This window comes from Sphingomonas parva (ex Maeng et al. 2020) (assembly GCF_004564275.1).
Lineage (GTDB): Bacteria > Pseudomonadota > Alphaproteobacteria > Sphingomonadales > Sphingomonadaceae > Allosphingosinicella > Allosphingosinicella parva.
The window spans coordinates 1-56,441 of record NZ_SPDV01000004.1 but is presented as its reverse complement, the minus strand read 5'-3'; the positions used below and the strand labels follow the sequence as shown (position 1 = coordinate 56,441).

At 68.2% G+C, this 56,441-nt stretch carries 51 protein-coding genes (1 of these 51 running past the window's edge); 34 read left to right on the top strand and 17 right to left on the bottom strand.

Annotated features, from left to right (window positions below):
* Window positions 1–35 carry the 5' portion of a ribonuclease PH gene (rph, locus tag E2493_RS03530; RefSeq protein WP_135083772.1) on the bottom strand. Its footprint begins 682 nt before the window's first position, so the window shows 35 of its 717 coding nt (coding positions 1–35); it begins with the start codon at window positions 33–35; the stop codon falls past the left edge of the window.
* Window positions 36–348: 313 nt separating this feature from the next.
* Here rph and E2493_RS03525 point away from each other — a divergent pair, with 313 nt between their 5' ends.
* Entirely contained in the window at window positions 349–591 is a 243-nt protein-coding gene (locus E2493_RS03525) for a hypothetical protein (RefSeq protein WP_135083770.1), read from the top strand.
* Here the strand turns inward: E2493_RS03525 and E2493_RS03520 are convergent.
* Entirely contained in the window at window positions 582–2,216 is a 1,635-nt protein-coding gene (locus tag E2493_RS03520; RefSeq protein WP_135083768.1) for a sodium/sugar symporter, read from the bottom strand. The two genes, E2493_RS03525 and E2493_RS03520, sit on opposite strands and share 10 nt — an antisense overlap.
* A gap of 135 nt (window positions 2,217–2,351) precedes the next feature.
* On the opposite strand from E2493_RS03520, the gene E2493_RS03515 reads away from it, so the two are divergent.
* A complete protein-coding gene (locus E2493_RS03515) occupies window positions 2,352–3,077 on the top strand; it encodes a FadR/GntR family transcriptional regulator (protein WP_135083766.1) in 726 nt (241 codons plus the stop codon).
* A gap of 109 nt (window positions 3,078–3,186) precedes the next feature.
* On the opposite strand, the gene E2493_RS03510 is transcribed toward E2493_RS03515, so the two are convergent.
* From E2493_RS03510 to E2493_RS03500, 3 genes are read right to left on the bottom strand one after another with little or no spacing between them, the layout of a single operon-like run.
* A complete protein-coding gene (locus E2493_RS03510) occupies window positions 3,187–4,278 on the bottom strand; it encodes a class I SAM-dependent methyltransferase (RefSeq protein ID WP_225421123.1) in 1,092 nt (363 codons plus the stop codon).
* 60 nt (window positions 4,279–4,338) lie between these two features.
* The gene (locus E2493_RS03505) at window positions 4,339–5,538 is read right to left on the bottom strand and encodes a glycoside hydrolase 5 family protein (RefSeq protein ID WP_135083763.1); all 1,200 of its coding nucleotides are present in this window, start codon (window positions 5,536–5,538) and stop codon (window positions 4,339–4,341) included.
* Between the two features lie 25 nt (window positions 5,539–5,563).
* Window positions 5,564–6,718 carry an aldose epimerase family protein gene (locus E2493_RS03500; protein WP_167737364.1) on the bottom strand — a complete coding sequence of 385 codons (1,155 nt, stop codon included), beginning with the start codon at window positions 6,716–6,718 and terminating at the stop codon, window positions 5,564–5,566.
* 124 nt (window positions 6,719–6,842) lie between these two features.
* Between E2493_RS03500 and E2493_RS03495 the strand changes: the two genes are divergently transcribed.
* A complete protein-coding gene (locus E2493_RS03495) occupies window positions 6,843–7,865 on the top strand; it encodes a glycoside hydrolase family 43 protein (protein ID WP_135083761.1) in 1,023 nt (340 codons plus the stop codon).
* Between the two features lie 20 nt (window positions 7,866–7,885).
* On the opposite strand, the gene E2493_RS03490 is transcribed toward E2493_RS03495, so the two are convergent.
* On the bottom strand, window positions 7,886–10,681 hold the full coding sequence (locus E2493_RS03490) for a TonB-dependent receptor (protein WP_135083759.1): 2,796 nt from the start codon (window positions 10,679–10,681) through the stop codon (window positions 7,886–7,888).
* 213 nt (window positions 10,682–10,894) lie between these two features.
* Here E2493_RS03490 and E2493_RS03485 point away from each other — a divergent pair, with 213 nt between their 5' ends.
* Window positions 10,895–12,058, top strand: coding sequence for a sensor histidine kinase (locus E2493_RS03485; RefSeq protein ID WP_135083757.1), 1,164 nt, complete (start codon window positions 10,895–10,897; stop codon window positions 12,056–12,058).
* Window positions 12,059–12,066: 8 nt separating this feature from the next.
* On the top strand, window positions 12,067–12,708 hold the full coding sequence (locus E2493_RS03480; protein WP_135083755.1) for a response regulator transcription factor: 642 nt from the start codon (window positions 12,067–12,069) through the stop codon (window positions 12,706–12,708).
* Window positions 12,709–12,739: 31 nt separating this feature from the next.
* Here the strand turns inward: E2493_RS03480 and E2493_RS03475 are convergent, their stop codons facing one another.
* On the bottom strand, window positions 12,740–13,075 hold the full coding sequence (locus E2493_RS03475) for a DMT family protein (protein ID WP_135083754.1): 336 nt from the start codon (window positions 13,073–13,075) through the stop codon (window positions 12,740–12,742).
* A 102-nt stretch (window positions 13,076–13,177) separates the two neighbouring features.
* Here E2493_RS03475 and E2493_RS03470 point away from each other — a divergent pair, with 102 nt between their 5' ends.
* Window positions 13,178–13,432, top strand: a complete 255-nt coding sequence (locus E2493_RS03470; RefSeq protein ID WP_135083752.1) for a DUF6894 family protein — start codon at window positions 13,178–13,180, stop codon at window positions 13,430–13,432.
* A 134-nt stretch (window positions 13,433–13,566) separates the two neighbouring features.
* Complete coding sequence (locus E2493_RS21680) at window positions 13,567–17,409, top strand: PAS domain-containing protein (protein WP_225421122.1); 3,843 nt, start codon at window positions 13,567–13,569, stop codon at window positions 17,407–17,409.
* Window positions 17,410–17,436: 27 nt separating this feature from the next.
* On the opposite strand, the gene E2493_RS03445 is transcribed toward E2493_RS21680, so the two are convergent.
* Window positions 17,437–17,676: a hypothetical protein gene (locus E2493_RS03445; protein WP_135083750.1), complete on the bottom strand. Its 240-nt coding sequence runs from the start codon at window positions 17,674–17,676 to the stop codon at window positions 17,437–17,439.
* Between the two features lie 288 nt (window positions 17,677–17,964).
* Here E2493_RS03445 and E2493_RS03440 point away from each other — a divergent pair, with 288 nt between their 5' ends.
* Window positions 17,965–18,351, top strand: a complete 387-nt coding sequence (locus E2493_RS03440) for a hypothetical protein (RefSeq protein ID WP_135083748.1) — start codon at window positions 17,965–17,967, stop codon at window positions 18,349–18,351.
* Between the two features lie 381 nt (window positions 18,352–18,732).
* On the opposite strand, the gene E2493_RS21025 is transcribed toward E2493_RS03440, so the two are convergent.
* Window positions 18,733–19,089: a hypothetical protein gene (locus E2493_RS21025; protein ID WP_167737363.1), complete on the bottom strand. Its 357-nt coding sequence runs from the start codon at window positions 19,087–19,089 to the stop codon at window positions 18,733–18,735.
* A 121-nt stretch (window positions 19,090–19,210) separates the two neighbouring features.
* Between E2493_RS21025 and E2493_RS03430 the strand changes: the two genes are divergently transcribed.
* The 14 genes from E2493_RS03430 (at window position 19,211) to hemA (ending at window position 32,758) form a co-directional block, all read left to right on the top strand.
* Complete coding sequence (locus E2493_RS03430) at window positions 19,211–20,008, top strand: universal stress protein (RefSeq protein ID WP_167737362.1); 798 nt, start codon at window positions 19,211–19,213, stop codon at window positions 20,006–20,008.
* Window positions 20,009–20,021: 13 nt separating this feature from the next.
* Window positions 20,022–20,660 carry a YoaK family protein gene (locus tag E2493_RS03425; protein ID WP_225421121.1) on the top strand — a complete coding sequence of 213 codons (639 nt, stop codon included), beginning with the start codon at window positions 20,022–20,024 and terminating at the stop codon, window positions 20,658–20,660.
* A 293-nt stretch (window positions 20,661–20,953) separates the two neighbouring features.
* Window positions 20,954–22,669 carry a cytochrome-c oxidase, cbb3-type subunit I gene (gene ccoN / locus E2493_RS03420; RefSeq protein ID WP_135083812.1) on the top strand — a complete coding sequence of 572 codons (1,716 nt, stop codon included), beginning with the start codon at window positions 20,954–20,956 and terminating at the stop codon, window positions 22,667–22,669.
* Window positions 22,670–22,687: 18 nt separating this feature from the next.
* Window positions 22,688–23,422 carry a cytochrome-c oxidase, cbb3-type subunit II gene (gene ccoO / locus E2493_RS03415; RefSeq protein ID WP_135083742.1) on the top strand — a complete coding sequence of 245 codons (735 nt, stop codon included), beginning with the start codon at window positions 22,688–22,690 and terminating at the stop codon, window positions 23,420–23,422.
* Complete coding sequence (locus E2493_RS03410; protein WP_135083740.1) at window positions 23,419–23,577, top strand: cbb3-type cytochrome c oxidase subunit 3; 159 nt, start codon at window positions 23,419–23,421, stop codon at window positions 23,575–23,577. The genes ccoO and E2493_RS03410 overlap by 4 nt, the downstream gene beginning before the upstream one ends.
* A complete protein-coding gene (ccoP, locus tag E2493_RS03405; RefSeq protein WP_135083738.1) occupies window positions 23,570–24,478 on the top strand; it encodes a cytochrome-c oxidase, cbb3-type subunit III in 909 nt (302 codons plus the stop codon). Before E2493_RS03410 ends, ccoP begins: the two co-directional genes overlap by 8 nt.
* Before the next feature lie 41 nt (window positions 24,479–24,519).
* Window positions 24,520–25,971, top strand: coding sequence for a cytochrome c oxidase accessory protein CcoG (gene ccoG, locus E2493_RS03400; RefSeq protein ID WP_135083736.1), 1,452 nt, complete (start codon window positions 24,520–24,522; stop codon window positions 25,969–25,971).
* Window positions 25,972–25,980: 9 nt separating this feature from the next.
* Window positions 25,981–26,442 (top strand): FixH family protein, encoded by a 462-nt coding sequence (locus E2493_RS03395; RefSeq protein ID WP_135083734.1) that lies wholly within the window; start codon window positions 25,981–25,983, stop codon window positions 26,440–26,442.
* Window positions 26,439–28,565: a heavy metal translocating P-type ATPase gene (locus E2493_RS03390; protein ID WP_135083732.1), complete on the top strand. Its 2,127-nt coding sequence runs from the start codon at window positions 26,439–26,441 to the stop codon at window positions 28,563–28,565. The genes E2493_RS03395 and E2493_RS03390 overlap by 4 nt, the downstream gene beginning before the upstream one ends.
* Entirely contained in the window at window positions 28,562–28,735 is a 174-nt protein-coding gene (gene ccoS, locus E2493_RS03385; protein ID WP_135083730.1) for a cbb3-type cytochrome oxidase assembly protein CcoS, read from the top strand. Before E2493_RS03390 ends, ccoS begins: the two co-directional genes overlap by 4 nt.
* Window positions 28,732–30,051, top strand: coding sequence for an oxygen-independent coproporphyrinogen III oxidase (gene hemN / locus E2493_RS03380; RefSeq protein ID WP_135083728.1), 1,320 nt, complete (start codon window positions 28,732–28,734; stop codon window positions 30,049–30,051). Before ccoS ends, hemN begins: the two co-directional genes overlap by 4 nt.
* Window positions 30,041–30,253 (top strand): hypothetical protein, encoded by a 213-nt coding sequence (locus tag E2493_RS03375; RefSeq protein ID WP_135083726.1) that lies wholly within the window; start codon window positions 30,041–30,043, stop codon window positions 30,251–30,253. The genes hemN and E2493_RS03375 overlap by 11 nt, the downstream gene beginning before the upstream one ends.
* 25 nt (window positions 30,254–30,278) lie before the next feature.
* Window positions 30,279–31,484, top strand: a complete 1,206-nt coding sequence (locus tag E2493_RS03370) for an NnrS family protein (RefSeq protein WP_135083724.1) — start codon at window positions 30,279–30,281, stop codon at window positions 31,482–31,484.
* A gap of 59 nt (window positions 31,485–31,543) precedes the next feature.
* Window positions 31,544–32,758, top strand: coding sequence for a 5-aminolevulinate synthase (gene hemA / locus E2493_RS03365; RefSeq protein WP_135083722.1), 1,215 nt, complete (start codon window positions 31,544–31,546; stop codon window positions 32,756–32,758).
* Window positions 32,759–32,768: 10 nt separating this feature from the next.
* Here hemA and E2493_RS03360 read toward each other — a convergent pair whose 3' ends face one another.
* Window positions 32,769–33,350 carry a CAP domain-containing protein gene (locus E2493_RS03360; protein ID WP_135083720.1) on the bottom strand — a complete coding sequence of 194 codons (582 nt, stop codon included), beginning with the start codon at window positions 33,348–33,350 and terminating at the stop codon, window positions 32,769–32,771.
* A 206-nt stretch (window positions 33,351–33,556) separates the two neighbouring features.
* Between E2493_RS03360 and E2493_RS21020 the strand changes: the two genes are divergently transcribed.
* Together E2493_RS21020 and E2493_RS03355 are read left to right on the top strand one after the other, a co-directional pair.
* Window positions 33,557–33,727: a hypothetical protein gene (locus tag E2493_RS21020; protein ID WP_167737361.1), complete on the top strand. Its 171-nt coding sequence runs from the start codon at window positions 33,557–33,559 to the stop codon at window positions 33,725–33,727.
* Between the two features lie 3 nt (window positions 33,728–33,730).
* Window positions 33,731–33,991, top strand: a complete 261-nt coding sequence (locus E2493_RS03355) for an acyl carrier protein (protein ID WP_135083718.1) — start codon at window positions 33,731–33,733, stop codon at window positions 33,989–33,991.
* A 1-nt stretch (window position 33,992) separates the two neighbouring features.
* Here the strand turns inward: E2493_RS03355 and E2493_RS03350 are convergent, their stop codons facing one another.
* Window positions 33,993–34,409 (bottom strand): hypothetical protein, encoded by a 417-nt coding sequence (locus E2493_RS03350; RefSeq protein ID WP_135083716.1) that lies wholly within the window; start codon window positions 34,407–34,409, stop codon window positions 33,993–33,995.
* 121 nt (window positions 34,410–34,530) lie between these two features.
* On the opposite strand from E2493_RS03350, the gene E2493_RS03345 reads away from it, so the two are divergent.
* The gene (locus E2493_RS03345) at window positions 34,531–34,998 is read left to right on the top strand and encodes a DUF1203 domain-containing protein (RefSeq protein ID WP_135083714.1); all 468 of its coding nucleotides are present in this window, start codon (window positions 34,531–34,533) and stop codon (window positions 34,996–34,998) included.
* Between the two features lie 63 nt (window positions 34,999–35,061).
* Here the strand turns inward: E2493_RS03345 and E2493_RS03340 are convergent, their stop codons facing one another.
* Window positions 35,062–35,751 carry an alternative oxidase gene (locus tag E2493_RS03340; RefSeq protein WP_135083712.1) on the bottom strand — a complete coding sequence of 230 codons (690 nt, stop codon included), beginning with the start codon at window positions 35,749–35,751 and terminating at the stop codon, window positions 35,062–35,064.
* A gap of 125 nt (window positions 35,752–35,876) precedes the next feature.
* On the opposite strand from E2493_RS03340, the gene E2493_RS03335 reads away from it, so the two are divergent.
* Entirely contained in the window at window positions 35,877–37,031 is a 1,155-nt protein-coding gene (locus E2493_RS03335) for a DmpA family aminopeptidase (protein ID WP_135083710.1), read from the top strand.
* Window positions 37,032–37,238: 207 nt separating this feature from the next.
* Window positions 37,239–37,409, top strand: coding sequence for a hypothetical protein (locus tag E2493_RS21015; RefSeq protein ID WP_167737359.1), 171 nt, complete (start codon window positions 37,239–37,241; stop codon window positions 37,407–37,409).
* A 5-nt stretch (window positions 37,410–37,414) separates the two neighbouring features.
* On the opposite strand, the gene E2493_RS03330 is transcribed toward E2493_RS21015, so the two are convergent.
* Genes E2493_RS03330 through cphA form a run of 3 tightly spaced genes read right to left on the bottom strand, consistent with a single transcriptional unit; the run spans window position 37,415 to window position 41,910 of the window.
* Window positions 37,415–38,239: a cyanophycinase gene (locus E2493_RS03330; RefSeq protein WP_135083708.1), complete on the bottom strand. Its 825-nt coding sequence runs from the start codon at window positions 38,237–38,239 to the stop codon at window positions 37,415–37,417.
* The gene (locus tag E2493_RS03325) at window positions 38,232–39,131 is read right to left on the bottom strand and encodes an isoaspartyl peptidase/L-asparaginase family protein (RefSeq protein ID WP_135083706.1); all 900 of its coding nucleotides are present in this window, start codon (window positions 39,129–39,131) and stop codon (window positions 38,232–38,234) included. Before E2493_RS03325 ends, E2493_RS03330 begins: the two co-directional genes overlap by 8 nt.
* A gap of 4 nt (window positions 39,132–39,135) precedes the next feature.
* On the bottom strand, window positions 39,136–41,910 hold the full coding sequence (gene cphA, locus E2493_RS03320; protein ID WP_225421120.1) for a cyanophycin synthetase: 2,775 nt from the start codon (window positions 41,908–41,910) through the stop codon (window positions 39,136–39,138).
* 393 nt (window positions 41,911–42,303) lie between these two features.
* Between cphA and acs the strand changes: the two genes are divergently transcribed.
* The gene (gene acs, locus E2493_RS03315; RefSeq protein ID WP_135083704.1) at window positions 42,304–44,232 is read left to right on the top strand and encodes an acetate--CoA ligase; all 1,929 of its coding nucleotides are present in this window, start codon (window positions 42,304–42,306) and stop codon (window positions 44,230–44,232) included.
* A 205-nt stretch (window positions 44,233–44,437) separates the two neighbouring features.
* On the opposite strand, the gene ygiD is transcribed toward acs, so the two are convergent.
* Window positions 44,438–45,292 (bottom strand): 4,5-DOPA-extradiol-dioxygenase, encoded by an 855-nt coding sequence (ygiD, locus tag E2493_RS03310; RefSeq protein WP_135083702.1) that lies wholly within the window; start codon window positions 45,290–45,292, stop codon window positions 44,438–44,440.
* A gap of 134 nt (window positions 45,293–45,426) precedes the next feature.
* Between ygiD and E2493_RS03305 the strand changes: the two genes are divergently transcribed.
* The 6 genes from E2493_RS03305 (at window position 45,427) to E2493_RS03280 (ending at window position 52,092) form a co-directional block, all read left to right on the top strand.
* Window positions 45,427–48,636, top strand: coding sequence for a PAS domain S-box protein (locus tag E2493_RS03305; protein WP_191992956.1), 3,210 nt, complete (start codon window positions 45,427–45,429; stop codon window positions 48,634–48,636).
* 88 nt (window positions 48,637–48,724) lie between these two features.
* The gene (locus tag E2493_RS03300; RefSeq protein WP_135083700.1) at window positions 48,725–49,315 is read left to right on the top strand and encodes a hypothetical protein; all 591 of its coding nucleotides are present in this window, start codon (window positions 48,725–48,727) and stop codon (window positions 49,313–49,315) included.
* Window positions 49,316–49,425: 110 nt separating this feature from the next.
* On the top strand, window positions 49,426–49,866 hold the full coding sequence (locus E2493_RS03295) for a hypothetical protein (protein ID WP_135083698.1): 441 nt from the start codon (window positions 49,426–49,428) through the stop codon (window positions 49,864–49,866).
* Window positions 49,863–50,801 carry a cation diffusion facilitator family transporter gene (locus E2493_RS03290; protein ID WP_225421119.1) on the top strand — a complete coding sequence of 313 codons (939 nt, stop codon included), beginning with the start codon at window positions 49,863–49,865 and terminating at the stop codon, window positions 50,799–50,801. The genes E2493_RS03295 and E2493_RS03290 overlap by 4 nt, the downstream gene beginning before the upstream one ends.
* Before the next feature lie 283 nt (window positions 50,802–51,084).
* Complete coding sequence (locus tag E2493_RS03285; RefSeq protein ID WP_135083696.1) at window positions 51,085–51,597, top strand: hypothetical protein; 513 nt, start codon at window positions 51,085–51,087, stop codon at window positions 51,595–51,597.
* A 231-nt stretch (window positions 51,598–51,828) separates the two neighbouring features.
* The gene (locus E2493_RS03280; protein ID WP_135083694.1) at window positions 51,829–52,092 is read left to right on the top strand and encodes a hypothetical protein; all 264 of its coding nucleotides are present in this window, start codon (window positions 51,829–51,831) and stop codon (window positions 52,090–52,092) included.
* Window positions 52,093–52,933: 841 nt separating this feature from the next.
* On the opposite strand, the gene E2493_RS03275 is transcribed toward E2493_RS03280, so the two are convergent.
* Complete coding sequence (locus E2493_RS03275) at window positions 52,934–54,310, bottom strand: transposase (RefSeq protein ID WP_135083692.1); 1,377 nt, start codon at window positions 54,308–54,310, stop codon at window positions 52,934–52,936.
* Window positions 54,311–56,441 lie beyond the last annotated feature (2,131 nt).

The window sequence follows — 56,441 nt, the reverse complement described above, 5'->3', positions numbered from 1 at the left end:
CGCATCTGGTCGGGCGCGCGTCCGGATGGGCGCATGTCTGTCCTTTCTGGAAATGTGCGCGCGCCTTACCGGGCGGGGCAGGGAGAATCCAGCCGCACAATTCCTTTCCGGTACCGAGAGGAGGACCGCTCGCGTCAGCGAGCGGGGGGAGGGGGCCCATTGCAGACCGCGGCCGTCACCGAACCCCCTCCACCATGAGCAGGTGCGGACTGCTCCCAGCAGTCCGCAGGCGTGCCGGGGGCACGCCGGCCTCCACATTGCGGCTGGTCCCCCTCCCCGCAAGCGGGGAGGATCGAAGCGCCGCCGGCGCCGTTTCCCCCCGTAGGCAAAACGGAGCGGAGAGACTCGATGCGCGCGACTACCCTGACCGGCCTGGCGGCAGCGCTGCTCCTCGTCGGGTGCGGCGACAGCGGCGGCTCGGACAATTCGGCCGCCGACGCCAACAGCATCTCGGAGGACCCCTATGGCGCGACCGGCGCGCCCGGCGCCGATCTCACCGACAACGGCGTCACCGATGGCGCCAACGGCATGGCCGATACCGACACCGGCGCCGCGACGAACGAGGCCGGAGCCTCGTCCAATCACCAATAGGTCGCGTAGAGCGCGATCAGGATCACGATGACGCCCAGGCCGGCGACGTTGAACGAGGCGGGGGTGCCGAAACGGACGTCGCCGGTGACGATGAAGTTCTTCTCCGGCCGCTGCGGCGTGGCGAGCGAGGCGAGCACGGCGAGCGCCAGCGAGGCGAGGAAGACGATCCCCATCCGGTCCATGAACGGCAGATCCGGCAGCAGCGTCTTGCCAAGGAACGACAGGACGACCGAGGCTATCGCGGCGATGATCGCGCCGGCCTCGGTCGCCCGCTTCCAGAACAGGCCGAGCATGAACATCACGACGATGCCGGGCGTGAAGAAGCCGGTGAATTCCTGGATGAACTGGAAGGCCTGATCGGACTTTCCGAGCAGAGGCCGGGCGACGAGGATGGCGATGATCACCGAGGCGACGGCGGCGATCCGGCCGACCAGGACGAGCTCGCGCTCGCGCTTCGCCTGGGCCGGATCCTTCTCGTCGACCAGAGCGGGGTTGGCGATGTCGCCCTCCTGCGACTGCGCGCCGGGCGCGCGGCGGAAGTTGGCGTAGATGTCGAGCGTGAAGATCGTCGCGATTGAATTGATCTTCGAGGCGGTCGACGCGATGATCGCGGCGACCAGCGCCGAGAAGACGAGGCCGAGGATGCCGCTCGGCAGATAGCGCAGCATCGTCGGATAGGCCTGATCGGGCTTGTCGAGGCCGGGCGCCAGCATCACCGCGGCGATGCCCGGCACGACCACGATCAGCGGCATCAGCAGCTTCAGATAGGCGGCGAAGACCACGCCCTTCTGCGCCTCGCCGATGTTCTTCGCCGCGAGCGCCCGCTGGATGATGTACTGGTTGAACCCCCAGTAGCTGAGGTTCGCGATCCACATCCCGCCGATCAACACGGAGAGGCCGGGCAGCTCCTTATAGTGCGGGCTGTCGGGCGAGAGGATCATGTCGAAATGCTCGGGCAGGCGCTGGACCAGGGTCTGGAAGCCGCCGAGGATGCCGGCGTCGCCGCCGATCTTGCCGAGGGTGATTCCGGAGACGAGCAGGCCGCCCATCACCAGCAAAGTGACCTGGACGATGTCGGTCAGCGCCACCGCCTTGAGGCCGCCCTTCAGCTGGTAGAGCAGGGCGAAGGCGCCGAGGCCGATGATCGCGACGTCCTGGTCGACGCCGGCGACCTGGTTCACGGCGATCGAGCCGAGCCAGATGATCGAGGTGAGGTTCACGAAGATGTAGAGCGCGAGCCAGAAGAAGGCCATCAGCAGCCGGATCTTGTGGCCGAAGCGGCGCTCGAGGAACTGGGGCATCGTGTAGATGCCGTTCCTCAGGAAGATCGGCAGGAAGAACTTGCCGACGATCAGCAAAGTGAGCGCCGCCATCCATTCGTAGGAGGCGATGGCGAGGCCGATCACATAGCCCGAGCCCGACATGCCGACGATCTGCTCGGCCGAGATGTTCGCGGCGATCAGCGACGCGCCGATCGCCCACCACGGCAGCGACTTGGACGCGAGGAAATAGTCGGACGTGTCCTTCTCGTGGCCCGCTTTCTCGCGGCTGACATATTGCGCGAGGACGAAGATGCCGATCGCGTAGGCGACGACGACGACGATATCGATGGTGGCGAGCTGCACGTCCAAGTCCTCCCCCGGGGGCCGCGCGAATTGGCTCCGCGTCGGCCCCGATGTTTGCCCACGAACGGCAAGGAATTATAGTATTAAATGTGCATGTCCAGCGGCGTGCGCCGGGGAGGGGAGAGGGAAGCCGAGATGGCCCAGCCGACGCCTGTGCGGGCGAGCGACGCGCATGCCCGCAACCTGACCTTCGGCATGCTCGACGCGCTCGGGCGTGCGATCGTCACCGGCCGATACGACGGCGCCCGCTTCCCGACAGAGGCGGAGCTCGCCACCGATCACATGGTCAGCCGCTCGGTGACTCGCGAGGCGGTGAAGATGCTGACCGCCAAGGGCCTGCTCACCGCGCGGCCGCGGCGGGGCACGACGGTGCAACCGGCATCCTCATGGAATCTGTTCGATCCCGACGTGCTGCGCTGGCTGCTCGAGCGCAAGTTCTCGCTCGAGCTGCTCCGCCAGTTCAGCGAGCTCAGGATCGCGATCGAGCCGGCCGCGGCGGCGCTCGCCGCGCGCGCCGGCAACGATTCTGCGACCGCCCGCGTCGCCGAAGGCTTTCGGCGGATGGAGGCGGCCGAGGCCGCGGGCGAGGATCCGCTCGAAGCCGACATCGCCTTCCACGTCGCGGTGCTCGAGGCGTCCGGCAATCCCTTCTACCTTCAGTTCCGCGACGTGGTGGCGACCGCGCTCAGGACCTCGATCCGCTTCACCAACGGGCTGGAGGGACGCACCGCGAGCCTGCCGGCGCATCGCGCGGTGCTGGCCGCGATCGAGGCCGGCAAGCCGGAGCGCGCCCGCGCCGCAATGGCGGCGATCATCGCCGACGTGATGGCGCTGGTCACGGAGGCCGAGGGACAGGTCTGACCGGGCGCTCGAGGAGGCTCGATGGTCAGCTCGCGGCCTTCCTGGGCGCATCCGGAGCCGAGCGCGCAGGTGCGCGGCTCGACCTCGGATGCATCGCCGGCGCGGCCGCTCAGGGTCGCGCTTCGATCACCAGGTTGAACGGCGTCGCCGCGGCGCGGCGGACGGAGCGGAAGCCGGCCTGGTCGAGCACGTCCGCGAGCCTCGCCTCACCGGCCTGCGCGCCGAGCGCCAACCCCACCTCCTGCGCACGCGAGCCGGGCGTGCAGATCATCGTGGACGCCGAGTAATAGAGCCTTCCGACCGGGTTGAGATTGTCGACTAGCCGGTCGTTGGCGAACGGCTCGACCAGCATGAAGGCGCCATCGGCCTTCAGCATCTCGCGCACGTGCCGTGCCGCGCCGACCGGATCGCCCATGTCGTGCAGGCAGTCGAAGCAGCAGACCAGGTCATAATCGCCGCCGGGCGCCGCTTTGGCGGTGGCCACCTCGAAGCGGAGGTTGGGCGGGTCGCCCGCCTCGCGCGCCGCCTCGCGTGCCCGGTCGATCGACTTCTCGTGATAGTCGAAGCCGACGAACCGGCTGTTGGGAAAGGCCTCGGCCATGATGATCGTCGACGCGCCCGCCCCGCATCCGATGTCGGCCACCGAGGCGCCGTGCTCGAGCCGCTCGACCATGCCGTCGAGGGCCGGCAGCCAGGCCGCGACCAGGTTCGCGCGGTAGCCGGGCCGGAAGAACTTCTCGGTGCCGCGGAACAGGCATTCGTGATGCTCGTGCCAGCCGACTCCGCCGCCGGTGCGGAACGCCTCGGTGATCCTCGGCTCGTCGATGTAGGTGGCCGCGATCAGCTCGAATGCGGGGGCGACGTAGACCGGGGAATCCTCGTTCGCCAACGCCATGCTCTGCTCGGGGTTGAGCGAGAAGAGGTCGCCGGCGGCATCATAGTCGACGAAGCCGGACGCCGCCTGCGCCGACAGCCACTCGCGGACGTAGCGGCGGTCGAGCCCGAGCGAGGAGGCGAGGTCATCGCTGGTCGCCGGGCCGAGCTCTGCCAGCTTCCGGTAGAGGCCGAGCTTGGTGCCGGTGATGATCAGGCTGCCGCTGACCGCGGCGCCCATGTCCTCGACCATCTTGTGCATGAACTGCTCGAGCCGGGTCGGATCGAGCTGCGGCGTGAGCATCGGCTGGGGCGGAATCGTTGCCATCTCTCCCTCCCGTCTGAGTCGTGGAGAGAGCCCTTGTACCACATCGCCGCGGCCGCTGGCTCAGCGCGCAACCGCGCGGGACTTCTCCTTGCGCAGCTCGCGGAAGATCTCGGCCTCCCTCGCGCGATAGGGCGTGCCGTCGGACCGAAGCAGATCGTGGAACCAGGCGACCGGCTGCTGCAGCGTATAGGGGCGCTCCCAGCTGTCCCAGGGCAGATGAGTCTGGATCTCGCCCTGGACGAAGCCCCAGTTGATCATCCCGACATTCTCCCGCCGGGCGATCGGCAGGATGGTGTCGACGTTGGAGCCGGCGCTTCGCGCCATCCATTCGGTGCAGATCAGCGGGCGGCCGTAGGGCCGCAGCTGGGCGAGGCGCGCCTCGAAAGCCTCCGGCCATTCGTAATTGTGGAAGGTGATGACGTCGGATTCGGCGAGCTGGGTGCGCTGGATCGGAGTGAGGTCCGGCGCGCCGGGCGACCAGTCGGGACCGATCCAGACGCCGCTGGTCAGCGGCTGGACCGGCTTGCGGCTGCGCGCCCAGGCGAAGACCCGGGGCAGCAGCTGCTCGATCCGCGTCCGCTCCTGGGCGAGCTGCTCGCCATTGTAGGAGCCGCCGCCGGGATTGTCGGGCTCGTTCCAGACATCCCAGGCGAGCACGCGCCGGTCGTTCGCGAAGGTGCCGACCACGTCCTCGACATAGCGCTGGAAGCCGGCATCCTCGCTCGGGTCGATCAGGTCGGCGCGACCGGGACTCTGCACCCAGCCGCTGTTATGGACGCCGGGGATCGGACGGTGCTGCGGCCCGATCACCGGATCCGGATCCCAGCAGCTGTCGAACAGCACGAACATCGGGCGTATGCCGTGCCGCGCCGCGATCGTCAGGAACTCGTCCATCCGCCGTTTGAAGCCGGCCGGGTCCTGCTCATAGGCGAGATCGTGCAGGTAGACGCGCATCGTGTTCATGCCGAACTGCTTCGCCCAGCCGAGCTCCTTGTCGATCTCGGCCGGATTCCAGGTCGCCGCCTGCCACATGTCGAGCTGGTTGATCGCGCCGGCGTTGATGTAGTTCGCGCCGGTCAGCCAGGGTTGGCGGGCGTACCAGGCTCTCGCCTCGGCCTGGCTCCAGCGCGCCGGGTTGCCGCGGATCGCGTCGGCAGCGGCGTCGCGCGTGGCCGCGGTAGGGGCCTGCGGCTGCACGAGGGCGGCGGCGGGCGTCGGCAGGGCCGCCGCAGCGAGGAGGATCCAGAGACGAAGCTTCACGGCTTTCTCCTGTCGGCGGGGGCGGTCAGCGACCGGGGTCCGGCGCACTGCCGGCGGTCGAGAAGCGGAACAGGATCGTGTTGCGGTAGGTCTGGCCCGGGTTCAGGCGCACCGAGCCGAAGGCGGGCTGGTTCGGCGTGTCGGGAAACATCTGCGGCTCGAGGACGATGGCGTCGCCCTGGCGGTAGAGGCGGCCCGATTTGCCGACGATCGTGCCGTCGAGGAAATTGCCCGAATAGAATTGGATGCCGGGCTGGTTGGAGAGGACGTGCATGACCCGGCCGGAGGAGGGGTCCTCGACCCGCGCGAGCAGGCGGGGGGCGCGGGCGACGTCTCGGGCGACGACCCAATTGTGGTCATAGCCCTTGCCGTAAAGGATCTGCGGATCGTTGGTGCGGACGCGCTCGCCGATCGGCGTCGGCCGGCGGAAGTCGAACACGGTGCCGGCGACCGGGCGGAGCTCCCCCGTAGGGATGAGGGTGGCGTTGACCGGGGTGAAATGGTCGGCCGGGATGGTGAGGAGGTGGCCCATCGCGCCTTCGGCCGAGCCTTCGCCGGCGAGGTTCCAGTAAGCGTGGTTGGAGAGGTTGACGACCGTCGGCCGGTCGGTGGTGGCGCGATAGTCGACCGCGAGGGTGTTGCTCTCGTCGAGCGTGTAGGTGGCGGTGACGTCGAGCGCGCCCGGATAGCCCTGGTCCATGTGCGGGCTGAGGTAGCGCAAGGTGACGCTGGCGCTCGGGCCCTCCTTCACCTCGACCACCTTCCAGAGGACCTTGTCGAAGCCGCGGGTGCCGCCGTGGAGGGCGTTGGGGCCGTCGTTGAGCGGAGTCTGGTAGCTCTGGCCGTCGAGGGTGAAGCGGCCGCCGGCGATGCGGTTGGCGACGCGCCCGACGGTAGCGCCGAAGAACTCGCCCTTGGCGAGATAGCCCTGCATCGTCGGGTAACCGAGCGTCACGTCGGCGAGCTCCTCGTGGCGGTCGGGGACCAGCAGGGACTGTAGCGCCGCGCCGTAGGTGATGATCCGCGCTGTCACGCCGCCCTCGTTGCGCAGGGTGATCGCCTCGACATTCTGGCCGTCCGGCATCTGCCCGAAGGAGGCCCGGGAGACGCTCGCTCCCTCGGCCGCCGATGCGCCGGCAGCGGCTGCGAGAAGGCTCGTCGTCAGCATCAGGATCCGCATTCCGCTTCCTCTCGCCTGCCGGTCGACCGGCTTTTCGTTGAGGCGGATTGATATGATAATATGCAGGCATGAACAACCAAAAGCGCGCTTGGAACCGGCGGCATCACGAGCGAGGAAGACGCTGATGGGTTTCCGTGCCCGGCCGTTCCTGCGGGCCTGCGCGTCCCTGCTGCCGCTGCTGGTGACCACGTGTGCGGCCGCCGCGGCGGAGCCGCTGTTCGCACCGGTCCTGGCGCGCGACTTTCCCGACCCGTTCATTCTTGCCGACAGCGGGCGGTACGTCGCCTACGCGACCAACGGTCCGAAGGGTGAGCCAAACGTCCAGACCGCCGTGTCCGACGACCTGCGGCGCTGGACTCCGGCGCGCGATGCAATGCCGGATCTGCCCCGCTGGGCGCGCAACGGATCGACCTGGGCGCCGGAGGTGCTGGAGCTCGAGCGCGGCTACGTCCTCTATTTCACCGCGCGCCATCGCCGCAGCGGCCTGCAGTGCGTCGGAGCGGCCACCTCGGCCGATCCGCTCGGACCCTTCGTCTCGGCAGCACCGGAGCCGCTCGTCTGCCAGCTCGCGCTCGGCGGCACGATCGACGCCAGTCCGTTCCGCGATGCCGAGGGGGGGCTCTACCTCTACTTCAAGAACGACGGCAACAATCCCGCCGCCGACAAGCCCGCCGAGATCTGGGGACAGCGCCTCTCGCCCGACGGACTGCGCCTCGAAGGCGCGCCTGTCGCGCTGCTGCGCAACGACGCGCCCTGGGAGGGGAGGGTGGTCGAGGCGCCGACCATGGTGCGCCGGCCCGGCGGCTACACGATGCTCTATTCGGCGAACGACTACGGCTGGCAGGCGCATCAGCGCCTGTCCTCCTACGCGATCGGCTATGCCGCCTGCGAGGGACCGCTCGGGCCTTGTCGGGACGCGCCGGACAATCCTTTGCTCTACAGCTTCAACAGCCGGGGCGCAGGCTGCCTCAGCGGCCCCGGCCATCAGGCCGTGTTCGAGGCGGAGGGGCGAAGCTTCATCGCCTTCCACGCTTGGGCGGCGACCCCCGGCTGCCGCCCGCTGGAAGCCCGACGCTACCTGTACGTCGCGCCGCTCGGCTGGGACGGAGCGAAGCCCCGGATCGGCCCCAGCCTGAAGCCCAGGTAGCGGGCGGCACCGCCCCCGGTTCAGAAGCGGAAGCGAACGCCTCCCGACAGGACCGATTCCTCGTTCCGCACCAGCATGGGGAAGATCTCCGGGGCGCTGCCCACGCCGGCCGGATAGTTGATCCGCACGATGTCCGAGCGGAACGGATCGCCGAGGATGTTGGTCCAGTCGAAGAAGACGGTGAAGTTCTCGGTCAGCGCGTAGCTGCTCGACCAGTCGAGCCGGGACACCGGCTTGCCGCGGCCCTGGAGCGTGAAGAAATCGTCGCGCTGGGCGAGGTCGCCTTCGGGGAAGCCGCTGCGGCGGTTGTAGGCGAGGCGGGCGGTGAGGCCGCCGCGCTCGTACATGCCGACGAGGTTGTACGTCCATTTCGAAACGTCCGGGATCCGGTCGCGGATCACCGCATGGTTGGGGTGCGTCTCGGGGAACAGGAGGAACTCGGCCTTGGCGTCGAGATAGGTGACGTTCGCCTGGGCGCCGAAGCCGGCCAGGGCTCCCGGCAGGAAATCGAAGAAGGTGCTGACCTGCGCCTCGAGGCCCTGGATCCGCGCCGTGCGGGTATTGACCGGGCCGGTGATCAGCAGCGGCAGCCCGCTCTCGGCATCGGGATCGGGAAATTCGAAGGCGCGGTCGGTGATGAAGCCCTTCATGTCGCGGCGGAACACGCCGACCGAGGCGAAGCCCGTGCGCGAGAAATAATATTCGAGGCTCGCGTCGTAATTGTCGGACTCGAGCGGGGTCAGGAAGGGATTGCCGCCGCTCCCGGTGCGCACGCAGTCGGTCGGGCCGCCGGGCGTGCAGCCAGGGACATTGTCCAGCCGCAGCGCCGGATTCAGATCCTCGAAGGTCGGGCGCGTGCGCGTCTGGGTTGCCGCGAAGCGCAGCTGCCACTCCGGCGTGAATTCGATCCGGATGTTCGCGTTGGGCAGCCAGTCGGTATATTCGTTCTGGAAATCGATCGGGGCGGGTCCGGCGCCGGGCGAGAAGAGCGTTCCCCGGATGTCTTCCTTGGTCTTGACGACCCGCATGCCGAGGCTGCCGTCGATCACCACGCCGCCGGTGTCGAACGCATAATTGAGCTGGGCGTAGGCCGCGTAGGATTTCTCGTCGATGCGGTAGGTCCGGGCCGGATCGATTGGCGGTCCGTCGACCGAGCCGGCGCCGGTCAGGCCGATGTTGAACTGGCGGAACGGGACGAGATTGTCCCAGACGCTGTCGAAGGTCGGGGCGAGCCAGGACATCGGCGTCGGCTTCAGGTCGTCGCCGCGAAAGCCGACCGGCGTCATCTGATAGTCGAGCGGCACGGCGCTGATCGGGATGCCGCGATCGCGCAGATTCCAGTAGAAGGCGCCGGCGTCGGCCGAGGCCTTGCGGTCGACGAAGCGCAGCCCCGCCTGGATCTTGGGGATGAAGCTCAGGCCGGGCTCGTATTCGAGATCGAGCCGCGCCTGCCAGTCCTTGCCCTTGGCGGTCAGATAGTCTTCGAAGAAGCCGCGGTAATTGTAGATGCCGGGATTGGTGAAATCGAGGCCGCGCACCGCGAAGGTCGGCCCGGGACCGCCGACCTCTCCGGTGAACCAGTCCACCGAATAGGCCTTGGTGTTGATCTCGTAGTCGACGCTCTCGGTGCGCAGGTCGAAGGTCGAATCGGTGCGCGCGAGATCGGCGGTGATCTTGAGCGGCCCCGCCTCGTAGCGGCCGCCCGCGGCGAATTGATAGGTGTTGGTGTCGCGCTTGGTCGCGCCCTGGAAGCCCCAGGTCTGGTTGCCGCCGCAGCAGGCGGTCGCATTGTTGACCGTGCCCGACAGGATCTGATTGCCCTGCAGGACGATGTCCTCGTACGAGGCGCCGCCCCACAAGGGCTGCGCCCACATCCGGTCGGTGGCGCGTTCGCGATAGCCCTGCCACAGGCCCTCGACGTAGAATTCGAGGCCCGGCGACGGCCGCCACTGCAGCGCGCCGTTGACCGACGGCCGCCAGCGCTCCGCCTCGTTGTAGCGGATTTCGGGCCAGTCGGGGGAGCGGGCGCCGGCGAGATCGGCGATGAAGAAGCCGTGGCGGCGGATCGAATCGCGATAATGGAGCCGCGTGTAGGAGAAGTTGATCAACGCGCCGAACTCGCCGCTGCCGACGTCCCAGCGGTTGCTGAGCAGCAATTGCGCATTGGGTTCGAAGTCCCGCGACTGCTCGGGATAGACGCCCCAGACCGAGCCGGCGATCTCCGCCCCCTGGAAGTCGGACGGACGGCGCGAGCGGACGTTGACCAGCCCGGCGATGCCGGGCTCGATGATGTTGGCGGTCGAGGTCTTGAACACCTCGATCGCGCTGATCCCGCCGGCGGGGAAGTCCTGCAGCGCCACCGACCGCGTCTCGGCGGTGAAGATCTCGCGGCCGTTGTAGGTGGTCGTGTAGTTGAAGCGGTCGAGCCCGCGCACCAGCACGCGGCTGGCTTCGCCGCCCGACCGCTCGACCTGGACGCCGGGACTGCGCGCAGCGGTGTCGGAGACGGCGACGTCGGGCAGCTTGCCGATGTCCTCGGCGACGATCGCGTCGACGATCTGCTCGGAATTGCGCTTGATGTTCTGCGCCGATTGCAGGCTGCGGCGAAGCCCGGTGACGACGATGGTCTCGTCGTCCTGGCCGGCGGTGGCGGCGTCGACGGCGTCGTCGGTCTGCGGCGATCCCGCCGGGTCGGCCGGCGATTCCTGGGCCTGCACGTTCGGATCGGTCTGGCCGGCCTGGGCCGCGACGGCAGGGGCCGAAAACGCGAGGATGATCAGCGACGTCGAGCAAAGGGCGCATGATTTCAGGCGCATGACTTAGCCTCCCCAGGCTGTTCTCTTGTCTTCGGCTCGTAAACCGGAGCCGATACGCCGCGGCGGATAATGCGCCTGCCTCCGGGGGCGGACAATAGATTTATATTATTAATCGGCTGCTGTGGCGCTTATGCCGCAGCAATCCCCGAGGCCATGGATCCTGCGGGGCGGCCGGGTCTTTATATCCTCCGGTTTGACGTTAGAGGGGGCTGAATGGCGTCCGAGTCCGTGCCGCACGAGAACGGCATCCGCAGTCCCGATGCATTTGCGCGCGAAGCGCATCTCCGCTCTATCCTCGAGACCATTCCCGACGCCATGATCGTCATCGACGCGCGTGGCCGAATCCTGTCCTTCAGCGCCGCGGCGGAGCGCATGTTCGGCTATTCCGAGGCAGAGCTGCTCGGCGAAAACGTCAGCGTGCTGATGCCGTCACCGGACCGGGAGCGGCACGACAGCTATCTCGAGCGTTATTATGCGACGGGCGAACGGCGGATCATCGGCATCGGCCGGGTGACGACCGCGCGCCATCGCGATGGCGCGACCTTCCCGATCGATCTCCACATCGGAGAGGCGGAGATCGACGGTCGCCGCGTCTTCACCGGATTCATCCGCGACCTCACCGAACGCCAGCAGGCGGAGCTGAGGGTCCACGATCTCCAGTCGGAACTCGCCCATGTCTCGCGGGTCACTGCGATGGGCACGCTCGCCACCTCGATCGCGCACGAACTGAACCAGCCGCTGACCGCCATCGCCAATTACGTCGAGACGGCGAACGAGCTGCTCGACACGCCCGATGCCGAGACGCTGGAGATCGTGCGGGAGGCGCTCGCCGAATGCGCGGCGCAATCGGTGCGCGCCGGCCAGATCGTCCGCCGCCTCCGCGACTTCATCTCGCGCGGCGAAAGCGAGCGGCGGATCGAGAGCCTAGCGCGTGTGGTGAACGAGGCGAGCGCGCTCGCACTGGTCGGCGCCGGCGAGCGCGGCGTGGAGTTCGAGGTCAAGCTAGACCAGCAGGCCGATCGCGTGCTGGTCGATCGCATTCAGATCCAGCAGGTGCTGCTGAACCTGATGCGCAATGCGATCGAAGCGATGGAAGGATCGTCGCACCGCCGGCTGCGGGTCACCAGCCGCCGCGAGGAGGAGGGGCTGGTGCGCGTGACGATCGAGGACAGTGGCCCCGGCCTCCCCCCCGAAGTGGCCGGGCAATTGTTCCAGCCGTTCGTCAGCACCAAGGCGAAAGGCATGGGGCTCGGCCTGTCGATCTGCCACACGATCGTCCACGGCCACGGGGGACGGATCTGGGCGGAGGCCTCGAAGCTCGGCGGCACCGCCTTCCATTTCACCCTTATCGATGCGTCGGGAGATCAGGATGTCTGAGGATCTGTATGGCTGAGAATGGACGCATCGTGCACCTCGTCGACGACGACGAGGCGATCCGCCGCTCGGCGAGCTTCATGCTGCGCACGTCGGGTTTCGTGGTGAAGACCTATGCGTCGGGCGTCGAGTTCCTGGGCCTGGGCCGCGAGGTTCCCGCCGGCGTGATCCTGATGGACGTTCGCATGCCGCAGATGGACGGACTCGAGGTGCAGCGCGAGCTGCGCAAGAACGGCGTCCTGCTGCCGGTGATCGTGATGACCGGCCACGGCGATGTCACCGTCGCGGTCGAGGCGATGAAGAACGGCGCGATCGACTTCATCGAGAAGCCGTTCGAGAAGAAGTCGCTGATCGCCGCGATCGACGAGGGCTTCGCCCGGATCGAGCAGAGCGGCCGCCGCCGCGCCCGCGCCGACGAGGCGAAAGTGCGGCTCGAGGCGCTGACCCCGCGCGAGGTCGAGGTGCTCGAGGGCCTCGCCCGCGGCCATCCCAACAAGACGATCGCCTACGATCTCGGCATCAGCCCGCGCACCGTCGAAATCCACCGCGCGAACGTCATGCAGAAGCTCGAGGTGCCGAGCCTCAGCGATGCCCTGCGCATCGCCTTCGCCGCCGGTCTCGGCGACGACGGGCAAGGCGAGGGGGAATCCTGACCAGAACCGGCCCGGCCTTGCGAACCGTGTCTCAGGGCTTCACGAACAGGAAGCCCACCGCGGCCATGATGCAGGCGAAGGCGGCGAGATGCCGCCAGTGGAGCGGCTCGCCGAGGACCAGCACCATGAACCCGGCGAAGACGATGAGGGCGATGGCTTCCTGCGCGATCTTCAGCTGGGCGGCGCTCCATCCGCTCGCATAGCCGAGACGGTTCGCCGGCACGGCGAGCGAATATTCGACCAGCGCGATGCTCCAGCTGATCAGGATGACGAGGAGGATCGGCTTCGCCATTCCGCCTTTCAGATGCCAGTACCAGGCGATGGTCATGAACACGTTGGACGCGACGAGCAGCAGGATCGTAGGCATCGGCGCCGTCTAGAACGTGATCGCGCCGGGCGGAAGCGCTCTGACCCCATCCCGTGCCGCTGCCTTGATCCAGGTTGTTTGCGCAGGCCACGCGCCTAGCGGATGACGTCGTTTCCGATGCCGCTCTTCTATTTCGACATCCATGACCGTCACGGCGACCGGTGCGACGAGACGGGACGCGAGCTTCCCGATGCGGAGGCGGCGCATCGCGTCGCCATCGACCGGGCGCGCGAGCTGCTCGCCGCAGAGATACGCGGGGGAGAGATCCACCTCTCCTGCTACATCGAGATCCTGGACGAGACGCGCATTCCCGTGTTGCGAGTCACGTTCGAGGAAGCCGTCACGATCACATTCTAGCGGTCGCGGCATTCCGCCGGCTTTCTGAGGCTAATCTTGTGCCGGACGTCGAGAACTTGCGTTGAGCGCGGCATCGCAGATCCGCGCTCAGCCTTTACTTGGCACGGGCTTCGCCACCGCCTATCGCTTGGCCGATGCATGACTTCGAACCTCCTGCCGCGAGCCGGCCCGATCCCGCCGGCGTCGCGCGGTGGCTTGGACCGGACAGCGAATGCGCGGGGCTGATCGCGTCACGGAACTGGGCCGGCACGCCGCTCGGGCCGATCGAAGGCTGGCCCGGCAGCCTGCGCACGGCGCTGGGCATGGTCCTCCATTCGCCGGTGCCGATGGTGATGCTGTGGGGCGAGGACGGCGTCATGCTCTACAACGACGCCTACAGCGTCTTCGCGGGCGGCCGCCATCCCGACCTGCTCGGCGCCAAGGTGCGCGAAGGCTGGCCCGAGGTCGCCGAGTTCAACGACAACGTCATGCGCGTCGGGCTCGCGGGCGGCACTTTGTCGTACAAGGATCAGGAGTTGACGCTGTTCCGGCGCGGGGTGCCCGAGCAGGTCTTCATGAACCTCGATTACTCGCCGGTGATCGGCGAGAACGGCCGCCCGGCGGGCGTGCTCGCAATCGTGATCGAGACGACCGACCGCATCCTGGCGGCGCGCGCCCGCCACGAGGCGGAGGCGGCGCTCAACGACGAGCGCGACCGGGCGCGCAACGTGCTCGAGAACATCACCGACGGCTTCATCCTCCTCGATCCGGACTTCCGCGTCCTCGACATCAACGCGGAAGGAATGCGCTACGAGCAGCGCGCGCGGTCGCAGATCGTCGGCCGCTCCCACTGGGAGGTCTGGCCGGGCAGCGAGGAGAGCGTGGTCGGCGCTCTCTACAAGCAGGCGATGCGCACCCGCGAGCCGGTCGCGCGCGAGCATCTCTATCGCTGGCCGGACGGCCGCTCGGCGTGGATCGACATGCGCGCCTATCCGAGCGGTGACGGCCTGGCGATCTTCTACCGCGACGTGACCGAGCGGCACCGCACCACTGCGTTGGCGAGCCAGGCGGCGGAGCGCGTCCAGCTCGCGCTCGATGCCGGGGCGATCATCGGCACCTGGGTCTGGGACGTGCAGGCGGATCTCTTCTTCGCCGACGATCGATTCGCCGCCTCGTTCGACGTCGATCCCGAGCGCTGCCGGGAGGGATTGCCGTTGGCGGAGGTGGCCGCATCGATCCACGACGACGATGCCGATCGGGTCGAGGCGGCGATCGCCGAAGCGCTGGAGCGCGGCGGCGCCTATCGCTGCGAATATCGCGTCCGGCAGCAGGACGGGGCCTATCGCTGGGTCGAGGCGAACGGCCGGGTCGAGCGTGCGCCCGACGGGACGCCGCTGCGCTTCCCCGGCGTGCTCCTCGACATCGAGGAGCGGCGCGCCATCGAGGCGGAGCGCGATCGCGCCACCGTCCTCCTGCGCACCTTCACCGAGGCGGTCCCGGGCGTCGTCTATGCCAAGGATCGCGACGGGCGGCTGCTGGTCGCCAACCGGGGGACCAGCGAGCTGCTCGGCCTGCCGCCCGAGGCCTATATCGGCAGGACCGATGCCGAGGTCCTGGAGGACAAGGCCGAAGCGGCTGCGATCATGGCCAACGACCGCCGGGTCATGGAAAGTGGCGAGACGGAGCAGGTCGAGGAAGAGGTGCGCCTCGCCGACGGATCGCCGGCCTATTGGCTCTCGACCAAGACGCCGCTTCGCGACGCCGACGGCAGGGTCGTCGGCCTGGTCGGCTCATCGGTCGACATCACCGAGCGCCGCCGGGTCGAGGACGCCTTGCGACGGAGCGAGGAACGGCTCCGCGTCGCCCAGGCCACCGGCGGCATCGGCACGTTCGAGCTGATTCCGGAGACGGGCACCGTCGTGGTCTCGGAGCAATTCTGTCGCTTGTGGGGCGTTGCGCCCGTCGGCGAAGCACCGGTCGGCATGTTCCTCGACCTGATCCATCCGGACGATCGGGAGCGCGTCGTCACCGGCCGCAGCGCCCTGCCGGAGCGGGCGCTCGCTTATATCGAATACCGGATCGTGAGGCCCGACAGCGGAGAGATTCGCTGGATCGCGCGGGAAGGGGAGGCGGTGCAGGGCGCCGACGGCGGCACGAGACATTTCGGAGTCTGCTACGACATCACCGCGCGCAAGATCGCCGAGGAGAGGCTGGTCGAGGAGAGCCGGACGCTCGAGACGATCAACCGCACCGGCGAAGCGGTCGCCGCCGAGCTCGACCTCGAGCGCGTCGTGCAGATGGTCACCGACGCGGGCGTCTCGCTGACCGGCGCCGACTTCGGCGCGTTCTTCTACAACGTGCTCGACGAGCGCGGCGAATCCTACATGCTCTACACGCTGTCGGGCGTCGATCGGGCGGCGTTCGAGAACTTCCCCATGCCGCGCAACACGGCGGTGTTCGGGCCGACGTTCGACGGCGAAGGCGTGATCCGATCGGACGACATCCTTGCCGATCCGCGCTACGGCCGCAGCGAGCCCTATCGTGGCATGCCCAAGGGCCATCTTCCGGTCCGCTCCTATCTCGCGGTTCCGGTGCAGTCGCGCTCGGGCGAGGTGATCGGCGGCCTGTTCTTCGGCCACAAGGAGACCGGGCGCTTCGAGGAACGGCACGAGCGGCTGATGGCGGGCATTGCCGGACAGGCGGCGATCGCGATCGACAACGCCCGCCTCTACCAGGCGGCGCAGCGGGAGATCGACGAGAAGCGCGCCGCCGAGGCGGCCCTGCGCGAGCTCAACGAGACGCTCGAGCAGCGCGTCCAGGCGGCCGTGGCGGAGCGCGAGCAGGCGGAGGAGGCGCTGCGCCAGGCGCAGAAGATGGAGGCGGTGGGCCAGCTAACCGGCGGCCTCGCCCATGATTTCAACAATCTGCTGACCGGCATCGGCGGCAGCCTCGAGATGATGCGGATGCGGATCGCTCAGGGCCGCCTCGGCGAGGTCGAGCGCTACTCCAATGCCGCCCAGGGCGCCGTCGAGCGCGCCGCCGCGCTCACCCATCGCCTGCTCGCTTTCTCGCGCCGGCAGACGCTCGATCCGAAGCCCACCAACCTCAACCGGCTGGTTTCGGGGATGGAGGAGCTCGTCCGCAGGACCGTGGGTCCGGCCGTGCAGGTCGAGGTCCTGCGCGATTCCGCTGTGTGGGCGACGCTCGTCGATCCCAACCAGCTCGAGAACGCGCTCCTCAACCTGTGCATCAACGCCCGCGACGCCATGCCCGGCGGCGGCCGGCTGACCATCGAGACCGCCAATCGCGTGCTGGATGCCTCGGCCGCGGCGGTGCGCGATCTGCCGGCGGGGGATTACGTCACCCTGGCGGTGACCGACACCGGCACCGGCATGCCGCCCGAGGTCGTCGCGAAGGCGTTCGATCCCTTCTTCACCACCAAGCCGCTGGGCGAGGGGACCGGCCTCGGCCTTTCGATGATCTACGGCTTCGCCCGTCAGTCGGGCGGCCAGGTCCGGATCGATTCCGAGGTCGGCCGCGGCACGACGATGACCATCCATCTGCCGCGACACGACGCGCATGTTCCCGCCGATGGCGAGGAGGCCGGCGCCGAGCGCACCGACCTCTCGGGAGACGGCGAGGTCGTGCTGGTGATCGACGACGAGCCGACGGTGCGGATGCTGGTCGGCGAGGTGCTCGCCGACGCCGGCTTCTCGGCGATCGAGGCGGGCGACGGTCCGTCCGGGCTCAAGATCCTCCAGTCGAACGCCCGCATCGATCTGCTGATCACAGACGTCGGACTTCCCGGCGGCATGAACGGCCGCCAGGTCGCCGATGCCGCCCGCGCCCTCAGGCCCGGGCTCCGGATCCTGTTCATCACCGGCTATGCGGAAAATGCGGTGATCGGCGACGGGCGGCTCGAGCCGGGAATGTCGATCGTCACCAAGCCGTTCCAGATCGAGATGCTCGCGCGCAAGATCCGCGAAGCACTGGAGTGAAGCGGCGGCGCGATCGGGACCACGCCGTCAGGTCGAGGTCAGCGCACCCACGAAGATCAGGATCGCTCCGAACAGAGCGAGCCCGAGCCCCGGAATGTCGGCCTTGAGGCTGAGCCTGTCGCCGCGGCCCTTCGGCTCCAGCGTCTCCGGCGCGTCCCGCGCGCCGAGACTGGGCGGCTGGCTGAGCCGCCCGCGCTTCAGCGTGCGCAATGCCGCGACGACGATGCCGGCGATGACGCACAGCGCCCCGCGCCAGATCAGCAGCATCAGCGACTCCCGTCATCCGTTGCGCGCCCGATCCTAGCGGAAATCGTCCGTGGTCGGAACCATGAGACCTCGTGCGCCGCCTCCGCGCCGGGCTCCCTCCCGCGATTGCCGAAGGGCGTGACATCGACGAGACTGTCATCGGTAATGCGACCTCGGGGCTGCTGGGGCCGATGGAAAAATCCTGCGGGCTGTCGGGCGTGTGTCGTCGGGTGCGCTCAACGGGCGAGGCAGACCTCCCGACAGACCGAGAGTTGGTGTAAAAGTCGAATTCTGGCACGGGAGATCAGTATGCTGACAATTCTCATGGCGGCGTTGGTGCAGCAATCGGCCTCAGTTCATGTTCCTGCATTGCCAATCCGGGAGTTCATGGCGGCATGTGTGACCTCGGGCGGAGATCTGGGCTGGGTCGGCCCCAATCCTGGACCAGGCGAGCCAGCGCTGCGCAGCGTGTACTTGCACGATACACAGAAGAACCACGTGACGGTGAGCTTCTACAACGAGACGGGCGTGGGCTCCGGACGCGTCGTCTTCCTTTGGCCGACGGCGAGCAATGCGAACCGGGAGGTCACTCAGTCCACCTCGGTCCCTGAGTCCGTGACCGTCTACTCGACCCGGGTCCGCTACGGCGTGATCGGCACCACCGTGCCTACCGCGGTCTGTACCCGCGTGCGTTAGGCCGAGACCACTTCAGGTTTATTGGGCCACGTGTGCATCTTGGCCTCAGGGTTGCGTACTCGCGCGCATTGCCGCTGAAGATGGCTCGGGGAGGGTCGGGGGGTCGAAGGCGAACGTCATTCTTGGCAGGCTATCGACGGAAACGATTCGGAGATCCGCTTTCGTCCTCAAGAGAACAACGTCGACGACATCCACATCCTGGCGCCAATCAACCCGACGATCCTGTGCCCGCATGCCTCGGGGGATGCTGGAACGGTTCGACTGAGCGTTTTAACGCGCAGCTCTGCACGGTCGTCGGCGAGGTGGCGTTCAGCACGCTGACGCAGCACCACGTCAGCACCCTCTTCGAACGCGGCGGCGCGCCCCCGCCCGACCGACCGACTATTGCAGCGCCCGGAGGCTCGCAACGCGGAACGCCCGCTCGCGGCCGTCGGGCTCGGTCAGGACCAGGGATTCGCCGAGCCTGATCGGGTGCGGACGATGGCGGACGAGGATCTCGCCGTCCTCGTCGAACGCGAAGGCCCAGCCGTCGTCGCTCGCCTTGACGATGCCGGAGAGGTCCGGCTCGTTCGGCCAGAAGCGCCGCACGGTCGCCTGGGCGGGGGCAACGGCGAGCGCGTTGTCGTCGATCCGGCCGTCGTCGTGGAGTGGCAGGCGGAGCAGATAGATGCGGCTGGCCGAACCTCGCGGGAATTCGCGGCTGGGCTCGAGTTCGAGTCGGATCGATTGCCATTGCATCCTGTCGCGATGCCCGACGGCAGGTGGCTGTTGTATAAGCAATCCTACGGAGTCGGCCTGGTCGCGATGGTTTCCGGCAGCCCGCACGGCGGCGCCGACGCCGACAGCAAAGGAGGGTGCGATGAGGTCGATCCTGCTGCTCGCCAATGACGACAGGGGTCTCGAGGCGCGGCTGGCGGCCGCGCTCGCGCTCGCCCGGCGAGGCAGCGCGCATCTCTCCTGCCTGCAGTCGCGACCGTTCAACAGCCTGGTCGTGGCCGATCCGTTCGGCGGCGTCTACGTGCCCGCCGCGCTGCTCGCCCGGCTGAACCAGGTGGACGCCGAGCATCGCGACCGGATGGAGGCCCGGCTCCGCGAGGAAGGCGTCTCGTGGGAGTGGGTGCAGCAGGACGGAGAGACGGGGCGTGCAATCGTCGCCCGGGCCGCGCTGGCCGACCTGATCGTCATCACCCTGCCGGGCGACGACGACGCTGCCTTGTCGATCGCTGGGGAAGTCCTGCTCCATGCCCGCGCGCCGATCCTGGCCGTGCCGGCCGCCGACGCCGGCTTCGATCCGTCCGCTCGGATCATGGTCGCCTGGAACGGGTCGCCGGAAAGCGCGCATGCGCTTCGTCTCGCGCGGCCGCTGCTGGCGGAGGCGGGCGGGGTCACGCTGGTCACGGCAGGGGACGAGACCGGTCGCTTCGCCGTCGCCGATGCAGCGGCCTATCTGTCCCGTTACGGTATTGCCGCCGAGCAGGACGCGCGGCCCGGTGGCGGCAGGGCCGCGGACGCGCTGATCGAGGCCGCCGCGGCGGTCGGTGCCGGGGCCATCGTGATGGGCGCCTACGGCCACACTCGATTGCGCGAGACGGTATTCGGCGGCGTCACCCGCGACATGCTCCGCCACAGCCCGCTTCCCCTGCTGCTCGCGCACTGACTATCATCGGCGCGTGACTCGCTATGACGGGCGCCTCCGCGCCCTCGCCATGCTTCTTTCGGCCCTTGCGGGCTTCGTCGACGCCGTGGCTTTTCTCGAGCTGGGCGGCTTCTTCGTGTCGTTCATGAGTGGGAACTCGACTCGCCTGGCGGTCGGCATCGCCGGCGATTCGCCGGCTGCGGCGACGGCGGCAGGATTGATCGGCGCGTTCGTTCTCGGTGTCACGGCGGGCGCGCTGGTCGGCGCCGCCGGCGGACGACGCCGTGCCGCGTCGGTCCTGCTCTTCGTCGCCGCGCTGCTCGGCCTCGCCGCCGCCTCGGGATTGGGCGGCGCCGCCTTCGCCGCCGCGCTGCTGCTCGCCGCCGCGATGGGGGCCGAGAATGCGGTGTTCGAGAAGGAGGGGGAGGTGCGGATCGGCCTCACCTACATGACGGGCACGCTCGTCAAGCTGGGGCAGCGGATCGCCGCGACCCTGCGCGGCGCGGACGCGACCGGGTGGGGCTCCTTCCTGCTCCTCTGGGCGGGCTTCGTGGGGGGCGCGGTGCTCGGCGCCCTGGCGCGTCCCGCGCTCGGCCTGGCGGTCAGCCTCGCCGCCGCCGCAGGCGCAGCGGGGCTGCTCGCGCTCGTCGCCTGGTCGATGGACGAGGCCTGAGACCGAGCTCCGGCCGGACGCCCACCATCCGGCCGGAGACCGCCGGTCGCAGTTCGGCGGCACGCGACTCCCCCCGAAGCCGCGCCGATGAGTCTGTGTTACCCCGCCTAAGTCACGGACGTATATAGGGAATTTCCCGCAAGCCGATTGCCTCCCGTGCAGCGCCGGGACGCTTCGGGCGCCATCTAGGGGACATCCCGTAGTCAAAAGCATAGCGTCCGCGGCTACCCGATTCGCGGCCGCCGGGGGGTACCTGCGGTGCTTGAAGCCGGCAGGTCCGGTCGGGGAAGATGATGGAAACGATGGTGATGAAGAGCGGCGGCTGGCTGCTCCTGGCCGTGGTCGCGACCTTGCTGGTCGGCGCCTCGGCCGATTTCGGCTTTTCGGTGCACCTCGCGATCGTCGCGGTCGCGGCGATGGCGGCGATGGTCTGGTCGCTGCGCAACGCGGGGAATGCGGCGGCGGGTATCGTCGCGCCGCGCCCCGACCAGAGCGTCTATGACGACGAGCCGATCCGCTGGGGTGTGATCGCCACCCTGTTCTGGGGCGTCGCCGGCTTTGCCGCCGGCCTGTTCATCGCGCTCCAGCTCGCCTTCCCCGCGCTGAACCTCGGCTTCGAATATACCAGCTTTGGCCGGTTGCGGCCGCTGCACACCTCGGCGGTGATCTTCGCCTTCGGCGGCAACGCGCTGATCGCGACCAGCTTCTACGTGGTGCAGCGCACCTGCCGTGCCCGGCTCGCCTTCCCGGGCCTCGCCCGCTTCGTGTTCTGGGGCTACCAGCTGTTCATCGTCCTCGCGGCGACCGGCTACGTGCTCGGCATCACCGAGTCGAAGGAATATGCCGAACCCGAATGGTATGTGGACCTGTGGCTGACCGCCGTCTGGGTTGCCTATCTCGCCGTCTTCGTCGGCACCGTGGCGCGCCGCCGCGAGCCCCATATCTATGTCGCCAACTGGTTCTATCTCGGCTTCATCGTCACCGTGGCGATGCTCCACATCGTCAACAACCTGACGATCCCGGTCAGCCTGGTCGGTTCCAAATCCTATTCCGCCTTCGCCGGCGTCCAGGATGCGCTCACCCAATGGTGGTACGGCCACAACGCCGTCGGCTTCTTCCTCACCGCCGGCTTTCTGGCGATGATGTATTACTTCGTCCCCAAGCAGGCGGAGCGGCCGGTCTATTCCTACCGGCTGTCGATCATCCACTTCTGGTCGCTGATCTTTCTCTACATCTGGGCGGGCCCGCACCACCTCCACTACACGGCGCTGCCCGACTGGGCGCAGACGCTCGGCATGGTTTTCTCGATCATGCTGTGGATGCCGAGCTGGGGCGGCATGATCAACGGCCTGATGACCCTCAACGGGGCGTGGGACAAGATCCGCACCGATCCGATCATCCGCATGATGGTGATCGCGCTCGCCTTCTACGGCATGGCGACCTTCGAAGGTCCGATGATGTCGATCCGGACGGTCAACAGCCTGTCCCACTACACCGAATGGACGATCGGCCACGTCCACGCCGGCGCTCTCGGCTGGAACGGCATGATCACCTTCGCCTGCGTCTATTACCTGGTGCCGCGCCTGTGGGGCCGCACCCGCCTCTACTCGCTGCGCATGATCAACTGGCACTTCTGGCTCGCGACCGTCGGCATCGTTCTCTACGCCGCCGCGATGTGGGTGGCCGGCATCATGCAGGGCCTGATGTGGCGCGAGTATGGCGCTGACGGCTACCTCGTCTACGCTTTCTCCGAAGTCGTCGCCGCGATGTTCCCGATGTACGTCATCCGCTCGGTCGGGGGCCTGCTCTACCTCTCCGGCTTCCTGATCATGGTCTTCAACTGCTGGATGACCGTGAAGGGCCGGCTGCGCGAGGAAGCGCCGCTCAGCGACGCCGCCTTCGACCCCGCCAGGGACCGGCCGTTGCCCTCGGCCGGCCCAACCGGCCGGCAGCGCGCGCCGCGCATTCCCGCCAACCAGCCCGACGCGCCGCTCGTCGCCGCCGAATAAGCCAAAGGACGAAAAGACATGGCTACCAAGTTCTTCGACCATGGCCGGCTGGAGCGGAACGTCACCCTCCTCGGCGTGCTCGCCTTCCTCGTCGTCACGATCGGCGGCATCGTCGAGATCGCGCCGCTCTTCTGGATCGACTCCACCGTCGAGAAGGTGGAGGGCGTGCGCCCCTACACCCCGCTCGAGCTCGCCGGCCGCAACATCTACATCCGCGAGGGCTGCTCCGGCTGCCACAGCCAGATGATCCGGCCGTTCCGCGACGAGACGGAGCGCTACGGCCACTACAGCCTCGCCGCCGAGAGCATGTACGATCACCCGTTCCAATGGGGCTCGAAGCGCACCGGTCCCGACCTCGCCCGCGTCGGCGGCCGCTATTCGGACGAATGGCACGTCCAGCACATGAAGGATCCGCGTTCGGTCGTGCCGGAATCGATCATGCCGGGCTATGCCTTCCTGGCCGATCGCGAGCTCAAGGCGGGCGACATGGCGGCACACCTCACCGCCATGGCCCGCGTCGGCGTGCCCTACGACAAGGCGGCGATCGCGGCTGCGAACGACGACCTGAAGAACCAGGCCAATGCGGATGCGGACACCGCGGCGCTCGTGAAGCGCTACCCGAAGGCGCAGGTCCGCGATTTCGACGGCGATCCGTCGCGGCTGACCGAGATGGATGCCCTCGTCGCCTATCTCCAGATGCTCGGCACCCTGGTCGATTTCGAAGCCGCCGCCCCGCAGGAGAAGGCGCGATGAGCTACGAGACCTTCCGCCACTTCGCCGACAGCTGGGGCCTGCTCGCCATGGCCCTCGTCTATCTCGCCTTCACCGGCTGGGCCTTCCTGCCCCGCAACCGCGGCCGCAACCGCGACGCCGCCAACATGATCTTCGAGGACAGCGACCATGGCTGACGACAAGCAGAAGAGAATCGATCAGCCGACCGGCACCGAGACCATGGGTCACGAGTGGGACGGTATCGAGGAGCTGAACACGCCGCTGCCGCGCTGGTGGCTCTGGGCCTTCTACGCGACCATCGCCTGGGGCGTGGTCTACATGGTGCTGTTCCCGGCCTGGCCGCTGATCGACCGCGCCACCGGCGGCACGCTCGGCTGGTCGAGCCGCGCCCAGCTCGAGCAGGAGCTCGCCGCCGAGCAGGCGAAGAAGGCGCCTCTCCTCAAGGCGCTCGCCGCAACGCCGGTCGAGCAGCTGCCCGCCAATCCGGCGCTGATGCAGGCGGCGGTGGAGGGCGGCCGCGCCGCCTTCCGGGTCAATTGCGTCGCCTGCCACGGCTCCGGCGCCGCCGGCTCCAAGGGCTACCCTAACCTCAACGACGACGATTGGCTGTGGGGCGGGGATCTGAAGGCGATCGAATATACGATCACCCACGGCACCCGGCAGCCGGACCATGACGCCACCCGCTTCTCGCAGATGCCGGCGTTCGGCCGCGACGGGATGCTGAAGGCCGAGGAGATCGGCGATCTCGCCGCCCATGTCCGCACCATCTCGGGCCAGCAGAAGCCCGGCGCCGCGTCGCAGCGCGGCGGCGCCCTGTTCGCCCAGAACTGCGCCTCCTGCCACGGCGCCGGCGGCGAGGGGAACCGCGCGGTCGGCGCGCCGAACCTCAAGGACGCGATCTGGCTCTACGGCGGCGACTCCGAGACGATCCAGGCGACGATCGCCAACAGCCGCTACGGCGTCATGCCGAAATGGGGCGGCCGGCTCGATCCGGTCACGATCAAGATGCTCGCCGCCTACGTCCACTCCTTGGGCGGCGGCGAGGGCGCCGCTCCGGTCCAGACGGCGAGCCGATAGGCGTCTCCTCCCCGCAGGCGGGGAGGATCTAGGAGCACACAATGGCCAGCCCGTCCGATCTCACCAGCGTCAAGCCGAAGAGCCTCTACGCCAGGCGCGAGCCCGTCTATCCCAAGGCGGTCGACGGCAGATTCCGCCGCCTGAAATGGCTGATCATGGCGGTGACGCTGACCATCTATTACGTCACGCCCTGGCTGCGCTGGGATCGCGGCGCCTATGCGCCGGATCAGGCGGTGCTGATCGATCTCGCCGGCCGCCGCTTCTACATGTTCGGCATCGAGATCTGGCCGCACGAATTCTATTATGTCGCCGGTCTGCTGATCATGGCCGGAATCGGCCTGTTCCTGGTCACCTCGGCGGTCGGCCGAGCCTGGTGCGGCTACGCTTGTCCCCAAACCGTGTGGACCGATCTCTTCCAGCACGTCGAGCGCTGGATCGAGGGCGATCGCAACGCCCAGATGAAGCTCGCGAAGGCGCCGTGGACCGCGTCCAAGCTGGCGAAGCGCGTCGCCAAATATGCGAGCTTCCTCGCCATCTCGGCCGCCACAGGCGGCGCCTGGATCTTCTACTTCGCCGATGCGCCGACGCTGGCGCGGGACTTCCTCGCCGGAGACGCGGCGATCGTTGCCTATGGAACGGTGGCGGTGCTGACCGCGACCACCTTCACTCTGGGCGGGCTGCTGCGCGAGCAGGTCTGCATCTACATGTGCCCCTGGCCGCGCATCCAGACGGCGATGCTCGACGAGAAATCGCTGATCGTCACCTACAAGGACTGGCGCGGCGAGCCGCGCGCCCGCGGCACCAAGAAGGCCACGCTGGCGGACCTGAAGCTCGGCGACTGCATAGATTGCAATCAGTGCGTCGCCGTCTGCCCGACCGGGATCGACATCCGCAACGGCCCGCAGGTCGGCTGCATCACCTGCGCCCTGTGCATCGACGCCTGCGACAAGGTCATGGCGCAGGTCGGGCGGCCGCGCGGGCTGATCGACTATGCGACCTTCGAGGATTGCGAGGCGGAGAAGGCGGGGGAGCCGCGCAGGCCTCTGCTCAAGACGATCCTGCGCCCGCGCACATTGATCTACTTCACCGCCTGGGCGGCAATCGGCTTCGCCATGTTGTTCGCGCTCGGCGAGCGCACCCGCGTGGACATCAGCGCGCAGCAGCAGCGCAATCCCGTCTACGTGCGGCTCTCCGACGGCCAGGTGCGCAATGCCTTCACCGTCAAGATCCGCAACATGCAGGCCCGCCCGCGTGCCTTCGAGATCGGGCTCGAGGATCTCGCCGGCGGCCGCATGTGGCTGGAGGGCGGCAGCCGGGAGACGGCGGCGAAGCACGTCGCCGTCCGCGTGGCGCCCGACGCCCTCGGGAAATTCCGTATATTCGTCATCGTCCCGCCCGGCGAAGAACAACGCGACGAATTCGTTTTCACCGCCCGGGCGCTCGACCCCGAAGGCGGAAGCGACAGCACCAAGGCCGTGTTCGAGCGGCCCTAGGGGGACTGCATGACACCGACCCGCGGCTTCACCGGCTGGCACATGACCGGGATCCTCATCGCCTTCTTCGGCGTGATCATCGCGGTCAATCTGACGATGGCAACCTTCGCCACCCGCACCTTCGGCGGCAAGGTGGTCGAGAATTCCTATGTCGCCAGCCAGCAGTTCAACCGCTGGCTCGCCGAGGCGCGGGCGCAGAAGGCGCTGGGCTGGCAGCATGCGGTCACGCTCGGCAGCGACCGCAGGGTTGGGGTCACGCTGGGCGTGGCCGGCAAGCCGCTCGCCGGCGCGCTGGTGAGCGCGGTCGCCCGCCACCCGGTGGGCCGCGAGGGCGAGGTCGCGGTGCGCTTCGTCTCCGCGGGGCCGGGCCGCTACGAAAGCGATTACCCGCTTCCCGCCGGCCGCTGGTACCTCCACCTCGAGGTGGTGCGCGGCGCCGACCGCGCCGCCTTCATCGAGACGGTGCAATGAGCGCCGCCGTCGCTTTCGACGCCGCGGCGCCGCTCGCGCGCAGCCTGTTCGCCGTGCCGGGGATGCGGTGCGCCGCTTGCATCGCGAAGCTCGAGAACGGTCTCGCGGCAAATCCCGGCATCGCGCTCGCCCGGGTCAATTTCACCGCTCGTCAGCTGACGCTCGATCATGTCGCCGAACTCCAGCTCCCCGAGCTCCAGGCCGCGATCGCCGCCGTCGGCTTCGAGGCGCAGCCGATCCGCGCTGCCGGCGTCACCGCCGATCGGGCCGAGAGCCGCGGCCTGCTCAAGGCCACGGCCGTCGCCGGCTTCGCGTCGATGAACGTGATGCTGCTGTCCGTCGCGGTCTGGTCCGGCGCGGCCGGTGCGACGCGCGATCTCTTTCACGCTTTGTCCGCGCTGATCGCGATCCCTACCGTCGCTTATTCCGGCCGGCCCTTCTTCCGCTCGGCCTGGGCGGCGCTGCGCAGCGGGCGTACCAACATGGACGTGCCGATCTCGATCGGTGTCCTGCTCGTCACCGCCTTGAGCCTGTTCGAGACGCTGACCAGCGGCCCCCACGCCTATTTCGACGGCGCGGTGATGCTGCTTTTCTTCCTGCTCGTCGGCCGGGTGCTGGACAGCGTGATGCGGGATCGCGCCCGCGACGGCGTCACCGCTCTGCTCAAGCAGACCGCGTCGGGCGCGATGGTGGCCCGCGAGGACGGCAGCAGTGAGTGGGTCGCAGCCGAAGCGCTGGCGCCGGGCATGACGATGCTCGTTGCCGCCGGCGAGCGGCTCGCCGCCGACGGGATCGTGATCGCCGGCGCGAGCAGCCTCGATCGCTCGCTGATCAGCGGCGAGAGCTCGCCGATAAGGGCGGGGGAGGGGGACCAGGTGCTCGCCGGCACGCTCAATCTCGATGCGCCGCTGACCGTCCGGGTGACCGCCGCCGGCGCCGACACGGCGATCGTGGACATGGCCCGGTTGATGGAACAGGCGGCCCAGCCGCGCTCGCTCTACGTCCGCATCGCCGATCGCGCCGCGCGCCTCTACGCGCCGGCGGTGCACACCCTCGCCGCCGCCTCTTTCGTCGGCTGGATGCTCGCCGGGGCCGGCTGGCACGAAGCGCTGCTGATCGCCGCCGCCGTGCTGATCATCACCTGCCCCTGCGCGCTCGGCCTCGCGGTTCCCGCCGCCCAGATCGTCGCCGCCGGGGCGCTGATGCGGGCCGGCGTGCTGGTCAAGGACGGCTCGGCGCTCGAGCGTCTGGCCGAGGCGGATCGCGTGCTGTTCGACAAGACCGGCACGCTGACCCTCGGCCGACCGGAGCTCGACAGCCTCGCGCCGCTTTCCCCGGAGCATCGCCCGATCGCACTCGGGCTCGCACGCGCCAGCCGCCATCCGCTCAGCCAGGCGCTGCGCAAGGCGCTCGAGGCAGAGGGCGTCGCGCCCGCCGACGTCACCGACGTCGTCGAGGAGCCGGGCTTCGGCATGCGCGGCCTTTGGAACGGCGCGCCCGTCCTGCTCTGCCGCGCGACCGGCGTCGCGGGCGAGGCGCTGGCCGTCGCCTTCGTCTTCGCCGGCGCGGCGCCCGTTGTTCTTCGGTTCCGCGACTCGATGCGTCCCGACGCCGCAATGACCGTCGCGGAGATGGAGCGCCTCGGGCTCCCGGCCTCGATCGTCTCGGGCGACCGTGCCGAAGCGGTCGCGCCCGTCGCGCGTGCGCTTCACCTCACCGCCCAGACGGCGATGACGCCGCAGGACAAGCTCGACGCGATCGAGCGGCTCGGTCGCGCCGGACACAAGGTGCTGATGGTCGGCGACGGGCTCAACGACGGCCCCGCGCTCGCCGCCGGCCACGTCTCGCTCGCGCCCGCCTCGGCCAGCGACGTCGGCCAGAATGCCGCCGACGCCGTGTTCCTCGGAGACAGCCTCGCCCCGGTTGCGGCGGCGATACGCGCCGCCCGCCGGACCATGGCGATCGTTCGCCAGAACTTCGCGATCGCAATTCTCTACAACACCGCCGCCGTCCCGCTGGCACTCGCCGGTCTGGTCACGCCCCTCGTCGCGGCGCTGGCGATGTCCGGCTCCTCCGTGATCGTCGTCGCCAACGCCCTCCGGCTGAGGAGCGCGGCGCGATGACCGGGCTCGTCCTCCTCATCCCGATAGCCCTGTTCTGCGGCCTCGTCGGGCTCGCCGCCTTCTTCTGGTCGATGAAGTCCGGCCAGTATGACGACATGGACGGCGCCGCATTGCGCATCCTGATCGACGACGACGCGCCGGCCGCCGTCTCCAAGGAGCCTCACGCGTGAGCTGGACCTTTCATCCCGAGCTGCTCGCCCGGCCGGTGCCGCGTTACACGTCCTACCCGACCGCAGCCGAGTTCGGCGACGTCGGCGCCGAGGCCATGGCTGCGGCCCTGGCGGCGGTGGCTGACGATGCCGGCGTCTCGCTCTACCTCCACATCCCTTATTGCCACGAGATCTGCTGGTATTGCGGGTGCAACACCGGTGCCGCCACCCGCACCCAGCGGGTTGGCGCCTATCTCGACGCCCTTCATGCCGAGATCGATCTGGTCGCGGCGGCGCTCGGCGGCCGCGGCCGTGCGCGGCGCATCGCGTTCGGCGGGGGAAGCCCCAATGCGCTGAGCCCGGCGCAGTTCGGCACGCTGCTCGCCCATGTCCGGAGCGCCTTCGGCGCCGAGGCGGCTTCGATCTCGATCGAGCTCGATCCGCGCACGCTGGAGGAGCCCTGGTACGAGGCAATCGCCGAAGCGCGCGTGGAGCGCGCCAGCCTCGGCGTCCAGACGCTCGATCCGCAGGTGCAGGCGGCGATCGGCCGCATCCAGGACGAGGTGCTGATCCGCCGCACCGTCGCCGCGCTGCGCAACGCCGACGTCGCCTCGATCAACTTCGACCTGATGTACGGGCTGCCGGGGCAAGGGCTCGGCGAGCTCGAAGCGACACTAGATGCGACCGCCGAGATGGCGCCGGAGCGGATCGCGCTGTTCGGCTACGCGCACGTGCCCCACATGATCCCGCGCCAGCGCCGGATCGATGCCGCGTTGCTGCCCGACGTCGCAGCCCGCTTCGGCCAGGCCGAGTTCGGCCATCGGTTCCTGACCCGTGCCGGCTACGATCCGATCGGCTTCGACCATTTCGCGCGGCCTGGCGATGCGATCGCCGTCGCGGCGCGCGAGAAGCGCCTCCACCGCAATTTCCAGGGCTTCACGGACGACGGCTCGCAGGTGCTGATCGGCCTTGGTGCGACCGCGATCAGCCAGTTCCCGGGCCTGATCGTGCAGAACGAGAAGAACAGCGGCCGCTATCGCATGCTGGCGACGTCCGGCAGACTGACTGCGTCCAGGGGCATCGTGCGCACCTGCGACGATCACCGCCGGGGCAAGATCGTCGAAAGCCTGCTCTGCCATGGCGAGGCTCATGCCGGCGGCCATCGCGACGCGGACCTTACCGAGCGCCTGGCACCGTTCGAGGCGCTCGGCCTGCTCGCCTGGGACGGGCCGATGCTCCGCATCGCCGAGGCGGGCAGGCCCTACGCCCGCGCCATCGCCTCCGTCTTCGACGTCTATCGCCAGCCCGAGGGGAGGCGTTTCAGCAATGCCATCTAGCCTCTCCCTGCTCGCGCTGGCGCCGCTGATGCTGTTCGGCAGCCAGGCGCCGATGGCGCGAAATGCGTCCGACACCATCCTGGTCAGCCTCTGCTTGGGCGGGCAGGTGCCGATCCATATCCCGCGCCGTGACCGGGATGGACCGCAGGGTGCAACGGCCTGCCACGCCGCCGCGGTGATGCCGAAGAAGAAGAGAGCCTGATCCACACCTGTCCGGAAGCCTGACGATGACGACCGACATCCTTTCCGTTCGCAGCGCCAGGGCCGCCGCCGCGCCACCCGTGCTGCGCGGCGCCTATCGCCTTCTGTTTCCGGCCGGCGCGCTCTGGGCCGTCGTCGTCGCTGCGCTCTGGATCGGAGCGCTTGCCGGGGAGATCGTGCTGCCGACGGCAATGGCGCCGCTCGCCTGGCATCAGCATGAGATGCTGTTCGGCTATCTCGGCGCGATCATCGTCGGCTTCCTCTCGGCAGCGATCCCCAATTGGACCGGGCGTCCCGCCTTTGCCGGTATTCCGGTCGCGGCGGCGATCGCCTGGTGGCTGTCGGCACGCCTTGCCCTGCTGTTCTCGTCGGTCGTGCCGCCGCTCGCCGCCGCCTTGCTCGACGTCGGCTTCTTCGTGGCCGCCGCGGCGTTGGCGGCACGCGAGATCCTCGCCGCGGGCAACCGCAACCTGCCGATGCCGCTGATCATCCTGCTGTTCGCTGCGGCGAACGGCCTCCACCACGCCGAGACGATGGGCGCCTCGCTGCCGGCGGGATTGGCGGTGCGCGCCGGCTTCTCGATCGTGCTCCTGCTCATCTGCATGATCGGCGGCCGCATCATCCCGGCTTTCACTCGCAACTGGCTGGTCAAGGCCGGCCGCGAGGCGACCGCGCCGGCCATGCCGAACGGCTTCGACAAGACGGTCGTGGCAGGCGCGGCGCTGGCGCTCGCGGCCTGGACCTTCGCGCCGGATGCGCGCGCGACCGGTCCGCTGCTGATCGTGGCGGGGCTGCTTCACGCCGCCCGGCTGGCGCGCTGGTCGGGCCTGCGGACGCGCACCGATCCGCTGCTCTTCATCCTCCACCTGGCTTATGCCTGGCTGCCCGTCGGTCTCGTGCTGCTCGGGCTCGCGCTCAGCGGCGCGGCACTGCCCTCGACGATGGCGCTGCATGCGCTCGCCGCGGGCGCGATGGGCACGATCACCCTGGCGGTGATGACCCGCGCCTCGCTCGGACACACCGGCCGTCCGCTGGTCGCCGACGGCTGGACGGTCGCGGTCTACGTCCTCGTCACGCTCGGAGCGCTGCTGCGCGTGCTGAGCCCGGTGCTGCCGCTCGACTATCTGCTGCTGCTGAAGATCGGCGGCGCGGCGTGGGGCGGGGCGTTCCTGCTTTTCGTCCTGGCCTATGCGCCCAAGCTGGCCGCGCCGCGGGTCGACGGGCGGATCTGATCGCGGCCTCAGGGCTTTCCCCTAGTGCCGGCGTCCTCGGCCGGCACTAGGGGAGGGACATGGACTATGCCCAGATCTTCGCCTCCGCCATCGACCGGCTTCACGCCGAGGGTCGCTACCGGGTGTTCATCGACATCCTGCGCAACAAGGGCAATTACCCGAACGCGCGCTGCTTTGCCGGGCACAATGGTCCGAAGCCGATCACCGTCTGGTGCTCGAACGACTATCTCGCGATGGGCCAGCACGAGGCCGTGATCGCGGCGATGGAGGAGGCGCTGCACGACGTCGGCGCCGGCTCCGGCGGCACCCGCAACATCGGCGGCAATACCCATTACCATGTCGATCTCGAGGCCGAGCTTGCCGATCTCCACGGCAAGGAAGCGGCTTTGCTGTTCACCTCGGGCTATATCTCGAACGAGGCGACGCTCTCGACGCTCGGCAAGATCCTGCCCGGCTGCATCATCTTCTCGGACGAGCTGAACCACGCCTCGATGATCGCGGGGATCCGCACCTCGGGCTGCGAGAAGCAGATCTTCCGCCACAACGATCTCGCCCATCTGGAAGAATTGCTCGCCGCCGCCGATCCCGAGGCGCCCAAGCTGATCGCGTTCGAGAGCGTCTATTCGATGGACGGCGACGTCGCCCCGATCGCCGCGATCTGCGACCTTGCCGACCGCTACAACGCACTGACCTATCTCGACGAGGTCCATGCCGTCGGCATGTACGGCGCGCGCGGCGGCGGCATCTCGGAGCGCGACGGGGTCGCCCACCGCCTGACCATCATCGAGGGCACGCTCGGCAAGGCGTTCGGCGTGATGGGCGGCTATATCGCCGCCGATCGCAACATCGTCGACGTGATCCGCTCCTACGCGCCCGGCTTCATCTTCACGACCTCGCTGTCGCCGGTGCTGGTCGCCGGCGCGCTCGCCAGCGTCCGCCACCTCAAGGCCTCGAGCGTCGAACGCGAGGGCCAGCAGGCCGCCGCCGCGAAATTGAAGGCCATCTTCCGCGAGGCGGGCCTGCCGGTGATGGCGTCGACCACCCACATCGTGCCGCTGATGGTCGGAGATCCGGTCAAGGCCAAGAAGATCAGCGACATCCTGCTCGCCGAATACGGCGTCTACGTCCAGCCGATCAACTTCCCGACCGTGCCGCGCGGCACCGAGCGCCTGCGCTTCACCCCCGGCCCCAGCCACGATGAAGCGATGATGCACGAGCTCGCATCCGCCCTCACCGAGATCTGGGACCGGCTCGAGATGCGGATGGCCGCCTGACCTTCGAGGATCAAGGTACCCGCTGGCCGACGACGTTGCCGGCGGGCGCGTAGCGGCAGACCAGATAGTCCCATTTCGCGGCCTGGTGGATCGCGCAGCCCACCCGCGTCGTGCCCTTCCAGATGATCTGGGTGTAATGGGCGATGTCCTGCCAGCGGCCGGTGCGGCTCACTTCCGGGAAGATGCCGGGCGCGAATTGCGCTTTCTCCGCGGCCCAGCCGCCGAACATCTCGCCGAGCGAATATTGGCGGTGGGTGCCGACCCAGAGATTCTCGCCCAGCCCCGGCCGATCCTCCGGCCTGGAATGCGCGATCCGCGATCCCGTTCGCTCGAGGATCGCGCCGTAGGCGGCGGCGCCGGCGGCGAGGCTCTCGTCCCAGACGAGCGGCGCGGCGCCCGTCGCCTGCCGCTCGCGATTGTGAAGCGCGATCAGCAGCCGCTTCGCCTCGGCCGGCGAGGGGAGGGAGGCCGGCTCCGCCCGCGCCGCCTCGCGCACCAACGGTGCTTCACGGGGGCTGGAGCAGCTCGCCGCGACCGCGAGCAGGGCGAGGGTGGCGCACCGGCGAAGCGCGCGCGAGGGCGTTCGGGACATGACCCTGACATAATGCGGCCTCGGCCTGCGGCCCAGATCGGTCCGCCGCCCGCTCCTTGCGCCCCGCCGCGAAACCTCGCGTGCGCGAACATTTCACCGGCCGCGTGATTGACCTTGCGCGGCCGAAGGCGCATTCATGTTGCGCTGCAGCAAAGATGTTGCGGAAGGGTCGCCGCCTCGTCGCGGCCGCCCGCACGGAGGCAGTCATGGCCGAAGCGGACCGGGACTATTTCTATCGCCGCGCCGAGCAGGAGATCGCCCTCGCCCAGGCCTCGGCGAGCGAGCAATTGGTGCGCTTCCATTATCAGCTCGCCAGCCTCTATCTCGATCGGGTCTTCGGAGCGGATGGCGATCCGCGCCTCGCCGAGGCGGCCTGAGCGATGGATCGCGAGTCGATCCGCAAGCTGATCGCCGATCATCTGGGTGTCGCGCCTTCCCGGGCCGGCGACGCCGCGTCGTTCCGGGACGATCTCGGCGCCGACTCGCTCGATCTGATCGAGCTGCCGATGCTGCTCGAGCACCATCTCGGCATCGTCATCGCGGACGAGGAAAGCGAGTGCTGCGCCACCGTCGGCGAGGCACTGCGCCTGGTGCGCGACAAGCTTGCCCCGGGGCCGCTCGCCGCGGCGATCTCCGTCTAGCTCAACCGGGGCCGACGCTCATCCGCGTCGCCTCGCCCGGCGCATGGTGGACGAGGCCCGGCGCCTCGGCTTCGGCGAGGAGCGCGGCCATGTCCTCGATCATCGTGTAGGTCACCCGGCGAAGCCCGCCGCTGAGCGGCTCGACCGAATAGCGCAATTGCAGATAGACGCCCTCGGCGTGGAAGACGAAGGCGCCGGCGAGCGGCGTCGCTACCCGCCCGGGCAGATCCAGGATCGCCGCCGACGGGCTGCCGTGCGCCTGCGCCGCGTCGGCGTCGCTCCAGCGCAGCGTCAGCGAATGTCCCGCATCGTCCCCGACGACGATCTGCTCGTCGCCGCGCGCGATCAGGCTCCCGCTCGCCACCACCGGGTTGTCGCCGACGAAATCCGCCATCTTCCGCATCCCGATCGTTTGCACGTGTCGATAGTGCCCCCGGCGCACGACGGGCGCAATCGGTCCGTCGGCATTGAGCGCAAGCGGCGGGACGCGCGTCGCGGCAATGCAGGGCAGGGTGGGGCTTCAACCGAGGAGTCTCGCCATGTCCTTCCGGATTACCGGTCTCGATCCTGCACCGTTCCGCCGTCTCTACGGCCTCTCCGATCAGGCGCTCGCCGCCGAGGGCGTCCGGCGCGTCGTGGCCGATGCCGATTTCGGCTTTCCCGACCGGATCGCGCTGCGCGACGCGGGCAGGGGCGAGTCCCTGCTCCTGCTCAACTATGTCCATCAGCCTGCCGACACGCCGTATCGCGCCAGTCACGCGATCTTCGTGCGGGAGGGGGCGGAAAAAGCGTGGGACGCGGTCGACAGCCTGCCGGAGGCGCTCGTCCGCCGCCCGATCTCGCTTCGCGCCTTCGATGCCGATCACATGATGGTGGCGGCCGATCTCGCAGACGGCGCGGCCCTGACGCCGCTGATCGAGGACTTCCTGGCCGATCCCGCGGTCGCCTACCTTCAGGCGCATTACGCGAAGCGCGGCTGCTACGCGGCGCGCTTCACCCGTCCCTGATCTCGCGTGGACACGAAAAGGGCCGGGACCTCGCGGCCCCGGCCCTTCGCCCTCGGCAGCGGATCAGGCCGCCTTTTTCCAGTTCGGCTCCAGCGCATTGTGCGGCGGGCAGGGCGCCACCTTGCCCTGCGGCAGGCCGCCGAGCTCGTTGGCGAAGCCGTGATTGACGTCGCGGTGATGGGCCTCGTCGGCGCGCACCACCAGCACCACGTCGCGCAGCGTCGCGTGCTCCGGCAGGTTCCAGTAGCGCCTGGCGATCGCCGGCGCCGGGACGTTCGCGGAGCGGCCCTCGTCGATCTCGGCGAGATAGTGGGTGTAGCTGATCACCGCCTCCTCCTCGAAATAGCCGACGACGCGGTGCGCGGTCTTGGAGCTCACCAGATAGAGGGCGAAGAAGAACAGATAGAAGACCCACTGGACGCCGATGATCACGGCCCGCTCGAACAGGGTCGGCTTGGCGATCTCGATGAACGTCATCAGGTGCATGCGCTCGTTCTCGGCCTCGTCCATCAGCGTCTTGATCCAGCCCTTGTCGTCGCACATGCGGCGCAGGCAGGAGAGGTGATTGATCGTCGCGCCGACCATGCCGGGAACCGCCGCGACGGTCTCCAGAACGACGGCGCGGTGGCCGTAGCGCTCCGCGAAAAAGGTGTCGGCGCACCAGCGCAGCAGCTTGGTGAAGCCGTAGGCGACGCGGTCGGATGCGCCGCTCGGACGGTGGTGAACGCTAAGGTCGACAAACGGGGCAGACATTGAAAGCGCCTTTCTTTCCAGCGACTTGGTGAAGGCGGATTACGACCGGTGCGAAGGCGCGGGAATGAGGGATTCCCCCTAGTCCGAAAGGCAGGTTATGGAGGACCATCAAGGGAGGGGAGGAGATGGTTGGTGGAGCCTGGTGTCGCCTGTCGCTGGCGCTGGCGCTGGTGAGCGCAGCGTTCGACGCCATTGCGGCCGACCGGCCCCGGCTGCGCGATGCCGGGATAGGGATCGGCATCCTTCCGACCGGACCGCTGAACGCGATCACCGACGTCCGCGGAGTCGAAATCGGCCATCGTACATTGGTCGAAGGACGCAGCATCCGCACCGGGGTGACGGCCGTGCTGCCGCACCGCGGCAACCTCTTCCAGGACAAGGTGCCGGCGGGCTTCGTCGTCGCCAACGGCTTCGGCAAGTTCGCCGGCAGCACGCAGATCGTCGAGCTTGGCGAGATCGAGAGCCCGATCCTGCTCACCAACACCCTGTCGGTGCCGGAGGCGGCCGCGGCGGCGATCGAATGGACGCTGGCGCGGCCAGGGAACGAGACGGTGCGGTCGGTCAATGCGGTGGTCGGCGAGACCAATGACGGCGAGCTCAACGACATCCGCGCCCGCCGCGTCACCAAAGAGGATGCCCTCGCCGCCATCGCCGCTGCAGACGATGGGCCGGTGGCGGAGGGCGCGGTCGGCGCCGGCACCGGCACGATCGCCTTCGGCTGGAAGGGCGGCATCGGCACGAGCTCGCGCCGGCTTCCTGCCCGATTGGGCGGCTATACGGTCGGCGTGCTCGTGCAGAGCAATTACGGCGGCGTGCTCAGCGTCGACGGCGTCGCGGCGGGAAAGCTGCTCGGCCGCTATTTCCTGAAGGACGAACTGCAGTCGCGCTCCGGCGACGGCTCGGTCGTGATCGTCATCGCCACCGATGCGCCGCTGTCCGACCGGAACCTGACGCGGCTCGCCCGCCGCGCCTTCCTCGGTATCGCGCGCACCGGATCGCCGATCACCAACGGGTCCGGCGATTATGCGCTGGCCTTCTCGACCGCGGAAAGCGTGCGGCGGACGCCGGCGCGTCGCGCGGCCGCCTCGCCGGTCGAGGATCTTCCCAACGATCGGGTGTCGCCGCTGTTCGAGGCGGCGGTGGAGGCGACCGAGGAAGCGGTGCTGAACTCGATGTTCAAGGCGGTGCCGATGGAGGGTCACCAGGGCCGTGTCGAAGCCCTTCCGCTCGACGACATCGTCGCGTCCCACCGGCGCAGCCGCTCCGCTCCGGCGCGCTGAGCGCGCATACGCAGCCAGCCGCCCATACGCAGCCTGGCCGCACATTTCGGCACATTTCCGCACGCAATGCCGGCTCCGGCGGGTGCGCGCGGACGGGATTTGCGACGATGTCCCGTGGCGGCGGCCGGAACCCTCCGGCACAAGGTCCCATGCAGAGGCGCAGGCGATCAACGCCGCGCCCGGTCACCCAGGAGGAGGAACCCGAAGATGAGCCCGGTCGAACGCAGCCTGACGCCCGCCGACGAACGGCAGTTGCGCCAGCAGGCGCGCGAGCGGCTCAGCCGGGCGATCGATATCTGGCTGGCCCACACCGTCGCCGGCGGCTCCGCCAACGATCTGCACCCGCGCCGCCTGCGCGCGATCGATCCCGCGGCCTGAAGCGCTCACCCGGGGCGGCGCGGAGTCCTCGTCTTCAGATTGAAGCAATCGCCGCTCGAGAGGACGTGGACCTTCACGTCGTGCATCGAGAGGGCGCAGTCCGCCCTCGCTTCGGCGACGTTGCAATAGCTGACATGGCTGCCGTCGACGACGTAGACGCCGCCGCTGCCGATCACCTGGAACTCGTCGCCCTCGAGCACGGCGGCGGTATCCTCGTCGATGCCGATGCCGAGCACGCGCGGGTTGTGCGCGACGGCGCCGAGCAGGCGGCCCATGCGGCCGCGCTCGGCGAAATGCTGGTCGATGATCACATTGTGGACCAGGCCCATGCCCGGCGCCATGTGGAGGTCTCCGATCCGGTGCGTCTCCTTGCTGGTGCCCTTGACCAGCATCGTCTCGCTCATCACCGAGGCGCCGGCCGATGTGCCGGCGACGACTCCGCCTCGCTCGTAGAGCCGGCGGACCTTGTCCTCGATGCTCGTGTCGCCGATCTGGCTGGTGATGCGCAACTGGTCGCCGCCCGAGAAGAAGATCGCGGCGGCGTCGTCGAGGACGTCGAGCTTCTCGCGGTCGCTCGCCTGGCTGCGCTCCTCGACATAGAGCTCGATCAGCTCGCCGATCTCGAGATCGGCGAAGGCCGCCTCATATTCCTCGAAATAGCCTTCCGGCCGGTGGCTGGCGACGGTGGCGAGGACGATCTTGCCGCCCTTCGCCCGGCGTGCGAACTCGCGAAGAATCGTACGGTCCCCCTTCGGGTCGCGGTCCTCGTGCCCGCCGATGATGATCAGCGTGCCTTTCGGGCGGGTCTCTCCGCCGCTCGTGTCAGCCACGTTTCTGCGCCTCTTCCTTGCTGAGCCAGACCTCCGGCTCTTCCATGTCGCCGGTCATCAGGGCCACGGTGAAGCTGGGGCTGTTATGCGCCCAGCCGATCCGGCCATCCTTGGCGATGCCGATTCCGCCGCCGTCGGCATCGGCCCCGCCGGTGCCCGGCAGCTTGGCCACCGCCTTGGCGATCGCCGCTTCGGGATCCTCGCCGTCGTCGATCGAGGCCATCACCCGTCCTGCCAGCGCCAGCCGCTGGATCGTCTCGCCATCGCCGGAGAAGGCGACGCCACCGACGTGATTGTCCGCATAGAAGCCGCCGCCGGGAACGGGACTGTCGCCGATCCTGCCCACCGGCGCGCCGGCGAGCCCGCCGGTCGAGGTTGCCGCCGCGATGTTGCCGCCGCTGTCCAGGGCGACGGCGCCGACCGTGTCGTGCTCGGCCAGCTCCTTCTTCCTCTTCTCGACGACCAGGGCGTCGTTCGGCACGCACTCGATGCCCTTGCGGACGGCGAACAGCTCCGCCCCCTCGCCGACGATCAGCACTTCCGTCTCGGCCAGCATCGCGCGGGCGACGGCGACGGGATTGCGTACCCCGCGGATCGCCCCGACCGCGCCGACCTTGAGGTCGCGCCCGTCCATGATGCCGGAGCACATTTCGACCTCGCCCCGCTCGTTCAGGGCCGAGCCGGTGCCGGCGTTGAACAGCTCGATGTCCTCGAGCGTGCGCACCGACGCCTCGACGGCGTCGAGCGCGGTTCCGCCGCTCTCCAGGACCCTGCGGCCGGCGGCCAGCGCCTCGAGCACGCCGTTGCGGTGCGCATCCTCCTCACCGTCCGGCCACGGCTTCGCGCCGCCGTGCACGATCAGGGCCCACCGCCCAGCCTGTCTGTCGGTCATTCTCTTACTCTGCCGGGACGAGCGGTGCGCGGGTGGCGGCACGCACGGCAACGGGCGTGAAATCGTTGACCTGCCGCCAGGCGGCATGGACGTCGGTGGGGGTGACGACGATCAGGTCGCCGGGGCGGCCCATCGCCAGCGCGGCGGCGGTCGACGCGGCTTCGCCGGCGATCAGGTGGATGTGATCGGGCGAGCGGCCCGCCTCGAGCGCGCCTTGCTGCAGATAGTGCATCACTTCGCCGCGCGGACGGCCACGGGTCGAGGGATCCTCGCGGAAGATCAGCACGTCGAAGATGCCGGCCGCGATCCGGCCCATCTCCATCAGATCCTCGTCCCGCCGGTCCCCTGCCATCGAGACCGATCCGATCGTCCTCTTGTAACGATCGGACAGGCCGCGAACCACCTTGCCGAGCGCGTTCAGGCCGGCGGCATTGTGGGCGTAATCGACGATCACCCTGAAGCCGTGCGCGTCGTGGACGTTGAGCCGCCCCGGGTTCTGCTCGAAGGTCGAGCGGAAGTTGGTCATCGCCGATCGGATGGTGAGGATCGGCACGCCGTGCGCATAAGCGGCGGCGATCGCGGCGAGGGCGTTGGCGACGTTGAACTCGGCCATGCCGTGCAGGGTCGCCGGAATGTCGCCGGCCTTCATCACGACCTCGCGGCGGCTGTCCTCGTAGACGACGATCGTGCCGCCGTCCGGCCCCGGCTCGCGGACAACGGCCATGCCGCCTTCATCGACATGCTCGCGGACCAGCGGCGGGAGCTCGGCGCCGCCGCACAAGGAGAACCAGATGATACGGCCGCCGGCGCGGCGCGCCATCCGCACGGTCAGGGGGTCGTCGGCGTTGAGGATCGAATGGCCGCTGCGCCGGACCGACTCGACGACAACCTGCTTGACGCTGGCGAGGTCCTCGACGGTCGCGATGCCCTTCAGGCCGAGATGGTCGGCGGTGACGTTGGTGGCGATGCCGATATCGGCTTGGGAAAAAGCGAGTCCCTCGCGCAGCAGGCCGCCCCGCGCCGTCTCGAGCACCGCCACCTCGACGGTCGGGTCGCGCAGGATCATCCGCGCCGAGCGCGGCCCGGTGGCGTCGCCCTCGTGGGTGAGGATGTCGTTGATGTAGACTCCGGTGGTCGAGGTGAGGCCGACGGTGCAGCCGGTGTAGCGGATGATGTGCTTCACCATGCGGCCGACGGTCGATTTGCCGTTGGTGCCGGTGATCGCGATGATCGGCACCCGGCTCCGGCTGCCGCGCGGGAACAGCATCTCGATGATCGGCTTGGCGACGTCGCGCGGCGCGCCTTCGGACGGATCGATGTGCATCCTGAGGCCGGGCGCGGCATTGACCTCGATCACCCCGCCGCCGGTCTCGCGCACCGAACGGCTGATGTCGGGGCAGACGAAGTCGACGCCGGCGACGTCGAGCCCGACGACCAAAGCGGCGCGGCGGGCGATCTCGGCATTGTCCGGGTGGATCTCGTTGGTCCGGTCGACCGCGGTCCCGCCGGTCGAGAGATTGGCGGTGGCGCGCAATTGCACGACCTGCTCGGCCTCGGGAATGCTGTCCGGCGTCATGCCGCTGCGGCCGATATATTCCTCGACCAGGGCGTCGATCCTGATACGGGTCATCACGTTCTCGTGCCCGTCGCCGCGGCGCGGATCGCGGTTCACTTCCGCGACGAGCTGGCGGATGGTGCTGACGCCGTCGCCCGTGACCTGCGCGGGAATCCGCTCGGCGACCGCGATCATCTTGCCGTCGACGACGAGGATGCGGTGGTCGTTGCCGGCGAAGAACTGCTCGACGATGACGTCGCGGCCCTTGGCCTGCGCCTGCGCCTCGGCGAAGCCGAAGCGCAGCTGCTCCTCGGACTCGATGCCGATCGTCACGCCGCGGCCGTGATTGCCGTCGAGCGGCTTGGTGACCAGCGGAAAGCGCAGCCGCCGGGCCGCGCGCACCGCGTCCTCGACGTTGCGAACGACGACGCCGCGAGGCACGGGAATGCCGCTCTCGTCGAGCAGCCGCTTGGTAAGGTTCTTGTCGCTGGCGATGTCGGTCGCGACCTGGGCGGTGCGGCCGGTGATGCTCGCCCGAATGCGCTGCTGGAAGCGGCCCTGGCCGAGCTGGATCAGGCTCTTTTCGTCCAAACGCATCACCGGGATGCCGCGCCGTTCGGCCTCTTCGACGAGCGACCTGGTGGTCGGTCCGAGCGCGGTGCGGCGGACCAGGCGCTTCAGCGTGTCGAGCCGGCCCTCGAGGTCGAATGCGCCGTCGAAATCATGGATGCGGTCGAGGCCGCTGATCCCTTCGAGCTCGGGCGGGAGCAGCGAATTGACCAGCTCCAGCGCGATGCGTCCGGCGGCGAGGCCCACGCGCTCCTCGTTATAGGCGAACATGACGTTGTAGACGCCGGGACGGTTCTTGACCGATCGGGTCTTGCCGCGAACGGCGCGCGAGCCGGCCAGGGTCTGCAGCTCGAGCGCGATATGCTCGGCGACATGGCCGAGCCAGGTGCCCTCGCGGAGCCTCTTCTCGAAGCCGCCGCGCACCTTCAGCGAGCAGGCGTGGCGGCCCACGCCGGGCAGGGCCTCGAGCAGCGCCTCGGTGAAGCCGGGGATTCGGTTGGTCGGGAATTCCTCCATCCGCCCGAGGTCGAGCTGGATGCGAACCATCGGCGTATGGCTGTAATAATGCGGGCCGCGATAGACGCCGACCTCGGTGACGGCCATCGGCTGCGTCAGGAACGTGGTGGCAGGATCGGTCTTGCTGCCGAAGAACATCTGGTTCCCCCCTTGGGAATGGCTGGCGGAGGCTCCGTCCCTCGAGCTTTTCGCGGTGGACTGGTTCGGAGCCGACATGATCAGCAAAAACCAGCAGCACCCCACGCAAGTTCCAGAAGAAGAAGCTGATCCACATCAGCCTCGTGCCGGCGAGGGACTGCCGTCTCCCCTCCCTGGAAGGGAGGGGAAGGGGGTGGGTCGCGAGCGGAGCGAGCGCTCGGCCTGCGCGTCCGCCACAAGCGTCTTCGGCCCCATCGAGGGGCCTCAGCCGCACCCACCCCTGGCCCCTCCCTTACAGGGAGGGGAAATCGCGCCCCAACCCCGTTGCCGCCCGCGGCGCGGCTGTGGCAGGAGCAGGGCGAACGCGGCCCGTCCGCGCACGTGAGGATCGCCATGAACGAACGCATCTCGCCGCCCCAGCCGCTCGTCGCCGCCAGCCACGCCAACGCCGCCGATTACGAAGCGATGTACCGGCGCTCGCTGTCCGATCCCGACGGCTTCTGGCGCGAGCAGGCGGGGCGGATCGGCTGGATCCGGGAGCCGACGCGGATCGCCGACTGGTCGTTCGATCCGGTCGACATCAAATGGTTCGAGGACGGCGTTCTCAACCTCTGCTGGAATTGCGTCGACCGCCATCTCGAGAGCCGCGCCGACCAGACCGCCTTCCTGTTCGAGGGCGACGAGCCGGGCGAGGGCCGGTCGATCAGCTACGGCGCGCTCTACCGCGAGGTCGTGCGCATGGCGAACTGCCTGAAGGCCATGGGCGTCGCCAAGGGCGATCGCGTGACCATCTACATGCCGATGATCCCGGAGGCTGCGGTGGCGATGCTCGCCTGCGCCCGCATCGGCGCGGTGCACAGCGTCGTCTTCGGCGGCTTCTCGCCCGATGCGATCCACGGCCGGATCGAGGATGCGGCCAGCCGCTTCGTCGTCACCGCCGACGGCGGGAAGCGCGGCGGCAAGCTGGTCCCGCTCAAGGCCAATGTCGACGCCGCTTTGGCCCGGGGCGCCGAGATCGACGGCGTGCTCGTCGTCCGCCACCTCGGCTGCGACATCCAATGGGTCGAAGGCCGCGATCACTGGTATCACGAGCTGGGCGAGACGGTGCCCGACGAATGCCCGTGCGAGCCGATGAATGCCGAGGATCCCTTGTTCATCCTCTACACCTCGGGATCGACCGGCAAGCCCAAGGGCGTGCTCCACACCACCGGCGGCTACGCCGTCTGGACGGCGACCACCTTCCACTACGTCTTCGACTACAAACCCGGCGAGATCTTCTGGTGCACGGCCGACGTCGGCTGGGTCACCGGTCACAGCTATGTGGTCTACGGGCCGCTCGCCAACGGTGCGACCAGCCTGATCTTCGAGGGCGTTCCCAATTATCCCGATTTCAGCCGTTTCTGGGACGTGGTCGAGCGCCAGCGGGTCAACATCTTCTACACCGCCCCGACCGCGATCCGCGCGCTGATGCGCGAGGGCGAGGGCCCCGTCACGAAGCACGACCGCTCCTCGCTGCGCCTGCTCGGCTCGGTCGGCGAGCCGATCAACCCCGAGGCGTGGCGCTGGTATTGGGACGTGGTCGGCGAGCAACGCTGCCCGGTGGTCGATACCTGGTGGCAGACCGAGACCGGCGGGATCATGATCACGACGCTGCCCGGCGCGCACGACATGAAACCGGGATCGGCCGGCCGGCCGTTCTTCGGCGTCGACCCGCAGCTGGTCGGTCCGGATGGCGAGGTGCTGAGCGGCGCCGCCTCGGGCAACCTCTGCCTGGTCGGCAGCTGGCCGGGCCAGATGCGCAGCGTCTATGGCGATCACCAGCGCTTCGTGCAGACCTATTTCTCGACCTATGCCGGCAAGTATTTCACCGGCGACGGCTGCCGCCGCGATGAGGACGGCTATTACTGGATCACCGGCCGGGTCGACGACGTGCTCAACATCTCGGGTCACCGCCTCGGCACCGCCGAGATCGAGAGCGCTTTGGTCGGTCATGCCGCGGTCGCCGAGGCGGCGGTGGTCGGCTATCCGCACGACATCAAGGGCCAGGGCATCTATTGCTACGTCACCCTGATGGAGGGCATCGAGCCCACGCCCGAGCTCGAGAAGGACCTGCGCGCCCACGTCCGGACCGAGATCAGCCCGATCGCCAGCCCGGACCTGATCCACTTCACGCCCGCCCTTCCCAAGACGCGCAGCGGCAAGATCATGCGCCGGATCCTCAGGAAGATCGCGGAGAACGATTATTCCAGCCTCGGCGACACCTCGACCCTCGCCGATCCCAGCCTGGTCGACGTGCTGATCGACGAGCGGAAGAAGAAATAGGCGGCAGCGCCGCGGCGGCGGTGGCGATTGGGCGGGTCGGGGGCCGCTCTTCGGTCTCGCGGGAGCTTGGTAATTCGGGGACACTATACTAATTGCTCGCGCCGCCCGGGGGCAGGTCGCGGGTTGCTCGCCAGTCCCGGAGGCGTGGCGAGAGGCTAATTGGTATAGTGTCCCCGATTTGCCGGAGGTGCGCCCTCGCCGCGGCTCAGATGTTCGACTGATCCGCCGGCACGCCCTCGGGCAGCGTCGCCGCGCCCTCGGCCTCCTCGCCGTCGAGGCCCGCGGCGGCGTCGAGGCCGTAGCAGGTCATCGAGATCGAGCCCATCGCATAGCCGCGCACCAGCGCATCGAGCCGCCCGCCTTCCTCCCGCGCGATGCCGGCGAGGTAGAGCAGGGGAATGAAATGGTCCGGCGTCGGCGCCGCGGCGCCATAGTCCGGATGCTCGGTCAGCCGCAGGATGTCGCCCGGCGCCTCGGCGAGCTGCTGCGCGACCGCCTCGTCGAACCGTTCCGCCCAGTCGAAGGCGGCGTCGGGCCGGTTCCAGAGCACGCGGCGCAGATTGTGGACGACGTTGCCGCTCGCCAGCACCATGATGCCGCGGTTGCGGAGCGCGGCGAGCCGCGCGCCGAGCTCGACATGGTAGTCGAGCGGCTTCAGCGCGTTGATCGACAGCTGCAGCACCGGCAAGTCGGCCTCCGGATAGAGATGGGCGAGCACGCTCCACGTGCCGTGATCGAGCCCCCATTGATCCTGGTCGAGGCCGCACCACACCGGCTTCACCGCGTCCGCGACCTCCTCGGCGATCTCGGGGGCGCCGGGCGCCGGATAATCGAAGGCGAACAGCTCGGGCGGAAAGCCGTAGAAATCGTGGATGGTGCGCGGCTTCGGCATCGCCGTGACGGCCGTGGCGCCGAAATACCAATGGGCCGAGACGACCAGCAGCGCGCGAGGCCGCGGCAGGCTTCGACCGAGGCGCCGCCAGGCCTCGGTGAAACCGTTGCGCTCGAGCGTGTTCATCGGGCTGCCGTGGCCGATGAAGAGGGCGGGGCTGGAGGCCATCGTCTCGCTCCTTGCTGGTCCTGGGCAAATACGCGCGACGCGGCCCTTTGGCTCATGACGCACCTGAGGCGATGGGCTAGTCGTCGCGGCACCCGCGCAATGCCCCCCGGCGTGAGTCGCGCAAAGGATCGATTGTGACTGATGCTTCCCTCCCTGCGAGCTCCACCTTCCTCGTCGACGGAGGCAAGACCGGTGCGCTGATGCGCGCGCATGACTGGTCCACTTCGCCGCTCGGACCGCCGGAGGCCTGGCCGCAGTCGCTGCGATCGGTCGTCAGCCTGATGCTGAGCTCGGGGTTCCCGATGTTCGTCGCCTGGGGTCCCGAGCTCGGCTTCCTCTACAACGATCCTTATGCCGAGGTGCTCGGCGAGAAGCACCCGCAGGCGCTGGGACGGCCGTTCCACGACATCTGGGCCGAGATCTGGCCCGACATCTCGCCGCTGATCGACGCGGCGCTCGCCGGCGAGGCGAGCTACCGCGAGAATCTGCCGCTGCTCATGAACCGCCATGGCTATGACGAGCAGACCTGGTTCACCTTCTCCTACTCGCCGGTCCGCGACGAGGCCGGGGAGGTCGCCGGCCTGTTCTGCGCCTGCACCGAAACGACCGGCCAGGTGCTCGCCGAGCGGGCGGTCCGCGAGAGCGAGGTGCGCTTCCGCAACATGGCGGACCACGCCCCGGTGATGATGTGGGTCACCGACGAGAGCGGCCATTGCACCTATCTCAACCGCGGCTGGTACGAGTTCACCGGCCAGACGCCCGCGGAGGCCGAGGGGTTCGGCTGGCTCGATGCGACCCATCCGGACGACAAAGCGACGGCCGAGCGCGCCTTCGTCGAGGCGAATTCCGCCCAGCGCCCGTTTCGTCTCGAATACCGGCTGCGCCGCGCCGACGGACGCTATCGCTGGGCGATCGACGCCGCGTCGCCGCGCTTCGGCGCTTCGGGCGAGTTCCTCGGCTACGTCGGTTCGGTCATCGACATCGACGAGCGCCGCAACGCCGAGGCGGCGCTGCGCGAGAGCGAGGAGAAGTTCCGGCTGATGGCCGACGCAGCGCCGCAGATCGTCTGGATCACCGATGCGGACGGCGGCAACGAGTTCTTCAACCGCCACTGGTTCGACTATACCGGCGCGCCCCGGGAGCCGACTACCGCCGGCGAGGTGGCCGCCGGCTATCTGCATCCCGACGATGCCGAACCGACCATGAAGATCTTCGACGAGGCGCGGCGGACGGGGACGACCTACCGGCTCGAGCACCGCATCCGCTCGGCCGCGGGCGAATATCGCTGGTTCCTGGTGCGCGGCGAGCCCTATCGCGATCCCGACACGGGCGAAGTCGTCCGCTGGTACGGCGCCTCGACCGACATCCACGACCGCCGGCTCGCCGAGGAACGCCTGCGCGAGCTCAACGAGACGCTGGAGCAGCGCATTGCCGAGGCGGTGGCCGAGCGAAAGCTCCTCGCCGATCTGGTCGAGAATACCGACGCCTTCGTCCAGGTCGCCGATGCCGATTTCCGCTGGCTGGCGATCAACCGGGCAAGCGCCGACGAATTCGAGCGCATCTACGGCGTCCGGCCCAAGGTCGGCGAGTCGATGCTCGAAACCTTGGCGCACCTGCCGGAGCACCAGGCTGCCGTTCGGGAGGTTTGGGGAAGGGCGCTTGCCGGCGAGGGTTTCACCGAGATCGGCGAGTTCGGCGAGCCGGGCCGGGAGCGCCGCAGCTACGAGATGAAATACCACGTCCTGCGCGATGCGGAGGGCAAGCAGATCGGCGCCTATCAATTCGTCTACGACGTGACCGATCGCGTGCAGGAGCAGCGGCGGCTGGCGGAAGCGGAAGCGGCGCGGCGCGAGGCGGACGCCCTCTACCGCGCCTATTTCCAGAACAGCCCGGAAGCGCTGTTCGTGGTCGGCGTCGCGCCCGACGCGAGCTTCGTCGTGGAGCAGGTCAATCCGGCGCACGAGGCGGCCCTCGGCTTTCGCTCGGATGAGATTCGCGGGAAGCGCATCGACGAGATCCTGCCCAACGATCTGGCCCAGCAGGTGCTCGCCACCTACCGCCACGTCGTCGAGACCGGCGTCGTGCATCAATATCGCGAGATCTTCGACCTCGAGGGCGATCCGCAGCATTGGGACACCTCGCTGGTGCCGATGCGCGATGCCGACGGCCGCATCGTCCGGCTGATCGGCTCGAGCCGCAACGTCACCCGCCAGGTGATGGCCGAGGAGGCGCTGCGCCAGAGCCAGAAGATGGAGGCGATGGGACAGCTCACCGGCGGCGTCGCGCACGATTTCAACAACCTTCTCACTCCGATCGTCGGCAGCCTCGATCTCCTCCAGCACAAGAAGCTCGGCGGCGAGCGCGAGCAGAGGCTGATCGCCGGCGCCATGCAATCGGCCGAGCGGGCGCGCACGCTCGTCCAGCGGCTGCTCGCCTTTGCCCGTCGCCAGCCGCTGCAGGCGGTGCCGGTGGACGTCGCCAGGCTGGTCGCCGGCATGGGCGATCTGGTGGCGAGCACCACCGGTCCGCAGATCAGGGTGGCGGTCGAGGCGGCGGACGATCTTCCGCCGGCGATGGCCGATCCGAACCAGCTGGAGATGGCGCTGCTCAATCTCGCGGTGAATGCGCGCGACGCGATGCCGGACGGCGGCACGCTGCGCATCTCGGCGAGCACCGACCGCATCGGGCCTGACCATGTTTCGAGCCTGCCCGCCGGCCGCTACATTCGGCTGTCCGTCGCGGATACGGGAACCGGGATGGACGAGGCGACGCTTGCCCGCGCGGTCGAGCCGTTCTTTTCGACAAAGGGCGTCGGCAAGGGCACCGGCCTCGGGCTCTCGATGGTCCACGGCCTCGCCTCGCAGCTCGGCGGGGCCCTGACGATCCGCAGCCGACCCGGGTTCGGCACGAACGTCGAGCTCTGGCTGCCGAGAAGCGCGTCGGGACCGGGGGCGGAGGAGGCATCCTCGGCGCCGGTCGAGGATGCCGCCGAACGGGGCACGGCGTTGCTGGTCGACGACGAGGAACTGGTGCGGCTCAGCACCGCGGACATGCTGGTGGATCTCGGCTACCGAGTAGTCGAAGCGGCCTCCGCCGAGGAGGCGATCCGCCTGATCGAGCGCGGCGAGACGTTCGATCTGCTGGTGACCGACCATCTGATGCCCGGGATGAACGGCACCGATCTCGCCCGCGAGGCGCGCACCGCCCGGCCCGATCTGCCCGTGCTGCTCGTCTCCGGTTATGCCGAGAGCGACGGCATTGCCGCCGATCTCCCGCGCCTCACCAAGCCGTTCCGCAAGGACGAGCTCGCCGCCAGCCTCGCGCAGCTCGGCAAGGGAGGGTGACCGTGTCCGGCTCCTGCCGCTGGCGCTGCATTTGCGCGGGCGCCGTCGCATGGCGTAGGATGAGCCGCCTGGGATGAGAGGAGCAAACGTGCCCCGATCGAGCCTTCTGACCGTCGCCTGGCTCGTCCTCGGCTGTCAGGCCGCTGCCGCGGAGCCGGCGTGCACGCCTCGGCCGCTCCCGCCGGCCGCAGCCTCGCTCCCGCCGCGCCCGGCGGCGCACGCGATCACCTTCGCGGCCACGCCGTCCCTCGACCTTCCGGGGCGGCCCTGGGTGGTCCGCATCTCGTCGCGAGGCTCGGGAGGCGAGGGGCAGCTCGAGATCCTGCGCCTTCGCCGGCAGTTCGACTGCAACCGCTACGATGTCGAGAAGAGCTGGGAGGCATCGCTCTCCGCGGACGCGGTTCGGGCGATCGTCGCTTCGGTCCTTCCGCTCGGCGTGCCGGCCGCCGACGCCCTGTGGCCGCTCGGCGGCGCCGCGGACGTCCTGTCCGAGGTGGGCACCGACGGGACTGGCATCAGCCTCGATCTCGCCAGCTTCGGCGCGCAGGTTTCAAGGCAGATGCGCCACGATGGGCCCGCCGGTCATCGCGTTTCGGCGATATTCCATGACCTCGTCTCGCGCCATGTCCCGGCCGCGGAGCTTCCGACCGCAGACTGGCGGATGAAGCGGCCGTCCTGAGGGCCGCGCATCCGGCGTGATTTCCCTGCACAAATCGTGCAACCGTGTGCACGTCCCTCCGGCACGCATCCCGCGGAGCAGGGCGCAACAATGATGGAGAGTTCGCAAACATGCGGAATGGCCTGATCCTCGGCAGCGCGCTGTTCGCCTGCGCCTGTTCCGGAATCCCGCGCGACCCGGAAGGGACGCTCGAACGCGTGCGGGCGGAGCGCGCGTTCAAGGTCGGGGTGATCGCGCGGGGCGCGGCGGTATCGGCGGCGGAGCTCGCCTTCCTGCGCAACGTCGAGCGGGCCACCGGCGCGCGGGCCGCGATCGAGACGGGCTCGGCCGAGAACCTGCTCCTCCGGCTGGAGGAAGGCGGGCTCGATCTCGTCGTAGGGCCGTTCGGCACCAGGACGCCCTGGATCACCCGCGTGTCGTTCGTCCCGCCGCCGGACAAGAGAAAGGCGGGCGAGGGCGTCCTCCTGCCGTCGGCGGCGGCGAGGAACGGCGAGAATGGCTGGATCGCGCTGCTCCACGGCGAGGCGGATGCGCTGGGAGGCGGCCAGTGATCCGCACGCTTCCGGCGCAGATCGGCGCCGATCTTCGCAAGGCCCGGCGGCTGGAATGGTGGACGCTCGGCTGGATGGCCACCGTCGTGCTCGTCATGTGGCTGGTGATGGGCGGCAGCCAGGCGATGAAGACCGCTCTGGTGGAGGACGTGCTGAGCCTCGTCCCGGCGATCGTCTTCCTCGTCGCCTCGCATTACGAGCAGAAACCGCCGACCGCGAAATTTCCGTTCGGCTTCGAGCGGGTCCACAGCCTCGCCTCGGTGATCGCCGCGGTCGCGCTGGCGGCGGTGGGCGCGTTCCTTCTGTTCGAATCGGCAAGCACCCTGATCAAGCAGGAGCATCCGACGATCGCGCCGGTCTCGCTGTTCGGCACCGACGTCTGGCTCGGCTGGCCGATGGTCGCGGCGCTCGTCTATTCGGTGCTGCCGCCGGTCATCCTCGGACACATCAAGCAGCCGGTCGCCCGCCGGCTGCAGGACGAGGTGCTCGATACCGATGCGATGATGCAGCGCGCCGACTGGATGACCGGCCTCGCCGGGATCGGCGGCGTTCTCGGCGTCGGGCTCGGCTATTGGTGGGGGGATGCGCTTGCCGCGGGGTTGATCGCCGTCAGCATCGTCAAGGACGGAGTCACCTCGTTGCGGGTGGCCACCGCCGAGCTGGTCGACGGCACGCCGCGCGCGCTCGGCAGCAACGAGATCGCCGAGGATGCGCTGCAGCTGATCGACTCCCTCGAGGCCCGTTTTCCCGGCGCGCGGGTGCGGCTGCGCGAGACCGGCCGCTACATCCATGCCGAGCTGTCGGGCGTCCCGCCCGAGGCGCAGGTCGATCTGGAAAGCCTCTGGACGGGCGATCCGGAACGAAGCTGGCGCCTCGTCCAGCTGAGCTTCGTCGCTGCCAGCAACGTCCGGCATCCAGCCGATCATGCGCCCTGATCGGCGCCTGGTGACGCGCGCTTGCCTGCTCGCCGTGCGGAGGTGCCCACGCGACGTGCGCCGCTCGGTTCGCGAGCGGCGTCGCGCTGTTCCTGCTGCCTGGCACCGTCGCGCACCGGAGAAGGAGGGATGCGCATGACATGGCTGAGGCTGGTCGCGCTCGTCGCGCGCGTGCGCGCGGCGTGGTGCAGGGATCGCCCCATTGCGAACTCGTGCGCGGAATGCGAGCCTTCTCCTGCGGCGGACGCCTCGAGAATCGACGCGCCGCCGCTGGAGTCATGGAATGGCACAAGGCGGTATCGTCATCTTCGCGCTCCTCGTGCGAACCTGCGTGCGTTTGAGGCGTTGCCGAATGGCCGGGATTGCTTCGCTCGTCGCTGTGAGCGGGCTTGTCGCTGCTTCGTCCGCGGCCGAGGCGCAGAGCTCCCGATCGGACTCGGCGTCCGTGCGGCGGATGCTGGCCGGCGCCGCGATGAGCGAGGTCGACCGCGACGGGGGCATCATCGGCCGCAGAGTGATCCGGGGCGCAACCCTCGAGCGCGGCTGCAACCTGGTCCTGCGGACGGACGCCCGGCCCGAATTCACCGTCACGATGGACTTGGGCGATCTGCACTTCGTCCAGGGTGACGACCGTGCGATGATCGATATTGCGACGCGGCGCGAGCCTGCCACCGAGCTGATCCTTTCCGTCGGACCTGCGCGCTACGGCGAGGCCATGGGCAGGCTTGCATCGCTCGCCCGTAGCTGTGGAGCAGAACTGGTTGGCCCTCCGCCACTCGTCTCCACCGCGCGGTAACGAGGCGCCGGCGCATCGACGGCGTCGACTTGCCGACCCATCGGGCGGGGGCGTCCGCTGACGACACCCGACTCCGTCATTCCTCCCCTCGCGCCCGCCAGCGTCCGCGCTCGTCAGCTGTGCTGCTCAGAATCGGCCCTTCGCGCACGGCGCGCGTGATCAGCTCGGGAAGGACTGTTCAGGGTGGATGGCGGACATTGCTCAGCGGGGACGGCGTGCTACGCTGACAGCATGACACTCGACGAACTCAAAGCCGATCTTCGGGCAATCCTCGCTGAGGAAGAGCAACAGCAAGTTGATTGGGGAAGGGTTCAGTTATTGTGCCTTGGCACAATAGGGAGGCTCGCTACTGAGCCGGAGCCTTCGTATGCGCACGAAGTAGTCTATCACTTTCTCGATGATGCCGACATTCGCGAAAAGGGCACTGTTTACGCGGAGCGTCAGCGGGAGCGCCTGAGGGCCTGGCTTGATCCTGCGCTTCAGCAGGTCCGCTAAGGGTCGGAGTAGGAAGTAGCCGCCGGCGCGGTGCGAACGTCCGCTTGTTATTGCCGGATCGGCCGTTTGAATTGCCTATCGTCGATCCGCTGAAACGGGTGGAAGGCGGACATCGCTAAGAGCAGACGTAGCCTTTCCCCGAGCCATCAGCGCAAGCGAGCCAGACACCCGTGGAACGGCGCAAATGAAACCGAAATTCTCGATCCGAAACGAAGCTCGTGTGCGCGATGTACCTGATCGTGAGCACCGAGCCAGGCGGTCGCCCGCTGATGACACGCGTAACGGTCAGCCGTGCGGTGAACTGTCCGTCTGTTGAGAGCTCACCGAGAGCCCCTTCGCCCAGAGGCGTCACGTGCCCAAACACGACGAGGTCTTCGCTCACGTCAGCAGGTGCGTGAACGCAACCGGCTGTCAAACCCAGCAACGCCAGCATCGGGATCAGTGATAATGCCGTTGGACTCATGTGAGCTAATGTCGTCGAAGGCTCAACTCTAGCCGATCGGCTAGAGTGGGTGGTTATCGGATCTTTCGCAGCTTGCACCCATCAGGACACCAGATCGACAGAAAGTTTTCGTCGCCGAATTCGAGCGTGATCTCATCTGGCGAAAAATCCCCTTCGAGCATCACCTGCTTGCCTGCCTCGACGTCCTCTCAATCTGTCCACGGTTCAAGCATCACGCCGAGTTCAGCTTTTGACGTATTCCTAATGATCAGCCGCTGCATGCCTTCCCCTTTTCTCGGATGATGCCGCATACAGCCAAAGTCCGCAAAGGGTCGATACCGTTGAAAATCGTCCGCTACTGATAATAGCGGACGTTGCGCAGATTGAGCGCGAGCGGGCTCACCCCGCCGTCGCCGGTGCCACCGGCGGGAGCAGCTTGGCGAGCTTACGGAGGTTCTGGGCGGTGGCGGCGAGGAGGAATTCGTCCTTCGCTCCGTTGGGACCTCTGAGCCGCAGCCGATCCAGTTTCAGGATGCGCTTGAGGTGCGCGAACAGCATCTCGACCTTCTTCCGCTCGCGTCGCGAGGTCAGATAGGCGTCGGTCAGGGCGATATCCCGCGCCATGTCGCGTGCGCCCTCGTGGATCGAGCGCAGCACCTTGCGCTGTGGCTGCGTCGGGCAGCAGCGCGCCTTGAGAGCGCAGGAGCCGCAGTCTGCCACCGACGCGCGGTAGCGCATCAGACCGTGCTCATCGACGCCGCTTCGGGGCGTCGAAAAGGCCCGGCGATAGTGCATCAGCTGCTTTCCGCCGGGGCAGATGTAGAGGTCGCGCTTGTGGTCGTAGGTGAAGTCGGAGCGCGAAAACGTCCCGTCGGTTCGAGATGATTTCTCGAAGACCGGGATGTGCGGCTCGATGCCGCGCTCGTGGACCAGCCACGCCAGGTTCTCGGCCGATCTGTAGCCGGTGTCGGCCGCGAGCCGCTGCGGCCAGACACCGAAGCGGTCCTGGGTACGCTCGAGCATCCGCCGCTGCGCGGTTACCTCGGCCTGGCGGATAGACGTCGTCGCCTCGACGTCCATGATCACCGCGTGCTTGAGGTCGATCAGGTAGTTGGTGGAGTAGGCGAAATAAGCCGGACCGCCATTGGCGCTGGTCCACCGCGAGGCCGGGTCGGCGATCGAGATGAACTTTGGCTCGACCGGAGTCGCGGCGCCGAAAGCCGCATCGTCGAGCACCGCGAGATAATCCCGCACCGCGTGGCTCGCCGCCTCAGTCGGCAGATCCCCGATACCAGGGACGCCGCGCTGACGGTTGGCATCGGCCTTGATCAGGCTGGCATCGACGGCGAAGCCCTCGCCGCCGACCAGCCCCTCGAGCAGACAGCGCTCTACGGTGAGCTCGAACAGCCGGCGCAGAACATCGCTGTCGCGGAAGCGGCCGTGCCGGTTCTTCGAAAAAGTCGAGTGATCCGGCACCGCACCTTCGAGGCCGAGCCGGCAGAACCACCGATACGCGAGATTGAGATGCACCTCCTCGCACAGCCGGCGCTCGGAGCGAATGCCGAGGCAATAGCCGATCAGCAGCATCCGGATCATCAGCTCGGGATCGATCGAGGGGCGCCCCGTCTCGCTGTAATAGGGCCGCAGGTGCTCACGAATGTCGGTCAGGTCGACGAAGCGGTCGATCCGCCGCAGCAGGTGGTCGTCAGGGACGTGGCGCTCCAGGCTGAACCCGTAGAACAGCGCCTCCTGCATCACCGTCCGCTCGCCCATCATCGGCTCGCCTCCCGCTCCCGCAGGAAGATTGAATCAGAGCCGAGTCACGGCAGCAAGGGGAGTTTTTCAACGGTATCGACCGGAGTAGGACGATCGCCGCCAGCGCTAGCGAACGTCGGCTTCCGTATGCGGATCGGCCGATCAGCCTCGCGCTGATCGATCGACTGGAGTGGGTGGAAGGCGGACACCCAACGGTGCTGCCCTGCTAGCGCTTCCCGCGCTTCCGCTTGAATTGAGCCTTCATAGCGCTCTCAGTCGAATGATATTCTTCTGACAGCATCCATTTCGTTTTGCGATCATACTGCGCGTCGTTGGCGCGCGCTACCCGTGACCTCCGCCAGCCGACGAACACTGTCCAAAGAACTGCAATTCCCCCGGCTGGGATGAACCACCACCTACCGAGGACAGGAACTAGGAGAAACGGAAGCATCGCCACGGCGACAAGCGATTTATATCCGAAACTTTCGACCCAGCAATTGTCGACCCATCTTCTAACTGCAAGATATACCTTCACGGGAGTCTCCGGTGGGTCAGACTGTCAAAACGACCTTCGCAGTCTGGTCAAACGTCTGCAATGGGTCGGAGTAGGACGATCGCCACCAGCGCTAGCGAACGTCGGCTTCCGAATGCGGATCGGCCGATCAGCCTCGCGCTGATCGATCGACTGGAGTGGGTGGAAGGCGGACACCCAACGGTGCTGCCCTGCTAGCGCTTCCCGCGCTTCCGCTTGAATTGAGCCTTCATAGCGCTCTCAGTCGAATGATATTCTTCTGACAGCATCCATTTCGTTTTGCGATCATACTGCGCGTCGTTGGCGCGCGCTACCCGTGACCTCCGCCAGCCGACGAACACTGTCCAAAGAACTGCAATTCCCCCGGCTGGGATGAACCACCACCTACCGAGGACAGGAACTAGGAGAAACGGAAGCATCGCCACGGCGACAAGCGATTTATATCCGAAACTTTCGACCCAGCAATTGTCGACCCATCTTCTAACTGCAAGATATACCTTCACGGGAGTCTCCGGTGGGTCAGACTGTCAAAACGACCTTCGCAGTCTGGTCAAACGTCTGCAATGGGTCGGAGTAGGACGATCGCCACCAGCGCTAGCGAACGTCGGCTTCCGAATGCGGATCGGCCGATCAGCCTCGCGCTGATCGATCGACTGGAGTGGGTGGAAGGCGGACACCCAACGGTGCTGCCCTGCTAGCGCTTCCCGCGCTTCCGCTTGAATTGAGCCTTCATAGCGCTCTCAGTCGAATGATATTCTTCTGACAGCATCCATTTCGTTTTGCGATCATACTGCGCGTCGTTGGCGCGCGCTACCCGTGACCTCCGCCAGCCGACGAACACTGTCCAAAGAACTGCAATTCCCCCGGCTGGGATGAACCACCACCTACCGAGGACAGGAACTAGGAGAAACGGAAGCATCGCCACGGCGACAAGCGATTTATATCCGAAACTTTCGACCCAGCAATTGTCGACCCATCTTCTAACTGCAAGATATACCTTCACGGGAGTCTCCGGTGGGTCAGACTGTCAAAACGACCTTCGCAGTCTGGTCAAACGTCTGCAATGGGTCGGAGTAGGACGATCGCCACCAGCGCTAGCGAACGTCGGCTTCCGAATGCGGATCGGCCGATCAGCCTCGCGCTGATCGATCGACTGGAGTGGGTGGAAGGCGGACACCCAACGGTGCTGCCCTGCTAGCGCTTCCCGCGCTTCCGCTTGAATTGAGCCTTCATAGCGCTCTCAGTCGAATGATATTCTTCTGACAGCATCCATTTCGTTTTGCGATCATACTGCGCGTCGTTGGCGCGCGCTACCCGTGACCTCCGCCAGCCGACGAACACTGTCCAAAGAACTGCAATTCCCCCGGCTGGGATGAACCACCACCTACCGAGGACAGGAACTAGGAGAAACGGAAGCATCGCCACGGCGACAAGCGATTTATATCCGAAACTTTCGACCCAGCAATTGTCGACCCATCTTCTAACTGCAAGATATACCTTCACGGGAGTCTCCGGTGGGTCAGACTGTCAAAACGACCTTCGCAGTCTGGTCAAACGTCTGCAATGGGTCGGAGTAGGACGATCGCCACCAGCGCTAGCGAACGTCGGCTTCCGAATGCG

Excerpts from the sequence above, each read along its gene's own strand:
- ccoS (WP_135083730.1), top strand. The coding sequence starts at position 28,562 with ATGACCGGGCTCGTCCTCCTCATCCCGATAGCCCTGTTCTGCGGCCTC.
- E2493_RS03500 (WP_167737364.1), bottom strand. The coding sequence starts at position 6,718 with ATGCGGATCCTGATGCTGACGACGAGCCTTCTCGCAGCCGCTGCCGGC.
- E2493_RS03495 (WP_135083761.1), top strand. The coding sequence starts at position 6,843 with ATGGGTTTCCGTGCCCGGCCGTTCCTGCGGGCCTGCGCGTCCCTGCTG.
- E2493_RS03485 (WP_135083757.1), top strand. The coding sequence starts at position 10,895 with ATGGCGTCCGAGTCCGTGCCGCACGAGAACGGCATCCGCAGTCCCGAT.
- E2493_RS03370 (WP_135083724.1), top strand. The coding sequence starts at position 30,279 with ATGACGACCGACATCCTTTCCGTTCGCAGCGCCAGGGCCGCCGCCGCG.
- E2493_RS03510 (WP_225421123.1), bottom strand. The coding sequence starts at position 4,278 with ATGGCAACGATTCCGCCCCAGCCGATGCTCACGCCGCAGCTCGATCCG.
- E2493_RS03410 (WP_135083740.1), top strand. The coding sequence starts at position 23,419 with ATGAGCTACGAGACCTTCCGCCACTTCGCCGACAGCTGGGGCCTGCTC.
- E2493_RS03375 (WP_135083726.1), top strand. The coding sequence starts at position 30,041 with ATGCCATCTAGCCTCTCCCTGCTCGCGCTGGCGCCGCTGATGCTGTTC.
- ccoP (WP_135083738.1), top strand. The coding sequence starts at position 23,570 with ATGGCTGACGACAAGCAGAAGAGAATCGATCAGCCGACCGGCACCGAG.
- E2493_RS21025 (WP_167737363.1), bottom strand. The coding sequence starts at position 19,089 with ATGCAATGGCAATCGATCCGACTCGAACTCGAGCCCAGCCGCGAATTC.
- E2493_RS03275 (WP_135083692.1), bottom strand. The coding sequence starts at position 54,310 with ATGATGGGCGAGCGGACGGTGATGCAGGAGGCGCTGTTCTACGGGTTC.
- ccoO (WP_135083742.1), top strand. The coding sequence starts at position 22,688 with ATGGCTACCAAGTTCTTCGACCATGGCCGGCTGGAGCGGAACGTCACC.
- ygiD (WP_135083702.1), bottom strand. The coding sequence starts at position 45,292 with ATGGCCTCCAGCCCCGCCCTCTTCATCGGCCACGGCAGCCCGATGAAC.
- E2493_RS03355 (WP_135083718.1), top strand. The coding sequence starts at position 33,731 with ATGGATCGCGAGTCGATCCGCAAGCTGATCGCCGATCATCTGGGTGTC.
- E2493_RS03470 (WP_135083752.1), top strand. The coding sequence starts at position 13,178 with ATGACGTCGTTTCCGATGCCGCTCTTCTATTTCGACATCCATGACCGT.
- E2493_RS03440 (WP_135083748.1), top strand. The coding sequence starts at position 17,965 with ATGCTGACAATTCTCATGGCGGCGTTGGTGCAGCAATCGGCCTCAGTT.
- E2493_RS03325 (WP_135083706.1), bottom strand. The coding sequence starts at position 39,131 with ATGACCGACAGACAGGCTGGGCGGTGGGCCCTGATCGTGCACGGCGGC.
- ccoN (WP_135083812.1), top strand. The coding sequence starts at position 20,954 with ATGGAAACGATGGTGATGAAGAGCGGCGGCTGGCTGCTCCTGGCCGTG.
- E2493_RS03345 (WP_135083714.1), top strand. The coding sequence starts at position 34,531 with ATGTCCTTCCGGATTACCGGTCTCGATCCTGCACCGTTCCGCCGTCTC.
- E2493_RS03285 (WP_135083696.1), top strand. The coding sequence starts at position 51,085 with ATGGCACAAGGCGGTATCGTCATCTTCGCGCTCCTCGTGCGAACCTGC.
- E2493_RS03490 (WP_135083759.1), bottom strand. The coding sequence starts at position 10,681 with ATGCGCCTGAAATCATGCGCCCTTTGCTCGACGTCGCTGATCATCCTC.
- E2493_RS03480 (WP_135083755.1), top strand. The coding sequence starts at position 12,067 with ATGGCTGAGAATGGACGCATCGTGCACCTCGTCGACGACGACGAGGCG.
- E2493_RS03430 (WP_167737362.1), top strand. The coding sequence starts at position 19,211 with ATGAGGTCGATCCTGCTGCTCGCCAATGACGACAGGGGTCTCGAGGCG.
- acs (WP_135083704.1), top strand. The coding sequence starts at position 42,304 with ATGAACGAACGCATCTCGCCGCCCCAGCCGCTCGTCGCCGCCAGCCAC.
- E2493_RS21015 (WP_167737359.1), top strand. The coding sequence starts at position 37,239 with ATGAGCCCGGTCGAACGCAGCCTGACGCCCGCCGACGAACGGCAGTTG.
- E2493_RS03280 (WP_135083694.1), top strand. The coding sequence starts at position 51,829 with ATGACACTCGACGAACTCAAAGCCGATCTTCGGGCAATCCTCGCTGAG.
- E2493_RS03395 (WP_135083734.1), top strand. The coding sequence starts at position 25,981 with ATGACACCGACCCGCGGCTTCACCGGCTGGCACATGACCGGGATCCTC.
- E2493_RS03515 (WP_135083766.1), top strand. The coding sequence starts at position 2,352 with ATGGCCCAGCCGACGCCTGTGCGGGCGAGCGACGCGCATGCCCGCAAC.
- E2493_RS21680 (WP_225421122.1), top strand. The coding sequence starts at position 13,567 with ATGCATGACTTCGAACCTCCTGCCGCGAGCCGGCCCGATCCCGCCGGC.
- E2493_RS03335 (WP_135083710.1), top strand. The coding sequence starts at position 35,877 with ATGGTTGGTGGAGCCTGGTGTCGCCTGTCGCTGGCGCTGGCGCTGGTG.
- E2493_RS03390 (WP_135083732.1), top strand. The coding sequence starts at position 26,439 with ATGAGCGCCGCCGTCGCTTTCGACGCCGCGGCGCCGCTCGCGCGCAGC.
- E2493_RS03340 (WP_135083712.1), bottom strand. The coding sequence starts at position 35,751 with ATGTCTGCCCCGTTTGTCGACCTTAGCGTTCACCACCGTCCGAGCGGC.
- hemA (WP_135083722.1), top strand. The coding sequence starts at position 31,544 with ATGGACTATGCCCAGATCTTCGCCTCCGCCATCGACCGGCTTCACGCC.
- E2493_RS03445 (WP_135083750.1), bottom strand. The coding sequence starts at position 17,676 with ATGCTGCTGATCTGGCGCGGGGCGCTGTGCGTCATCGCCGGCATCGTC.
- E2493_RS21020 (WP_167737361.1), top strand. The coding sequence starts at position 33,557 with ATGGCCGAAGCGGACCGGGACTATTTCTATCGCCGCGCCGAGCAGGAG.
- E2493_RS03295 (WP_135083698.1), top strand. The coding sequence starts at position 49,426 with ATGCGGAATGGCCTGATCCTCGGCAGCGCGCTGTTCGCCTGCGCCTGT.
- cphA (WP_225421120.1), bottom strand. The coding sequence starts at position 41,910 with ATGTTCTTCGGCAGCAAGACCGATCCTGCCACCACGTTCCTGACGCAG.
- E2493_RS03525 (WP_135083770.1), top strand. The coding sequence starts at position 349 with ATGCGCGCGACTACCCTGACCGGCCTGGCGGCAGCGCTGCTCCTCGTC.
- ccoG (WP_135083736.1), top strand. The coding sequence starts at position 24,520 with ATGGCCAGCCCGTCCGATCTCACCAGCGTCAAGCCGAAGAGCCTCTAC.
- E2493_RS03360 (WP_135083720.1), bottom strand. The coding sequence starts at position 33,350 with ATGTCCCGAACGCCCTCGCGCGCGCTTCGCCGGTGCGCCACCCTCGCC.
- E2493_RS03475 (WP_135083754.1), bottom strand. The coding sequence starts at position 13,075 with ATGCCTACGATCCTGCTGCTCGTCGCGTCCAACGTGTTCATGACCATC.